This window comes from Sutcliffiella horikoshii (assembly GCF_008180725.1).
Classification (GTDB): Bacteria; Bacillota; Bacilli; order Bacillales; family Bacillaceae_I; genus Sutcliffiella_A; species Sutcliffiella_A horikoshii_B.
Genome location: NZ_VTEV01000004.1, coordinates 115,344 through 173,014, shown reverse-complemented (window position 1 = coordinate 173,014; position 57,671 = coordinate 115,344). Strand labels below are relative to the sequence as shown.

Annotated in this window: 56 protein-coding genes and 1 pseudogene (1 of these 57 only partly in view); 8 read left to right on the top strand and 49 right to left on the bottom strand. The window is 41.0% G+C overall.

What is annotated here, in order from left to right:
• The first annotated feature begins 81 nt into the window (after positions 1-81).
• Complete coding sequence (gene namA, locus FZC76_RS10785) at positions 82-1,098, top strand: NADPH dehydrogenase NamA (RefSeq protein WP_148988198.1); 1,017 nt, start codon at positions 82-84, stop codon at positions 1,096-1,098.
• A gap of 37 nt (positions 1,099-1,135) precedes the next feature.
• Here the strand turns inward: namA and FZC76_RS10780 are convergent, their stop codons facing one another.
• The 3 genes from FZC76_RS10780 to rnz all read right to left on the bottom strand — a co-directional run bounded on the left by FZC76_RS10780 (position 1,136) and on the right by rnz (position 4,120).
• The gene (locus FZC76_RS10780) at positions 1,136-2,077 is read right to left on the bottom strand and encodes a hypothetical protein (RefSeq protein ID WP_148988197.1); all 942 of its coding nucleotides are present in this window, start codon (positions 2,075-2,077) and stop codon (positions 1,136-1,138) included.
• Positions 2,078-2,171: 94 nt separating this feature from the next.
• Complete coding sequence (locus tag FZC76_RS10775; protein ID WP_148988196.1) at positions 2,172-2,870, bottom strand: class I SAM-dependent methyltransferase; 699 nt, start codon at positions 2,868-2,870, stop codon at positions 2,172-2,174.
• A gap of 329 nt (positions 2,871-3,199) precedes the next feature.
• Entirely contained in the window at positions 3,200-4,120 is a 921-nt protein-coding gene (gene rnz, locus FZC76_RS10770) for a ribonuclease Z (RefSeq protein WP_148988195.1), read from the bottom strand.
• A 107-nt stretch (positions 4,121-4,227) separates the two neighbouring features.
• Here rnz and FZC76_RS10765 point away from each other — a divergent pair, with 107 nt between their 5' ends.
• The 3 genes from FZC76_RS10765 to FZC76_RS10755 all read left to right on the top strand — a co-directional run bounded on the left by FZC76_RS10765 (position 4,228) and on the right by FZC76_RS10755 (position 5,564).
• Positions 4,228-5,064 carry an HAD family hydrolase gene (locus FZC76_RS10765; protein ID WP_187442037.1) on the top strand — a complete coding sequence of 279 codons (837 nt, stop codon included), beginning with the start codon at positions 4,228-4,230 and terminating at the stop codon, positions 5,062-5,064.
• Positions 5,065-5,170: 106 nt separating this feature from the next.
• Positions 5,171-5,377 carry a hypothetical protein gene (locus FZC76_RS10760; RefSeq protein WP_148988193.1) on the top strand — a complete coding sequence of 69 codons (207 nt, stop codon included), beginning with the start codon at positions 5,171-5,173 and terminating at the stop codon, positions 5,375-5,377.
• A complete protein-coding gene (locus FZC76_RS10755; RefSeq protein ID WP_148988192.1) occupies positions 5,367-5,564 on the top strand; it encodes a hypothetical protein in 198 nt (65 codons plus the stop codon). The genes FZC76_RS10760 and FZC76_RS10755 overlap by 11 nt, the downstream gene beginning before the upstream one ends.
• Here the strand turns inward: FZC76_RS10755 and yunB are convergent, their stop codons facing one another.
• The 3 genes from yunB to FZC76_RS10740 all read right to left on the bottom strand — a co-directional run bounded on the left by yunB (position 5,565) and on the right by FZC76_RS10740 (position 8,367).
• A complete protein-coding gene (yunB, locus tag FZC76_RS10750; RefSeq protein ID WP_060666444.1) occupies positions 5,565-6,362 on the bottom strand; it encodes a sporulation protein YunB in 798 nt (265 codons plus the stop codon).
• 302 nt (positions 6,363-6,664) lie between these two features.
• The gene (locus FZC76_RS10745; protein ID WP_148988190.1) at positions 6,665-7,918 is read right to left on the bottom strand and encodes a DNA polymerase IV; all 1,254 of its coding nucleotides are present in this window, start codon (positions 7,916-7,918) and stop codon (positions 6,665-6,667) included.
• A gap of 29 nt (positions 7,919-7,947) precedes the next feature.
• On the bottom strand, positions 7,948-8,367 hold the full coding sequence (locus FZC76_RS10740) for a MarR family winged helix-turn-helix transcriptional regulator (RefSeq protein ID WP_148988189.1): 420 nt from the start codon (positions 8,365-8,367) through the stop codon (positions 7,948-7,950).
• Between the two features lie 172 nt (positions 8,368-8,539).
• Here FZC76_RS10740 and FZC76_RS10735 point away from each other — a divergent pair, with 172 nt between their 5' ends.
• Complete coding sequence (locus FZC76_RS10735) at positions 8,540-8,962, top strand: organic hydroperoxide resistance protein (RefSeq protein ID WP_148988188.1); 423 nt, start codon at positions 8,540-8,542, stop codon at positions 8,960-8,962.
• A gap of 83 nt (positions 8,963-9,045) precedes the next feature.
• Here FZC76_RS10735 and FZC76_RS10730 read toward each other — a convergent pair whose 3' ends face one another.
• The 4 genes from FZC76_RS10730 to mce form a co-directional block, all read right to left on the bottom strand.
• Positions 9,046-9,513: a chemotaxis protein CheW gene (locus FZC76_RS10730; RefSeq protein WP_148988187.1), complete on the bottom strand. Its 468-nt coding sequence runs from the start codon at positions 9,511-9,513 to the stop codon at positions 9,046-9,048.
• Positions 9,514-9,596: 83 nt separating this feature from the next.
• The gene (locus FZC76_RS10725; protein WP_148988186.1) at positions 9,597-10,715 is read right to left on the bottom strand and encodes a tripeptidase T; all 1,119 of its coding nucleotides are present in this window, start codon (positions 10,713-10,715) and stop codon (positions 9,597-9,599) included.
• Positions 10,716-10,846: 131 nt separating this feature from the next.
• Complete coding sequence (locus tag FZC76_RS10720) at positions 10,847-12,394, bottom strand: acyl-CoA carboxylase subunit beta (RefSeq protein WP_148988468.1); 1,548 nt, start codon at positions 12,392-12,394, stop codon at positions 10,847-10,849.
• The gene (gene mce / locus FZC76_RS10715; protein WP_148988185.1) at positions 12,390-12,809 is read right to left on the bottom strand and encodes a methylmalonyl-CoA epimerase; all 420 of its coding nucleotides are present in this window, start codon (positions 12,807-12,809) and stop codon (positions 12,390-12,392) included. The genes FZC76_RS10720 and mce overlap by 5 nt, the downstream gene beginning before the upstream one ends.
• Positions 12,810-12,969: 160 nt before the next feature.
• Between mce and prli42 the strand changes: the two genes are divergently transcribed.
• Positions 12,970-13,065: a stressosome-associated protein Prli42 gene (gene prli42, locus FZC76_RS10710; RefSeq protein WP_010194162.1), complete on the top strand. Its 96-nt coding sequence runs from the start codon at positions 12,970-12,972 to the stop codon at positions 13,063-13,065.
• A gap of 50 nt (positions 13,066-13,115) precedes the next feature.
• On the opposite strand, the gene FZC76_RS10705 is transcribed toward prli42, so the two are convergent.
• From FZC76_RS10705 to FZC76_RS10600, 22 genes and pseudogenes are all read right to left on the bottom strand, one after another.
• Positions 13,116-13,481: a DUF4181 domain-containing protein gene (locus FZC76_RS10705; protein ID WP_148988184.1), complete on the bottom strand. Its 366-nt coding sequence runs from the start codon at positions 13,479-13,481 to the stop codon at positions 13,116-13,118.
• 674 nt (positions 13,482-14,155) lie between these two features.
• Positions 14,156-15,436, bottom strand: coding sequence for a TRAP transporter large permease (locus FZC76_RS10700; RefSeq protein ID WP_148988183.1), 1,281 nt, complete (start codon positions 15,434-15,436; stop codon positions 14,156-14,158).
• Positions 15,433-15,912 (bottom strand): TRAP transporter small permease, encoded by a 480-nt coding sequence (locus FZC76_RS10695; protein WP_148988182.1) that lies wholly within the window; start codon positions 15,910-15,912, stop codon positions 15,433-15,435. The genes FZC76_RS10700 and FZC76_RS10695 overlap by 4 nt, the downstream gene beginning before the upstream one ends.
• 24 nt (positions 15,913-15,936) lie before the next feature.
• A complete protein-coding gene (locus FZC76_RS10690; protein ID WP_148988181.1) occupies positions 15,937-16,944 on the bottom strand; it encodes a TRAP transporter substrate-binding protein in 1,008 nt (335 codons plus the stop codon).
• Between the two features lie 21 nt (positions 16,945-16,965).
• Positions 16,966-17,157, bottom strand: coding sequence for a 2-hydroxymuconate tautomerase (locus tag FZC76_RS10685; RefSeq protein WP_148988180.1), 192 nt, complete (start codon positions 17,155-17,157; stop codon positions 16,966-16,968).
• Between the two features lie 12 nt (positions 17,158-17,169).
• Positions 17,170-17,943, bottom strand: a complete 774-nt coding sequence (locus tag FZC76_RS10680; RefSeq protein ID WP_148988179.1) for a 2-keto-4-pentenoate hydratase — start codon at positions 17,941-17,943, stop codon at positions 17,170-17,172.
• Between the two features lie 14 nt (positions 17,944-17,957).
• The gene (dmpG, locus tag FZC76_RS10675) at positions 17,958-18,971 is read right to left on the bottom strand and encodes a 4-hydroxy-2-oxovalerate aldolase (RefSeq protein WP_148988178.1); all 1,014 of its coding nucleotides are present in this window, start codon (positions 18,969-18,971) and stop codon (positions 17,958-17,960) included.
• Positions 18,972-18,989: 18 nt separating this feature from the next.
• Positions 18,990-19,889 carry an acetaldehyde dehydrogenase (acetylating) gene (locus tag FZC76_RS10670; protein WP_148988177.1) on the bottom strand — a complete coding sequence of 300 codons (900 nt, stop codon included), beginning with the start codon at positions 19,887-19,889 and terminating at the stop codon, positions 18,990-18,992.
• A gap of 18 nt (positions 19,890-19,907) precedes the next feature.
• Positions 19,908-20,687, bottom strand: a complete 780-nt coding sequence (locus tag FZC76_RS10665; RefSeq protein ID WP_148988176.1) for a 2-keto-4-pentenoate hydratase — start codon at positions 20,685-20,687, stop codon at positions 19,908-19,910.
• Positions 20,688-20,709: 22 nt separating this feature from the next.
• Complete coding sequence (locus tag FZC76_RS10660) at positions 20,710-22,185, bottom strand: aldehyde dehydrogenase (protein ID WP_148988175.1); 1,476 nt, start codon at positions 22,183-22,185, stop codon at positions 20,710-20,712.
• Positions 22,186-22,245: 60 nt separating this feature from the next.
• On the bottom strand, positions 22,246-22,707 hold the full coding sequence (locus FZC76_RS10655; protein WP_148988174.1) for a RidA family protein: 462 nt from the start codon (positions 22,705-22,707) through the stop codon (positions 22,246-22,248).
• Positions 22,655-23,704 (bottom strand): amidohydrolase family protein, encoded by a 1,050-nt coding sequence (locus FZC76_RS10650; RefSeq protein ID WP_262372570.1) that lies wholly within the window; start codon positions 23,702-23,704, stop codon positions 22,655-22,657. Before FZC76_RS10650 ends, FZC76_RS10655 begins: the two co-directional genes overlap by 53 nt.
• Positions 23,695-24,234 (bottom strand): 3-hydroxyanthranilate 3,4-dioxygenase, encoded by a 540-nt coding sequence (locus FZC76_RS10645; RefSeq protein WP_148988172.1) that lies wholly within the window; start codon positions 24,232-24,234, stop codon positions 23,695-23,697. Before FZC76_RS10645 ends, FZC76_RS10650 begins: the two co-directional genes overlap by 10 nt.
• 33 nt (positions 24,235-24,267) lie before the next feature.
• A complete protein-coding gene (locus FZC76_RS10640; RefSeq protein WP_148988171.1) occupies positions 24,268-25,017 on the bottom strand; it encodes an IclR family transcriptional regulator in 750 nt (249 codons plus the stop codon).
• Positions 25,018-25,109: 92 nt separating this feature from the next.
• On the bottom strand, positions 25,110-26,585 hold the full coding sequence (locus FZC76_RS10635) for a 4-hydroxyphenylacetate 3-hydroxylase family protein (RefSeq protein WP_148988170.1): 1,476 nt from the start codon (positions 26,583-26,585) through the stop codon (positions 25,110-25,112).
• Positions 26,586-26,810: 225 nt separating this feature from the next.
• Positions 26,811-27,317 carry a L,D-transpeptidase gene (locus FZC76_RS10630; protein ID WP_148988169.1) on the bottom strand — a complete coding sequence of 169 codons (507 nt, stop codon included), beginning with the start codon at positions 27,315-27,317 and terminating at the stop codon, positions 26,811-26,813.
• Positions 27,318-27,374: 57 nt separating this feature from the next.
• On the bottom strand, positions 27,375-28,340 hold the full coding sequence (locus tag FZC76_RS10625) for an aromatic acid exporter family protein (protein ID WP_148988168.1): 966 nt from the start codon (positions 28,338-28,340) through the stop codon (positions 27,375-27,377).
• Positions 28,341-28,433: 93 nt separating this feature from the next.
• On the bottom strand, positions 28,434-30,305 hold the full coding sequence (pepF, locus tag FZC76_RS10620; RefSeq protein WP_262372545.1) for an oligoendopeptidase F: 1,872 nt from the start codon (positions 30,303-30,305) through the stop codon (positions 28,434-28,436).
• Between the two features lie 473 nt (positions 30,306-30,778).
• A pseudogene (locus FZC76_RS10615) lies at positions 30,779-31,348 on the bottom strand (peptide-methionine (S)-S-oxide reductase); the annotation flags it as partial.
• Between the two features lie 595 nt (positions 31,349-31,943).
• Entirely contained in the window at positions 31,944-32,666 is a 723-nt protein-coding gene (locus tag FZC76_RS10610) for an amino acid ABC transporter ATP-binding protein (RefSeq protein ID WP_148988165.1), read from the bottom strand.
• Positions 32,659-33,285, bottom strand: coding sequence for an amino acid ABC transporter permease (locus FZC76_RS10605; protein WP_148988467.1), 627 nt, complete (start codon positions 33,283-33,285; stop codon positions 32,659-32,661). The genes FZC76_RS10610 and FZC76_RS10605 overlap by 8 nt, the downstream gene beginning before the upstream one ends.
• A 310-nt stretch (positions 33,286-33,595) precedes the next feature.
• Positions 33,596-34,384, bottom strand: coding sequence for a transporter substrate-binding domain-containing protein (locus FZC76_RS10600; RefSeq protein ID WP_148988164.1), 789 nt, complete (start codon positions 34,382-34,384; stop codon positions 33,596-33,598).
• Between the two features lie 267 nt (positions 34,385-34,651).
• Here FZC76_RS10600 and FZC76_RS10595 point away from each other — a divergent pair, with 267 nt between their 5' ends.
• Positions 34,652-35,365, top strand: coding sequence for a hypothetical protein (locus tag FZC76_RS10595; protein WP_148988163.1), 714 nt, complete (start codon positions 34,652-34,654; stop codon positions 35,363-35,365).
• 137 nt (positions 35,366-35,502) lie between these two features.
• Here the strand turns inward: FZC76_RS10595 and FZC76_RS10590 are convergent, their stop codons facing one another.
• The 8 genes from FZC76_RS10590 to FZC76_RS10555 form a co-directional block, all read right to left on the bottom strand.
• Positions 35,503-36,009 (bottom strand): RNA polymerase sigma factor, encoded by a 507-nt coding sequence (locus FZC76_RS10590; protein ID WP_148988162.1) that lies wholly within the window; start codon positions 36,007-36,009, stop codon positions 35,503-35,505.
• A complete protein-coding gene (locus FZC76_RS10585; protein ID WP_148988161.1) occupies positions 36,010-38,250 on the bottom strand; it encodes a histidine kinase dimerization/phospho-acceptor domain-containing protein in 2,241 nt (746 codons plus the stop codon).
• Positions 38,228-38,920: a response regulator transcription factor gene (locus FZC76_RS10580; RefSeq protein ID WP_148988160.1), complete on the bottom strand. Its 693-nt coding sequence runs from the start codon at positions 38,918-38,920 to the stop codon at positions 38,228-38,230. The genes FZC76_RS10585 and FZC76_RS10580 overlap by 23 nt, the downstream gene beginning before the upstream one ends.
• Before the next feature lie 207 nt (positions 38,921-39,127).
• A complete protein-coding gene (locus tag FZC76_RS10575) occupies positions 39,128-40,642 on the bottom strand; it encodes a glycosyl hydrolase family 18 protein (RefSeq protein ID WP_148988159.1) in 1,515 nt (504 codons plus the stop codon).
• Positions 40,643-41,244: 602 nt separating this feature from the next.
• On the bottom strand, positions 41,245-41,682 hold the full coding sequence (locus FZC76_RS10570; RefSeq protein WP_148988158.1) for a BrxA/BrxB family bacilliredoxin: 438 nt from the start codon (positions 41,680-41,682) through the stop codon (positions 41,245-41,247).
• Between the two features lie 182 nt (positions 41,683-41,864).
• Positions 41,865-42,884 (bottom strand): methylmalonyl Co-A mutase-associated GTPase MeaB, encoded by a 1,020-nt coding sequence (meaB, locus tag FZC76_RS10565; protein ID WP_148988157.1) that lies wholly within the window; start codon positions 42,882-42,884, stop codon positions 41,865-41,867.
• Positions 42,877-45,054, bottom strand: a complete 2,178-nt coding sequence (scpA, locus tag FZC76_RS10560) for a methylmalonyl-CoA mutase (protein WP_148988156.1) — start codon at positions 45,052-45,054, stop codon at positions 42,877-42,879. Before scpA ends, meaB begins: the two co-directional genes overlap by 8 nt.
• Positions 45,044-46,906 (bottom strand): methylmalonyl-CoA mutase subunit beta, encoded by a 1,863-nt coding sequence (locus tag FZC76_RS10555; RefSeq protein ID WP_148988155.1) that lies wholly within the window; start codon positions 46,904-46,906, stop codon positions 45,044-45,046. Before FZC76_RS10555 ends, scpA begins: the two co-directional genes overlap by 11 nt.
• A 199-nt stretch (positions 46,907-47,105) precedes the next feature.
• On the opposite strand from FZC76_RS10555, the gene FZC76_RS10550 reads away from it, so the two are divergent.
• On the top strand, positions 47,106-47,534 hold the full coding sequence (locus FZC76_RS10550) for a hypothetical protein (RefSeq protein WP_148988154.1): 429 nt from the start codon (positions 47,106-47,108) through the stop codon (positions 47,532-47,534).
• Positions 47,535-47,595: 61 nt separating this feature from the next.
• On the opposite strand, the gene FZC76_RS10545 is transcribed toward FZC76_RS10550, so the two are convergent.
• The 9 genes from FZC76_RS10545 to FZC76_RS10505 form a co-directional block, all read right to left on the bottom strand.
• Positions 47,596-48,561 carry an NAD(P)-dependent alcohol dehydrogenase gene (locus tag FZC76_RS10545; protein ID WP_148988153.1) on the bottom strand — a complete coding sequence of 322 codons (966 nt, stop codon included), beginning with the start codon at positions 48,559-48,561 and terminating at the stop codon, positions 47,596-47,598.
• Positions 48,562-48,865: 304 nt separating this feature from the next.
• Complete coding sequence (locus FZC76_RS10540; protein WP_148988152.1) at positions 48,866-50,209, bottom strand: dihydrolipoamide acetyltransferase family protein; 1,344 nt, start codon at positions 50,207-50,209, stop codon at positions 48,866-48,868.
• Between the two features lie 218 nt (positions 50,210-50,427).
• Positions 50,428-51,411, bottom strand: coding sequence for an alpha-ketoacid dehydrogenase subunit beta (locus tag FZC76_RS10535; RefSeq protein ID WP_148988151.1), 984 nt, complete (start codon positions 51,409-51,411; stop codon positions 50,428-50,430).
• 12 nt (positions 51,412-51,423) lie between these two features.
• A complete protein-coding gene (locus FZC76_RS10530; RefSeq protein WP_010194908.1) occupies positions 51,424-52,416 on the bottom strand; it encodes a thiamine pyrophosphate-dependent dehydrogenase E1 component subunit alpha in 993 nt (330 codons plus the stop codon).
• A gap of 217 nt (positions 52,417-52,633) precedes the next feature.
• Complete coding sequence (gene lpdA, locus FZC76_RS10525) at positions 52,634-54,058, bottom strand: dihydrolipoyl dehydrogenase (RefSeq protein WP_148988150.1); 1,425 nt, start codon at positions 54,056-54,058, stop codon at positions 52,634-52,636.
• A gap of 16 nt (positions 54,059-54,074) precedes the next feature.
• Positions 54,075-55,202 carry a butyrate kinase gene (gene buk, locus FZC76_RS10520; RefSeq protein WP_187442058.1) on the bottom strand — a complete coding sequence of 376 codons (1,128 nt, stop codon included), beginning with the start codon at positions 55,200-55,202 and terminating at the stop codon, positions 54,075-54,077.
• Between the two features lie 75 nt (positions 55,203-55,277).
• Positions 55,278-56,381, bottom strand: coding sequence for a branched-chain amino acid dehydrogenase (bcd, locus tag FZC76_RS10515; protein ID WP_088018743.1), 1,104 nt, complete (start codon positions 56,379-56,381; stop codon positions 55,278-55,280).
• 210 nt (positions 56,382-56,591) lie between these two features.
• Positions 56,592-57,491, bottom strand: coding sequence for a phosphate butyryltransferase (gene yqiS / locus FZC76_RS10510; RefSeq protein WP_148988149.1), 900 nt, complete (start codon positions 57,489-57,491; stop codon positions 56,592-56,594).
• A 136-nt stretch (positions 57,492-57,627) separates the two neighbouring features.
• Positions 57,628-57,671: the final stretch of a sigma 54-interacting transcriptional regulator gene (locus FZC76_RS10505; protein ID WP_148988148.1), read on the bottom strand. Its footprint extends 2,008 nt past the window's final position; only the last 44 of its 2,052 coding nucleotides appear in the window; its start codon lies off the right edge, out of view — the gene reads right to left on this strand; it ends in the stop codon at positions 57,628-57,630.

Here is a 57,671-nt window from a genome sequence, read left to right as displayed (position 1 = left end):
AATGAACACCTATCTTTTGGTGGGAATAAAAACGTTTGATATAATATTTTAGGAACTCGAAATATATAGGAGGAATCATTTATGAAATCAGCATTATTTTCCCCATATACAGTAAAAGGCGTCACACTGAAAAATAGGATTGTCATGTCTCCGATGTGCATGTATTCCAGTCATAATGAAGATGGACATGTTCAAGATTGGCATATGACTCACTATGTATCCCGTGCAGTAGGCCAAGTAGGGCTAATTATGGTAGAAGCAACAGCGGTACAACCACAAGGCCGCATTTCTCCACAAGACCTTGGAATTTGGAACGACGAACATATTCAAGGCTTTCAAGAATTAAATAGACAAATCAAGGTCCATGGATCCAAAACTGCCATCCAGCTTGCTCATGCAGGCAGAAAAGCTATGGTAGACGGCGACATTTATGCACCAACTGCTTTGGCATTTAACGAAAAAATGAAAACCCCTGTGGAAATGTCTAAAGATGATATTAAAGAAACAATCGCTGCATTTGTGGAAGGCGCCAAGCGTTCAAAGGAAGCAGGATTTGATATTATTGAACTTCACGGTGCTCATGGATATTTAATCAATGAATTCCTGTCCCCTCTTACGAACAAACGTAAGGATGAATACGGTGGAAGTACAGAAAATCGCTACCGCTTCCTTCGTGACATCATCAATGGTGTAAATGAAGTATGGGATGGACCATTATTTGTCCGTGTATCAGCTAATGACTATCACCCTGAAGGCTTAACAGCAGATGACTATGTAACCTATGCAAAATGGATGAAGGAGCAAGGAGTAGACCTAGTCGATGTTAGCTCTGGTGCGGTGGTGCCGGCAGCCATTGATGTGTACCCAGGCTACCAGGTTGGCTTTGCAGAAACGATCAAGTCCGGTGCTGCTATTGATACAGGTGCGGTTGGACTGATCACTTCTGGTTTGCAAGCGGAAGAAATTTTAAGAAATAACCGTGCAGATTTAATCTTTGTTGCAAGAGAACTTTTGCGTGACCCTTACTGGCCAAGAACAGCTGCGAAAGAACTTGGCCTTGAGATTGAGTCCCCTAAACAATACGACCGTTCTTGGTAATCAAAACGGCCACTCATCGGAGAGTGGCCACTTTCTTTTAATTTGAAGACTCAAGCAGGTTTTTCTTTTCTTCTTTTACAGAAAGCAACTCTTCTTCCATTTGATCTCGCTGACCTTTTAAGCTTCCAAGCAACCTAGAAACTCTTCCGATAATTTGAGATGTTTGATCATAGCTTTCCGTAATTTTTCCATGCACCATCCAGTCCACGATCAGCCCGTCAAAGAAGTAATCAGCAAAAGTCAGCATTCCACCTACTTCAATCGTGGAATCAAAGTGGTGTTTGATATCAAGTAATTCATCTTGGAAAACTCGTAGCTTATTTTGTGCTTGATGAATATGCGCTTTGGCTTCATCCAAGCGGCTATGCTTCATCGCAGTGGATACCATTCCGCCGCCGAACATATCAAATGTGGACCAGCCTTTTGCAGAATCTAATGAAGATAACGCTCGCTCCAAAGCATGCAATGCCAATTGCCCGGCATCAATCGCTTCCTTGTATTCATTTAAATTTGATTGCAGGTCCGCCTCTTTATCTGCCAAGTCAAATAATTTTACACTCCAAACGGAATTGGAGTCATGAATCAGCTTTTCTTTTTCGCGAATAATCTTCTCGTATCTGATAGGAGAGTTAGCAATGGGTGCTAAAAGCGCTTGAAACTCTGCCAGTTCACCTTCTACGTCCTCTATAGTCTCAACCGCTTCCGTATATTTTAGTTTTGCGGAAAGTACTTCTTTTTGTTCTTGATCGAGCTTCTCCAACTTTTTGCCAGTCAAGGAGTAGAAAACACTTGTAAGTGTAAAACGTTCAAGCCGAGCCACATCCTCTTCTTCTTTTTCCAACAGTGCCTTTAACTGACTTCTTTTCCGCTTTTCTTCTGTCAAGTATGTATTCAATCTTTCCATATGTTCTTCGTACTTTGCTTTCTTACGCAAGTTGTCTTTAACTTCTAATAACTCTTGGTTTATATCCGTGAACAAAATAATCCCCCCATACTTCTACCTATGTAATTTACGTTTAAGAATAGATTAAGTTTCATTCTCTTTCACATGCCAACCTTTTTAATGGATGAACCTATTTGACCTTCATCAAACTCGTCCATAAAAAGTCCTCACCAAACATTTCAGCCGGCTGCGAAACCTTTACCATTTCCCTAAATTCTAAAATATTAAAGTCTCCCATGAAAATACGCTTCAATCTTTCTTCTGAATAGCCGATTCCTCCGTTCATGCTTCTTTGTGCATAAACATCCCAGTCAGAAGTTACTGTTGCACCTTTTGTATTAAAACAGACCAAACCAAAATGACCGCCTTTTTTAAGAGCTTTTGTTATCGTTTCTATATAGCTCAATCGGCGATGAGGAGCAAGATGATGGAACAATCCGCAATCATAGATAAAATCATAAGTATGAGGTTCAACTTCATACTCAAAAAGAGAGGATTGTTGAAAATTAATAGACACATTTTCAGAAAGGGCACGTTCTTTGGCCCAGGACAATGCATTTTCCGAAATATCTATTGCGTCTACCGCACAGCCCTTTTTTGCTAGATATATTGCATTCCTTCCTGGTCCACATCCTATCTCTAATACTCGTTTAGGTAGCAAACCTTTTTCAAAATAGGATACTAGATTTTCATCTGGACCTTTCACTTGGAAAAATGGGATCTCCTTAGTTCTGTCCTCATAAAAGTCATTCCAAAAAGCTCTAGGCTCGCGTAAAAGTCCGTCTAACATTTGAAAGAGATCTTCATTATTGACAATTTCTTTAGCCATTTTCACTCCTCCTTACCTTATATGTAATATTGTACCAATACACTATCCATCCATTGTTACAACACCTTTAAAGTTAAGTGAAATAGCTATAATTGCAAACCTGGATTCCCTATAGAATACCTATCTACTGCAACTACATTCGCACTGTATTTCCTCTTGTCACACTAATTGACCTAAAGGGTAGGGACACACTAATTGAAGTTTTAACCCACCTAAAATCATCCAGGCAAATGATGGATTTTTCACCCTCTGTAACAATTGTAATTTAATTGTAATAAAACAACTAAAAAAACGATTACCTCGAAAGTAACCGTCCTTATAACAAAAATTTATTTTATAGTAATTTCATCAAAATCATTTACCACTACCGTGTTAGAAAATATCTCTTTTGCCTCTTCCATTAAAGAGAGAACATCCTCTTTCTGATATCTAGCACTTATATGAGTAAGCAATAATTGCGATGCACCGGCCTCCCTAGCTACAGTTGCAGCCTGTACCGTAGTGGAATGAAAATACTCTTTTGCAAGCAATTCGTCCTTTGCTGCAAAAGTTGCTTCATGAATTAGAACATCCGCAGCTTCCGCTAGCTCAACAGCAACAGGAGTATACCTTGTATCCCCCAATATGGTAATCACCTTCCCCTTTTTAGGAGGGCCGATATAATCATTTCCTTCAACTATTCTGCCGTCAGAAAGGGTGACGCTTTTTCCCTCTTTCAGTTCTTGGAGGTGTGGGCCAGAAGGAATATTGCTTTGCTTGACCTTATCCATCAATAAAGCCCCAGGCAAATCTTTTTGAACGATTCGAAAGCCAAAGGAAGCAATTCCGTGGACAAGTAATTTCCCAATTATGGTGAAGTCCTCTTCTTCCAAAAATAATCCATCTTCTTCAAACTCTTCAATTACTATGGGATACTTCACATGCGTCATACTTACACGCAAAGAAGTTTCTATATACTCTTTTATCCCCACCGGTCCATAAACCGTCAACGGTGTTTCCCCACCTTGAAAAGAACGGCTGCTCAACAGTCCCGGCAAGCCAAAGATATGATCTCCGTGTAAGTGGGTGATAAATATTTTTGAAATCTTTCTTGGTTTTAATGATGTATGTAAAATTTGGTGCTGTGTTGCTTCCCCACAATCAAAGAGCCACACAGAACCCTCTTTATCATCTATATGTAATGCCAGCGAAGATACATTTCGGTGCTTTGCAGGAACACCAGAACCTGTACCTAAAAAAGTTAGTTTCATATTCATCCGCTCCTCTTGTTCCATTATACTCAAAAATGAAAATTTCCATAATACTATCCATGAATATAGTACAATGATAGTATCACGCAAAAAGGAGAATGGATGCTATGGATAACATTTCTACAATCGTATTTGATCTGGACGGTACTCTTTATGAGGACACTCATCACTTTCAGTATTATGCCGATCTTCTCAAAAATAAATTGCCTGCGGAAGTACAGCCCAAGTTTGAAGAAGACTATAAAGCTATTGAAGCAGGTACACATACGCTTAAGATGGGTAGGGTGTATGATGCTAAAAAGGATCTAATTCTAGCACATTTTGATGGCAAGGTATCTAAAGGCTGGACTTGGGATGGAGTGGAAGTATCACAAACAGTACTTACTTCTTACTATCCTGACATTCTTCAATTTGACCTATTTGATATGCTAAGTATCGGAGATCTATGGTGGGTACCGGTTTCCATTGCCAAGCACTACGGATTAAGCAGCGAGGAAGCATATGCGGCATTTCTTCAAACAAGAGAACATATGATGACAGATGATTTCCTGTTAGAACCATTAGCAGAGTTTGCTACTGTATTAGAAAAACTCCATAAAAAATTTATATTAGTTCTTATGACCAATAGCCCGCAAACTGACAGCGATGTCATATTGAAGAAACTTGGATTCACTTCTTACTTCCATGATAAAATCTATGAAGCCAATAAACCGGTAAATACAGCAGATCGCCTTTTATACATATCTCAACAACACCATGTTCCTTACAGCCAAATGCTGAGCATAGGGGATAACTATATAAACGAGATTCTTCCGGCCGCAATATTAGGTTGTAAAACTATATGCATCGATCCTTTTGACCTATTTAAAGAAAGTGAAGCAACCTATACAGTCTCAGGATTAACAGAGCTCTCGATGTTTTTAGATAAGTCCTTTTTAAAATAACACTTCACGGTGTTATTTTTTTTGAATAAAACGCTTGCGTTTAGAACGTCTGTTCGATTATAATAAAAACAGAACAAACGTTCTAAAAACTAATGAGGTGATACTAATGAAATTAATCCAAAAATCTTTCTACGTTATTTTGAAGCTATTGGCTGTTTCCGGTTTTGCCATTCTTTTTTATGTCATGATGACAGATAAGACAAGCAATGCCCCAATGTTCATGCTTAGCTTGATGACTTCCCTTAGTTTGATTGCAATCCCTGGTATGAAAAATGTAATCAATAACTACGAAGAGACTCATCATGAATCCTGATTCTTCTACTATAACCAAGGAAACTGCCCTTAAAATTGCAAAAAGAATGATTCATTATAAAGTTACTAATGACTTGGATATAATCAGCTCCGTAGTAGATGTCTGTAAAGAAGATGTCGTTGACTACCTGAAAAAGCCAACAAAATTTAAAAAAGCCCTGCAATCGAACATCACAGGACCAGGTTAATCAGTTATTATTCTTTTGTTCTTCTACTGGAATCTCAGGGATAATAACTGGTGCAACTCCTCCACCACCGCTTCCACTTTCATGATAATACATCGGAACTTTTCCTGGAATCACCAGATCTCCTATTTTAACAGAGTTATTTATCTCCATTGGCTGTTCGACTAACGGAATGATGATGTTCATCTTCACACTCACATTTACATAGACCTCTATAACTGTATTATTTATTCCTGTTTCAATCACTTTCGTTTCCACATTCGAGATAACATCACCAAGTATCTCAAACCGCACCGGTATTTTGGGTCCAAGATTGGAAAAAAGGGTCGTTTTAGTCGCCATCCCCAACGGAACCTTATAAACGATCCCATTCTGCTTTTTTGATTCTTCGTAATCTATGTTCAAATCATTTTTATATGATTCCATTCCTTCCAGATTGCCTTCTTCAAGGAAATCCAAATACCTTTGAACTCGTAACGTAGTTTCAGAAATCACCGTGTTGACTACTTTATGATTTGTACTAAAAGCTACATGATCTGTACCTTCATTTAATACGATAATTAATTCCTCTGGATTTAGACTGTTTGCAATCTTCTTTGATACGGCATCATTAATAGCTTGGGTTGCAATTTGACGGGCTTTCGTTTCTGCTATACTCCTTAAACTCGGTTCCAGGTTTTTATTGATGATAATCAAACTAAAAACCGTCAAAATATTAAACAATATAAATGTAATTAAAAACACGTACTTTATTGGCAGTGGCCCACTTTTCAATAGGGAAGTCCGACGCATTCTCCTCATAGTTGCAATCCTCCTCCCCATATATATATAAGATTGTTGGACAGATTATTAATCATTTTTTTAATAGTCTCTGTTAAAGTGGACTGTGATATTATAAGTTTTCTAGCTGCTGATTGGAGCAAAAGGCGTAGACTCCTGCGGGGGAGGAGCGACATTGTTGAGACCCCCAAGCGTTGTGAGGTGGCTCAAGGTCGCCCCGCGGAAAGCGAAGCCATTTGCGGAAATCAGCAGCGGTGTTACAAAGCGATATTTATTTGACATAAAAAACCTGCAAACCAATATGGTTTACAGGTTTGAAACTACTATTCCAAAAAATCCTTCTGAAAACTAGTCGTTATTTTAGCTTTTGAGCCCGCATCTGCAGTATTCTTACTCTTAATCCCCCTTTTTATAATCCCCTTCCCAAATTTTTCTTCTAGATCTTGAAGGGTTTTATGCAACGGCTCTTTTTTGGCATCCTCTTGAAACGTAAAAAGATCTAGCTGTTTAACGGAATCATCCTTTTCCACAAGTTCTTGAGCAGTTACACCCAACAAGCGGACAGGTTCCCCATCCCAATGCTTTCTAAGCAAAAACATGGCAGCTTCTTTGATATCACTTTCACCTTCAATTGGATTCGAAAGCTTTCGGCTCCTTGTCACCGTATGATGAATACCATACCTTATCATGAGCTGAATGTTATGGCTGAGCACAGATTTCCTCTTCATTCTTGCACTCACGGAAGATGACAGCTTTTCGATGGTCTTTTCTAACAAACGTTCATCGTCTGAATCTTTTGGTAAGGTAGTCGAGTTACCAATACTTTTAAATTCAGATACACTATCGGGATCAACTGGGCGATTATCCTCACCATTTGCTCGTTTTTTCAACCTCTCACCATTCATGCCAAGGAGGTGTTTTAGTTGGTAATCATTCCCCTCAGCCAAATCACCTATTGTAGTAATATTAATTGTCTTTAGTTTTTCAGCTGTCTTGGCCCCGACACCATGCATCTCTCCTACATCCATAGGCCATAAGATATTTGCAATTTCCCTCTTCCTTAAAATAGTTATTCCCATCGGCTTTTTCATATCTGAAGCCATCTTCGCCAAAAACTTATTTGGTGCAATTCCAATGCTGCACGGCAATAATAGTTCTTTGTGTAACCTCACCTGGATTTCTTCAGCTAGTTGTAAGGGTGTTAAATGTCCAGAATAATCTGTGACATCTATGTAACCTTCATCAATCGAAACCGGTTCAACCAAGTCTGTATACTCTCTTAACAGATCAAACATAGCTTGGGAGCTTTTTCTGTACCTATCAAAGTTTGGTTTTCGCACAATAAGTTGAGGACATTTTTGTCTTGCCTCCCATAGAGGCATCGTTGTTTTTACACCAAAGGCTCTTGCTTCATAGCTACAAGTGACGATAATGCCTCTTCGTTCTTCTACATTTCCCGCAATTGCTACAGGTTTTCCCTTGAGCAATGGGTCGTAAGCCATTTCAACAGATGCGTAGAAACTATTCATATCTACATGGAAGATTATTCGATGTCCCTTTGTTTTTTCTCCATTCATACAAACCACCCTAAACTACTTTGCCTACTTTAATTAACAACCAGCTTTGTCAGAAGTTCGCTTAATGATTTTAGTTCATCAGTATTTAAAGATACTTTTTCAAGAAACTTGTTTGGGATACACTCTACCTGTTCGTTTAAGTCCTTTCCTTTCGGGGTAAGAGTTATCACAACAATTCTTTCATCTTTTTTGGAGCGACTTCTTGTAATTAATTGATTGGTTTCCATACGCTTTAGCATTGGAGTTAGAGTACCTGAATCAAGCATAAGCTTTTCACCTAACTCCTTTACAGAAATGGCATCCTTTTCCCACAACACCAATAGTACTAGATACTGAGAATAAGTTATTCCCAACTCATCTAAGTATGCTCTATATAATTTCATCATTTTTTTTTCTGCAGAGTAAATTTTAAAACAAAGTTGATTATCTAGTTTTAAGTTGCTTTCCATTCATATATCTCCTTTAAATCTCAATAATACTATTGTACAACTCACTTAACTTATACACAAATTCCTTTTACAAAACTTATTAGTTGACTAAATAATTAACGCACGATATGATAAAGGAGAATTAAATTTTGCACAATATAATTGTAAACAATTAAAAGGAGTGGATTTTTACATGGATGCGTTATATACAGCGAAAGTAACAGCCTCAGGTGGTAGAGCAGGAAGAATTAAAAGTGAAGATGGGACTTTAGATATTGCCCTATCAATGCCAAAATCATTAGGCGGTACAGAAAAAGAAGGCGCAACTAATCCAGAACAACTATTTGCAGCAGGATATTCCGCTTGCTTTGACAGTGCACTAAACCTTGTTGCACGACAAGCTCGCCAAAAAATTGAATCCGAAGTTATTGCAGAAGTTTCTATCGGTAAAGATACTGATGGTGGTTTTAAATTGGCGGTCGTGTTAAATGTGAGCATAAGTGGCGTTACTCAAGAAGAAGCAGAAAAGCTAGTTAAACAAGCTCATGAAGTTTGCCCTTACTCTAAAGCAACAAAGGGAAATATAGAAGTAGAATTAATAACAAAAACAGAATAAAAACCTAACAAGACCACCTGTTTTAGCAGGTGGTCTCATTTTGTATAAACTTATATTTTTGCTTATAAAAAAATATTAAGCTTTTATAAAGTAGAAGCTTCTACCGCATCCTTGATATGGTGAACTTTTTCAAGCCTCCCCACTAAGTTATTCGGATTAATAATTGCAATTAATCTCCTATCAAGATTTACCATCCCACTTATATATGGAGAAGACTGTAATGCCAACACATTTAAATCCTTAATGGCCTCTTTTTTTACATCCAGGATTTCTTTCGCATCTTCCACTAATAACCCTATAGAAAGTTCCGATGTTTGAACCACAATTAAACGTGTCTTATCGTTCACTTCAATCGGGCCAGAAAATAATATATGCTTCACGTCAAGAACCGGTATTAGTTGTCCCCTTACTTTCATAAGGCCTTTTAAATAAGCCTCCATTTCAGGCAATGCAGTTACGTTTCCAAGCTTTTCAATGGACACCACATGATCAACTGGTATGCCATACTCTTCTTCATTTACTTCAAAAATCACTAGTTTTTGGGATTCCATGACTTTTCTCCTATTCGCCCTTTTTCTCTATTATAAAACAAGGTATTAAAAAAAGCTTGGCAAATTCACCAAGCTTTCCCATTTTATTTTGCTACTTCTTTTATGATGCTAACAACCAGTTCCGTTGTTTTAATCAATTCTTCAATTGGCATTCTTTCATTTGTTGTGTGGATTTCTTCGTAACCAACAGCAAGGTTGACTGTTGGAACGCCAAATCCTGCGATAACATTGGCATCACTGCCTCCGCCGCTACGTTGTAGTTCAGGCGTTCTTCCTATCTCCGTAACCGCACGCTTTGCTACTTCCACCACATGATCACCATCAGCAAATTTGAAGCCTGGGTACATAACGTCTACTGTTACTTCCGCACGGCCACCCATATCTGCTGCAACTGTTTCAAATGCGTCCTTCATTTTGGCCACTTGAGCTTCCATTTTTTCAGGAACTAAAGAACGAGCCTCTGCTAAAATATCGACACGGTCACATACGATATTTGTTGGACCGCCACCTTCAAAACGTCCAATGTTTGCAGTCGTTTCTTCATCAATACGACCTAAAGGCATTTTGGCGATGGATTTAGCAGCAATCGTAATCGCAGAAATCCCTTTTTCCGGTGCAACTCCAGCATGAGCCGTCTTCCCGTATATCGTTGCCTTTACTTTAGCTTGTGTAGGCGCTGCAACGATGATGTTTCCAACTGTTCCATCGCTATCAAGAGCAAAACCGAATTTTGCAGTTACTAAAGCTGGATCTAGAGCTTTTGCTCCTACAAGACCGGATTCTTCACCGACTGTGATGACGAACTCGATTTTTCCGTGTTCGATGTTATTTTCTTTTAGTACTTTCACCGCTTCAAGCATGGCAGCAAGTCCTGCTTTATCATCAGCTCCAAGGATAGTCGTACCGTCAGTCACTATGTAACCGTCTTTAATGGATGGTTTAATTCCCTTACCTGGAACCACTGTGTCCATATGGGACGTGAAATAGATGGTATCCACATCATCTTTTGTGCCTTCAAGTGTACAGATCAGATTACCTGCACCATGTCCCGTTTCATTCATGGTATCATCTTCTACTACTTGGACACCAAGAGCAGAAAATTTTTCTTTCAATACTTTGCAAATTTCTGCTTCAAATTTCGTTTCTGAGTCTACCTGTACAAGCTCTAAAAATTCTTCGACAAGTCTGTCTCTATTAATCATATGTATGTTCCTCCTACTACTTTTTGAATCCCATCCTATTATAACCTATTCATGTGATTTTTTCCTTGCTTGAGCCTACACCAATAAAAAAGATAGCAGGCTTATACCCACCTACTATCTCTCCTCACGAATTATAGTGGGATATTCCCGTGTTTTTTATATGGTCTTGTTTCCTTTTTATTGCGAAGCATTTCTAGTGATTGGATCAATTTAATCCTTGTCTCTCTTGGATCAATCACGTCATCTACCATTCCTTGGCTTGCCGCCACATATGGATTAGCAAATTTTTCACGATACTCTTCAATCTTCTGGGCGCGTGTCTCTTCTGGATTATCGCTCTCATTGATTTCACGGGCAAAGATGATATTTGCTGCTCCTTGAGGACCCATTACTGCAATTTCCGCATTCGGCCATGCAAATACAAGGTCGGCTCCGATGGATTTACTGTTAAGGGCTACATATGCACCACCATATGCTTTACGCAATATTACAGTAAGCTTTGGCACAGTCGCTTCCGAATATGCATAAAGGATTTTCGCACCATGACGGATGATTCCACCGTGCTCCTGCTTCACACCGGGGAAGAACCCAGTAACATCCTCAAACGTAATCAACGGAATATTGAATGAGTCACAGAATCGAATAAATCTGGATGCTTTATCGGAAGAATCGATATCAAGTCCCCCTGCCATCACTTTTGGTTGATTACAAACTAGTCCAACTACTTCTCCCTTCAGTCTTGCTAATCCGACTACGATATTTTTAGCGAAATCCTTATGAACTTCCATGAACGACCCTTCATCTACTACCTGGTTAATGACAATTCGAACATCGTAAGGTCTGATTGCATCAAAAGGGATGGCATCCGCTAAATCCGGACGGTAGTCATCACCTTGTTCACAAGAAATTCTTTCCGGCTTTTCTTCATTGTTTTGCGGAAGGTAACTTAGCAGATTTCGCACCTGTGCCAATACCTCCTCTTCCGAAGAACTGGAGAAGTGAGCATTACCGCTTATCGCGTTATGTACTTTTGCCCCACCAAGGCCTTCTGAACTGATTTTCTCTCCTGTTACCGTTTCAATTACCTTTGGTCCTGTGATAAACATTTGACTCGTCTTTTCCACCATGAAAACAAAATCGGTAATGGCCGGAGAGTAAACGGCACCGCCTGCACATGGTCCCATAATGACTGATATCTGCGGAATCACTCCTGAATAAATGGAGTTTCTGTAAAAAATGTGCCCATATCCATCTAAGGAAAGAACACCTTCCTGGATACGCGCGCCACCAGAATCATTCAATCCAACAATCGGTGCACCATTTTTCGCAGCCATATCCATGACATTGGCAATTTTCTTGGCATGCATTTCTCCCAGGGCTCCACCAAATACAGTAAAGTCTTGTGAAAATAAATAGATTGGTTTGCCGTTCACTTTTCCATAACCTGTAACGACACCATCTCCAGGACCTTTTTTCCCCTGCAGTCCAAAGTCATTGCATCGGTGTTCGATAAATGGATTAAGTTCTACAAAAGTCCCTTCATCTACCAAAAGCTCAATTCGCTCTCTTGCAGTCAATTTCCCTTTTTCATGCTGCTTGTCTATGCGATCGTCTCCACCGCCAAGTTCTACTTCGCGACGTTTGTCATAAAGCTCGTTTATTTTTTCATAGATATCAATTGTCATGCTGTTTCGCCGCCTTTTCGCAGAATTCTACCAGTACGCCATTGCTTGCTTTTGGGTGCATGAAAGCGATATTCGCCCCGCCAGCCCCGACGCGGGATTGCTTGTCAATCATAGGGATTCCCTTATCCATCATTTCTTGAATTCTATCTTCTATCGATTCTACACTTAAGGCTACATGGTGAATGCCTTCCCCACGCTTTTCGATAAATTTGGCAACCGGACTATCTGGAGAGGTAGGTTCCAATAATTCCAGCTTACAATTCCCGGCATCGATGAATGCCACTCTAACCCTTTGCTCCGCTACATGTTCCACAGCTTCAAAAGTCAACCCCAAAGTCTCTGTATAAAATGGAAGCGCTGTCTCAATTGAGTTTACAGCAATCCCAATATGATTTACATTTTTAATCATGCCAATCCCCCTTGTTGTATGTCCCCTAACTATGACTCTATAACAATTCGACTTTTTGTGCAAAATTCCTTCCTTTTTCGTCTAGAATCGTAACTTGAGAAAGAATTGAAATCCATGTAAAATAGGGATAGTAGAATAAATGGGGAGTGAATGAACTCAAATGATGAATCGCAAATTCCAAAAGGTTGTCGTATATTTAATGATCGGCGTTATGCTTATTACGACACTATTAGCTGGAGCTTCCATGTTTTTTTAATAGATTACCAGACAAAAACGAGCCAGGGATTTCCGGCTCGTTTTTTTTGATTAGCTGTAAAGCTTTAAAAGGGCGTCAATATTGAACAGAAAAACTACAAACACAATATTCATAAGCAGCGTAATGATGAATTCTTTAGATTCCTTAATATAAATATATTGGATGATTGCCTGAAAGCAAAATAGAACTGTAAAGAAAATAATAAAGAGATAATTCATTTCTAGTACTTCTGTTTCAATAAAAGTGGGATACAATACAAATGCTAAAATGACACAAATAACCCTTCCGAGCAAATCTATTTTCTTCCCTTTTGGATCTGTTAGCTTCGCACGTTTTATTCCCAGTAACTTTCTCCCTACCACATCAATAAAAATCAGTGCAACTGCGATTGTTAACATCAACCACACAAAAGTCATAACAACACCCCTTTTCTATAAGAATATGCGGAATGTACCAACATAATAGGACTTCTGTTCCTCAATTTTCCTTTTACAGAGGTCTTCATTTACTCTATGAGGACTTCTCTTCCCCGATTTCCGCTTCACGCAGGTCTTCATACGCTCTATGAGGACTTCTCTTCCCCGATTTCCGCTTCACGCAGGTCTTCATACGCTCTATGAGGACTTCTCTTCCCCGATTTCCGCTTCACACAGGTCTTCATACGTTCTATGAGGACTTCTCTTCCCCGATTTCCGCTTCACACAGGTTTTCATACGTTCTATGAGGACTTCTCTTCCTCGATTTCCGCTTCACACAGGTCTTCATACGCTCTATGAGGACTTCTCTTCCCCGATTTCCGCTTCACAGAGGTCTTCATTTACTCTATGAGGACTTCTCTTCCCCGATTTCCGCTTCACAGAGGTCTTCATTTACTCTATGAGGACTTCTCTTCCTCGATTTCCGCTTCACACAGGTCTTCATACGCTCTATGAGGACTTCTCTTCCCCGATTTCGAATTCACCGAGGTCTTCAAACGCTGTTGTCCCCGACATTGGGAAAATCCACCTCTTAGTAATACGTAAGAAAACACCTAATGTTTCATTTATTTTCCAAAAATTAAAAACCGAACCAAATCGGTCCGGCAAAATTTCTAAAAACCCAGCATCCTTGGAATAAATAACACAGCATCCGCCCAATATGTAATAATCATTAAGATGAAAATTCCCATTAATAGAAATGGGGTGGTTGCTTTAATCAGCTTCTCGATTTTCACATCCGCGATGGATGAGACAACAAACAATCCAGTTCCAACAGGTGGTGTTAAAAGTCCAATGGTTAAATTGATACAGATGATGACACCGAAGTGGATTGGGTCTATCCCAAATGCTACAACAAGAGGCATTAATACAGGAATTAAAATAATCAATGCGGCAATTCCGTCTAAGACCGCACCGAGCAATAGAAGCATCAAATTAACCATCAGCAAGAATACTAGCGGGTTTTCTGAAATGCTTAACATGCCGTCCGCTACAAGTTGTGGAATTTGTTCAAACGCAATCATCCAGCCAAAGATGTTTGCCATCGCAATAAGAAACGTTACGGTGGCGGTACTTATTACCGTGTTCATCAAAAGCTTTGGAATGTTCTTGAGTTTCAATTCCTTATAGAGGAACAGACCAACTATCAAAGCCACGAAACATGCAACTGCAGCTGATTCTGTTGGAGTAAATGCACCGCTTAAAATACCAAAGATGATGATAAATGGAACACTTAATGCAGGGATGACATACAAACCGTGATGTAGAATTTCTTTAAAGGACGCACGGTCACTTTTGGGGAAATTGTACTTATACCCCATAAAGGCAATGAGGCCAATAAAACCTAAACCATAAATGATTCCGGGAATTATTCCTGCCATGAATAATCCACCTATGGAGGTGCCAGAGAGAGTCCCATAAATGATGAATATCATGCTTGGAGGAATGATAGGGGCGACAATGGAGGAGGCAAGGGTGAGCGCGGAGGAAAACTCTCTTTTGTACCCTTCTCTTTCCATTTCAGGGACCATGACCTTACTCATCATCGCAGCCTGAGCATTCGCTGAACCTAATATGGAAGCGATAAACATATTGGATATGATCGTTACGTATGCAAGGCCACCTCTCACATGACCAATTAATGTTTTTGAGAACTTCACTAGCCTTGTTGTAATTCCACCACTATTCATTAATTCGCCCGCAAGCATGAAGAGTGGGATTGCCAATAGCCCGAAATTTTCTAACCCAGAATACAAACGCATAGGGGTGGATTCCAGTAGCACGGGGCTTCCTACAAGTAAGAAGTACAATACAGTTGTCATACCTAATACGAGAGAGATAGGGATACCAATCAGTAAAAATACAAAAAACAAGACAATTACTAGTACTGTCATTCTACTTCCCCCTCTCGAAAAACGACTAGAAAGTTAGTCAAAATATGAAACGATGCACAAGTAAGGCCAATTGGCACTGCGCTATAAGGAATCCACATGGGCAACAGAATGCCACTGGATTTTTGCAAAGCCACATTGGGAGATAATATCCACGTGTAGGTATAATAAAGAATGACGAAAAGAAACAACAGCATACATATATGACCGATCAAGGTTAATGCCTTCCTTATATTTGTTGGTACATACTCCAGGAATATCGAAACAGAAGCCTGGGACTTGTATTTCAGTCCCAAGCTACCTCCAATAAAGCTGATCCAGATTAATAGAAAGATAGATACTTCCCCAGCCCAAGACAAGGGGGAGTTCAGGAAATATCGGAAGGCTACTGATAATGTTATGATAACCGCCATGCACAACATTAAGAATGCACCGAGAAATTTCTCGACTTTGGCTATTCCGTCACTGATTTTCATCATTATGGTGACTTCCCCCTTCAAACTTTATTTTCTATACGTATCAATAAATTCTTTAATTAGAGGATCTGAATCTTTGTATTTTGCATCAAACTCTGCAATCTGGTCTGCAAATGCATCTGCAGGGATATCATAAATTTTCATTCCATTGTCGCTTAGTGTTTGCCTGAATTCTTCCTCCTGTCCAGAGCGAGTATTTACTGCAAAATCGGTGGCTACTGTCAGTGCATCACGAACTAACTCTTGATCTGCTTCAGACATTCCTTCAAATGTCGATTTATTTACGATGGCAACAGATGGCCAAACCATATGGTTGGTAACAGCTCCATATTTTACGACTTCATAATATTTATTAGTGATGGCAGCATCCAAATCCATGTCCATCCCATCAATCACGCCAGTTTGAACGGCTGCATACACTTCAGGAAGTGGCAGTCCTTCAGGTGAGGCACCTGCGGAACGATAAAAATCTTGCATCGGCGGACTTGGCGTTACACGTAACTTTAAGCCGGCCATATCTTCTGGGGAAGTAACTTCCTTGTCTTTAAATAGCATGACACGCTGTCCGGCAAACAGATAATCCAATCCAACAAGACCTTGCTCATCCAATGTAGCCAAAATTTTCTTAGAAACATCAGAGGTTCTAGCTTCATGTGCAGCATTGATATCTTCAAATGCATATGGCATAAACCATGCGGCAAAAGAAGGAGAGCGCGAACTCATATAAGCTGCTGTGATCAATCCAAAGTCTACAGATCCTGCCTCAATTTGTTGAACCATATCTGCCTCTGTACCAAGCTGGCTTGCTGGATAGATTTCCACTTTCATTCTTCCATCGGATTTGCTTTCCAATTCTTCTGCAAATTTTTCTGCAGCCTGATGCCACATATGGTTGGTTGGGGTAATGTGTGCTAATTTAAAGGAATATGTCTTACCTGATTCATCTCCGCTTGTTTCGTCTCCTCCACATGCTGCGAGCAACAATACCATTGAAAAGACCATCATCATAGCAATACTTTTCTTTACCTTTTTCATCGTTCTCCCCCTTTATTTTCCTTATTCATCAAGTTGTGCCTTTGTAACACCGCCTGTACCCCAATTTCCCTTAGGTATTTCCATGAGCAACACCCTCACTTGTTCAGGAGCAGTTCCAAGCGTATGGGTGATGGCTTGGGTAACATTTTGAATCAGTTCTTGTTTTTGCTCGATACTTCTTCCTTCCAGCAAATGAATGTAAGTAATCGGCATATTGGTACTCCTTTACAACTCGACGTTCAATTTCAATGTTCCTAAATGATCGTAGTGAACCTCTACTACATCTCCGTTGTAGACATTAATCGCTTCTGTAATTCCACCGGCAAGAACCACCATTCCAGGTTTGACGGAAAGTCCTTCGCGGGCCAGCATTTTCACCAATTCCACAATAGACTTCACAGGATGATCTAATACTGCCGCTCCCACTCCTGTTTGAACCGTCTCTCCGTTTCTAGCCATTGATACTCCAACCTTATCCCAAGAGGTGAAATATGGAGAGAATGCTTGATTCCCTAGAATGAACTTAGATGAAGATGCATTGTCTGCTACAACATCCTCTAGAGTAAAAGAGAAGTTGCGATACCTGCTGTCAATGACCTCTATGGCAGGGAAGATACATTCTGTTGCCATCCAGACATCACGAACGGTAATTCGGTCTCCTTTCAGTTCTTTGTTAAGAATAAATGCAAATTCAGGCTCCACTCGCGGATGAATGAGATTACCAATATGTAAGGTAGGTTCCGTTAATTCCATAGAAGATGTCAATCTACCATAAATGGCCTCCTCGACTCCAACAGACAGTTGTTTAGCCTTACTAGTCAACCCCATCTTCCAACCTATTAATCTGTCTCCATTCTTTATGGCATGATCCATGCACAGTTTTTGAATTTCATAAGCATGCTCCACATTCATGTTTGGATGACTCAGTGTGATTTTATCCATTTCTTGTCCATTTTTTTGGTGATCTGCCACATGTTTTGCAATTTGAAGTAAGTCCAATTTAGATCCTCCTCTTAAGCCTTTACGGTCTTTTTGGCCATCTCGGCAGCAATATCGACAATCATATCCTCTTGTCCGCCAACTACTTTTCGTTTACCTAGTTCTATCAATATATCCTTTGCATCTACCTTAAACTGTTTTGCTGCTTTGTTGGCATGAACCAAGAAACTTGAGTAAACGCCTGCATATCCAAGCAGCAGACCTTCCCTCGTGATTTCTTGCGGTTTCTGCAAAATAGGGGCGACAATCTCCTCTGCCACATCCATCATTCTATATACATCTATACCAGTCTGAATATTCAGCCTGTCAAGGACAGATACCAACACTTCTGTCTGTGTATTACCGGCACCTGCCCCAAGGCAACGAATGCTCCCATCTATTCTGGTTGCCCCTTGTTCAATAGCTACTAATGAATTGGCCACCGCTAATGAGAGATTGTTGTGGGCATGGAACCCAATTGGTATATCCAAGCTGTTTCGCAAACAATGAACTCTTTCTTTTACTTGATGTGGTAAAAGAGCTCCCGCAGAATCAACCACATAAACCACGTCCGCTCCATAGCTTTCCATCAAGCTTGCCTGTTCGAGCAACTTTTCCGGTGGTGCCATATGAGACATCATCAGAAAACCAACCGCTTCTAAGCCTAGCTCCTTTGCATAAGAAATATGCTGCTTTGACACATCCGCCTCTGTTACATGGGTAGCAATTCGGGCTATCTTGGCTCCACGCCTTGCCGCTTCTTTTAAATGCTGAACGGTACCTATGCCGGGAAGCAACAAGACGGCTATTTTTGCTTTGGTAACAATATCTGCCGCAGCGCTAATGAGGTCCATTTCATTTGTATGCGACAATCCATATTGAAGGGAAGATCCTCCAAGTCCATCACCATGGGACACTTCAATAACAGGTACATTCGCTTCATCTAGTGCTTTGGCTACATTTTTCACTTGATCAATGGTAAATTGATGACTGATGGCATGACTGCCGTCCCTTAGAGCAACTTCTGTAATCCATACATCACGCTTCAACCTGTCCCCTCCCCTCTCTTATGTAGCTTTAATTGCTTTCGCTCTTTTTCCTACCAATCTATCGGCTTTTTCTTCTCCTACTTTTACTGCTGCTGCAGTCATGATATCCAGGTTACCTGAGTACTCTGGCAGGTAATCCCCCGCTCCCTTCACTTCTATGAAAATACTGACCTTATCTCCATTAAATATTGGGTCAGTGCGTAGTCTATAACCTGGTACATATTCTTGAATTTCTTCTACACGTCTAGCTATAGCCGAACTTATTTGTTCTTCTTTTCCTTTAAGGTTTTGCACTTGGCAGTAAACCGTATCTCTCATTAAAATTGGCGGTTCTGCAGGATTAAGAATGATGATGGCCTTGCCATTTTTAGCACCACCTATTCTTTCAATGGCACTAGCTGTAGTAGTAGTAAATTCATCAATATTCATACGAGTCCCTGGACCAGCACTTTTGCTTGCAATGGTTGCAACAATTTCCGCGTACTCCACCTGACACACTTGACTGATGGCATGAATGATTGGAATGGTTGCCTGTCCCCCACAGGTAACCATGTTTACTACAGGTTCATTCATATGTTCCATCAGGTTTACGGACGGGATAACGAAAGGACCTATTGCTGCAGGAGTTAGATCAATGAGATGCTTCTCCGTTTTTTTCAGAGCTTCTACATGCCTGTAATGTGCTTTGGCAGAGGTTGCATCAAAAAGGATGTCTGCAAGGTCCGGCTTTTCTAGAAAACCATCCACTCCATTCATGATAATGGTATGTCCAAAAGCCTTTGCTCGTCTGAGGCCGTCTGAATGAGGATCTATGCCAATCATGGCCGTCAGTTCCAGGGACTTGGAACGATGTAGTTTAAGCATGAGGTCTGTACCGATGTTTCCTGACCCTATAATCGCTACTTTCACTTTCCCCAATGCGTACTCCCCCTTTCTTTATTCAAAGTTCACTTTTACTTCTCCGAGTGTTTGAAATTTGGCTACAAATTCATCGCCGTCTCCTGCGTTTGCTGCGGCGGATAAAGCACCCGACAGAATCACCTCATTGGCTCTCAATCTAATTCCAAATTCGGATAGTTTGTTAGCAAGCCAAGCAACACAATAAGCGGGATCTCCTAAAGCCGCTTTACCGATACCTTCATTGATTAATTGTTCATTCTTATAAAACGCCATTTTTTCTTCCTTAAGATCCAGTTGATGCGGGGGGATTTTTTTATCACCTAGTACGTACAGGGCTGATGAAGCATTATCTGCTATCGTGTCACACAGTTTGATTTTCCATCCTGCTATGCGACTGTCGACAATCTCCAATGCAGCCATTACATATTCAGTTGCTTCCAATACATCCCCTACACTGACATTTGGTCCAGCCAGATCCTTTTTTAAAAAGAATGCTATTTCTCCTTCCACTTTCGGTTCGAGAAGCTGCTGGCAAGAAATAACCCCGTTATTAGGCACTTCCATAGATTGAAGGAGATGACCATAGTCGGGTTCGTTCACGCCAAGAAGCTGCTGCATGGCCAGTGAAGTAAGTCCGATTTTTTTCCCACTGATTGTCTCTCCATTTTCTAGCTTCACCTGAATGTTATCCATTTGAATGTTGTATGCTTCTACCACAGTTAGATCAGGCTTCAATTCAGTTAAAGGTGTCACACCTTTTTTAGATTTTTCTGCATTTAATAACAGGTCTGATAGTTTTTTCGTTTGAATGGTCAATTATAGGAACTCCTTTCTGGCACTAAAGTTTTACCGTTACATTTGACAATTCACTGTAAAAATCAAAGCTGTGCATGCCGCCTTCCCTGCCAATTCCGCTTTGTTTCATCCCACCGAATGGAGTCCTTAAGTCTCTTAAATACCATGTGTTGATCCAGATGATTCCCGCCTCAATTTCCCTTGCAACTCGATGTGCGCGGCGAAGGTCATTCGTCCAGATTGTTGCACCCAGCCCATAATGTGTATCGTTTGCCTGGTCCAATACTTCTTCTTCTGTTTCAAACGGAATAACGGTGACGACTGGCCCGAAGATTTCCTCTTTGACACATCTTGCATGTCGATCAAGTCCAACGACAATAGTTGGCTCAATAAAAAACCCTTTATCAACAGAATCCGGTCGACCACCACCTGTTAAAATGGTCCCGCCTTCTTCCTTAGCTATTTCAATATAGGAGAGAACCCGTTCGTAATGCTCTTTACTGATTACTGCGCCTACTTTGGTTGCAGGATTAAAAGGATCTCCGGTTTGTAGTTCTTTAGTTCTGGCAGTGAACTTTTCAAGAAAAGATTCGTAGATCGAACTCTCCACATAGATTCTTGAACCACAAAGACATACTTCCCCTTGATTCATGAAACTCGATTTAAGCGTGGTATCAATCACTTCATCCAAGTTTGAGTCCGCAAAAATAATATTTGGATTTTTCCCACCGAGCTCATAGGATAATTTTTTCAGTGTAGGAGCTGCCGCTTTCATAATGGCGGATCCTGTTTTGGTTTCCCCTGTAAAAGTAATTGCATCTACACCAGGATGCTCGGTTAATGCAGATCCTGCTGAATCCGCTCCAAAACCATGCACGAGATTAATAACCCCATCCGGTACACCTGCTTTCTTGCAAATTTCCACCAGAACAGTAGCTGTCATTGGTGACCATTCCGCAGGCTTCATAACCGCAGTATTCCCTGCAGCAAGACATGGAGCCAATTTCCAAGTCAATAAGAGTAAAGGTAGATTCCAAGGATTGATCATCCCAACAACTCCAACAGGTCTTCTAATAGAATAATGAAGCGCAACATTATCTTGTTGGTAGGATTCCCCGCCCATTGATGTTAAGAAATCTGCAAAAAAATAAAAATTGTAGGCAGATCTGGTGATGTCCATTTCAAGAGCCAATTCGTAAGGTTTGCCTGTATCCATAGCCTCCAAGACAGCCAGTTCTTCTTTTCTCTCTAAGATTCCATCACCGATTCTTCGCAATAATTCCGACCGCTCCTTGGTTGTATACTTTTTCCAAGGACCTTTTAATGCTTTTCTTGCTGCAGTAACTGCACGATCAATTTCCTCTTTCCCGCCTTCCGCCACTTTCCCAATCACTTCTTCTGTTGCAGGATTGATATTATCGAAGGTTTTCAAGTTAATAGAATCGATGTATTCGCCGTCGATAAAGTGCCTACAATCTATCGGTTTGATTTTCCCAGGAATAACCTCTCTAACTTGCATCAGACAACCCATCCTTTCCAAAATGAAGACTCCCTCTCATCCAAGAGAGAGAAGGAGTCGTTACTCTGCAATTTCAACAATCAATTCTATTTCAATGGCCGTATTGTTAGGCAGTTGTGCCATGCCTACTGCAGAACGAGCATGTCTTCCTCTTTCACCGAATACCTCAACCAATAGGTCTGATGCCCCGTTCATCACCTTAGGTTGATCAGTAAAATTCTCTGTACAATTAACAAAGCCTAACATCTTCACAATCGTTTTCACCCTGCTTAATTCACCTAGCTCATGCTTTAACACACTTAACAAATTAAGCATCGACTGGCGGGAAGCAAGATACCCTTCTTCAATGGTAAAGTCTCTGCCCAATTTACCATGGTATTGATCCACCCCTTGGCCAGCAGTGAAGATTAAATTACCCACTCTGACATGACTGACATAGTTACCGACTGCCGGACGTACATCTCTTAACTCAAGACCTAATTGTTTCAGCTTTTCCTCTGGAGTCATCAGCTTTTGTTCCATAGTCGGTCTCCTTTATATTCAAAAATTCCAAAGCATTCTTCCCTAACAACAAATTTTTGTCCGATTCAGACAGGTCCTCCATTTCATCTACCACTTTTCCTGGTGCAATTTCTCGTAACAGGAAAGGGTAATCAGAACCCATAATCACTTTATCGATACCAAATCGCTCAATCAGAAATTTCATGGTGAGCGAATCATAGTTCAATGAGTCGAAATAGAACTTCTTTGCATAATGACTAGGAGGATGTGTCGTAAGCCTGAGGTGTGGCCATACCTCCCACCCCTTGTCCAAGCGCGGTAATATATATGGGAAAGATCCACCACCATGGGCAAAACAAATTCTGAGGTTCGGGAACTTTTCCATTACCCCACTCCAAATCAAGCTTGCGGCAGCAAGAGCTGTCTCACTTGGCATTCCGATTGTGTACATGAAATTGTGTCTTGGGGTACGGTCTTTCGCCATCGTTTCCCAAGGGTGAATGAAAAGAGGTACACTCCACTCCTCTGCCATCTTAAAGAACTCTGTCAAATGAGGTGAATCAAGATTCTCACCGTTTACATTAGTTCCGATTTCTATTCCGGCAAGTTTCAGGTCATGCATACACCGATCCATTTCCTGAATGGCCACTACCGTATCTTGAAGAGGTACGGTTCCTAGACCAATGAATCGGTTAGGATATTCTTTTACCGTATCAGAGATAAAATTATTTTGAAGATGCGCCATTTCAAGTGCAGCCTCTTTGTCCGCCCAGTAAGAAAATGTCACGGGAATTGGGGATAGAACTTGTATGTCCACACCCTCTCTGTCCATGTCCTGAATACGCTTATGCGGACACCAAACTTGATCGGTCACTTCCCGAAAGACTTTTCCGGCAACCATAATGTTTGCCCCACATGTACAAGTCTGATCTAGCGTCGGCCAGCGGTCTCCACCATATTTTTCTGCAAAGTCCGGAAACTCCTTTGGAATGATATGAGTATGGAAATCTATTCGCATTTCCACACATCTACTTCCTCTGGCATTACATGACCGCAATGGTCACATGTGCGCAGTTTTTCGCTTCCGTTAAACTCCTCGATCGCTCCCTTTACCTGAGTCTCAATATTGGTTAATTGAACCGTCACCCGATGCATTTCTTCATTACAGTTATCACAGAACCAAACAAAGTCCTCTAGCTCTCCTTTGTCCCGTTTCCTTTCTAAAACAATGCCGTACGTGTCTGCCACACGGTGAGGGGAATGAGGTACGTTTGCAGGAAGCATAAACATTTCCCCTTCTTTTACCGTAACCACTTCGCGCTCTCCATTTTCATTGATGCATTCTACATAACAGTCACCTTTCACTTGATAAAAAAACTCGTCTGAGGGATCCACATGGAAGTCCCTTCTTCTATTCGGTCCTCCAAGAAGCATCGCAATAAATTCAGAATCCTCCCAAAGAACTTTATTATTAACCGGCGGCTTCAATAGATGCTTATTGTCCTCGATCACTTTCATAATGTTCATAGATCTCGTCTTTAATGCCATAGCCAATTCCTCCTCATAATTTTGTAAGCGCTATCAAATCGCGCTAATATAACCAAGTTCTTTTGAAATTTGCCTGGATGTCCGTAAAACACTTTGAATGATGGCCTGTTTTTGCTCGCCTTGCATATATGAAATGGGACCAACCATATTAAGAGCCGCTACAGTTTGCCCTGTATAAGAATAAATCGGAGCCGCAATTCCGTATAACCCCAATTCATTTTCATTATTGCTGATGGCGTACCCTTGTTCTCTTATTTCTTCCAATTCTCTTTTTAATTTTTTCACACAAGTGATGGTATTGGGTGCCCTTTGCAACAGGCCTTTAGAAATAGTAGGTTGGATGAATGACGGATTGAAAGACAATAAAATCTTCCCTGTACTTGTACAATAAGCAGGCTTGCGGGCACCGACAAAAGTCGGAACAGGTACGGAATTTTTGGCAGATACCTTCAGGACAAAACGTACCTCCCCAGCATCAAACATACCGATATGGACGGTACCGTTGTACTGGCGGACCAGGTCCTCCACGATCGGAATGGCTTCACTGTATATGTCCTGCTGATACATGACATGATTACTCCACTCGAGCAATTTCCAACCGAGCCGATATTTCTTTCTGCTGTCCTGTATTAATATTCCTTCATGGCATAGCGTACTGACAATATGATGGACCGTACTTACATTCATCCCTAACTTCTCCGCAATTTCCCGGTTACCCAAAACTGGCTCATTTCCTGTAAAACAGTCCAAAATCTTTGCTACTTTCAGCACAGAGGATATCATGTCTTCGCCCCTTTTTCATCAAAGTTCTACAATAAATATCAGAATATAACTAATATTCTAATATTTATACAAAGAACGCCATTTCCCTTTATTTATATGAGATTTTTTTCTGGTTTCGCTGTATCCTTCAGAGCTTGTTCAGCCATATCGAATTTACTCTTACGCTTGTATTGATTATAAAAAATTGCTCTTTTTCTGATTGGATCCCCGGTATAATATCGTTCATATTGCAATAAGCGTTGGCCGAAAGCTTCTCCGCAAAGGTCCCATGCAAGCTTAAATATGCGAACACGCTCTTCTGCCGACACTCCTTCTCGTCCTCCAAAATATTTGTCCAAATCAGGGCGTAATTCCGTATTTTCAAAGTCGGCACCTGTAGGAGACATCAGCAAACCACCTGCTCCAATAATTTGCATCACTTCGATTGCCCGTGGGTACATTTTCGGTAATAGGCCTCTAATTGTTTCAAGAGGTGCCGGTGCAGGACGGTATTCTCCATCCTTTGTCACTTCGTACTCATATTCTGATACACGCAATAGTGCTCGAATTGTTTCTACCGCTTGAACCAGCTCACCAAGATCATTTTGTACATTCAAAAATCCATCTACTCCAATGGAATCCGCTACTTTACATGCGACCTCTGTTGCAAAGGCTAGTTTCACATAACCTCTGACCCCTGACTGATGCGCAGGCTGCTGAGCAATTCCTGTCATTGGATATAAGGAATTGGCCGCTTCCACATTGTTATACATGAATACTCTGTCCCACGGCACCGAAACATCGTCAAACGCAAGGATAGCATCCATTTCTTCGTACCTAGAAGCCAACGGATGATCAAATACAGATCGTTTTCCATCCTGCATCGGCTCACGGCAAATAATACGTAATCCTGGTGTATCAATAGGAATGGCAAATGCAAGTGCATACCTCTCATCACCCGGTTGGAAGCCTGGGAAAGAGTAGATAATCACTTCATCTGTGATAGGAGCTAATGTTGCCAACATTTTGGCACCTCTAACAACTAACCCATTCTTCGTTTCTTTTACGGTCCCTAAATGGGTAAACAAATCCTTTTGTTCATAGGAAGCTTTACTTCGATCATTTTGCGGATTAATGATGGCATGTGTTAAAAATAAATCATTATCCCTGATATGACGGTAATAGTTTCGTATATTTACGGACCAATCCGGATTGTATTTATCCAAAAACCAGGAGTTGCTTGCCATTGAAGTAACCACTACATTCAAGAAATCCGGAGTTCTTCCCATCAGTCCGAATGTTGCACGTGCATAAGCTTCAAACAATCTGCTGCGGGCCATGATATCTTCATGGGACCTAGGTACAAGAAACGCGTTATTCACTCGTTCCCCTGTTTCTTCACACACATGCGTGATCTTATCCTGATACTTGGGATCAAACTGCATGTCATAAAGTTTGGCAATTTCATGAATTGGCTGCTTGAACACATCTTCGTTATATAAATCCTCTACTTTCCGACCACCAAGCCAGACTTCAGGCTTTCTTGTTCTTAAAGAGTTAATGTATTGCTCCCCTGTCCTGATTCCCATTCCATTTCCCCCTCTTTTGAAATCGCTTTCATTTTGTTGCACTCTGTCTCCAAGAATATGTAGGTTCACCTCCATACAAACTGTCTTCCTAAACTATAGGGTGAAATATTTATCAAAACAATTAGAAAATTTCAAATAGTGAAATCTCAATAAAAAAAGCCAGTTCTTTTTAAAAAAAGAACTGACTCTTATATAAAATTAAAAAGTAGAGGAACTACCAATTGTTCACCTCAATACACCCTTCTCTTTCCCAAGCTCTTCAAAAGTTTTCCCTGTTTTCAATATCCATATTTTCGTCCCCACAGGCACCCTGTCGAACAAAGCTTCCACATTTTTATTTTCCAACCGAATACACCCTTGTGTCACATAGCCTCCAATGGAGTATGGATTGTTCGTACCATGCACTCCATACGTCCTGCCGTCGGTATCTTCTGCATCAAATCCGATCCATCTTGTGCCAAGGGGATTCTTTGGATCGCCGCCAGCAATATCTTTTTTGCGATAGTATGGGTTAATTGCTTTTACCGTAATGGTGAACTCACCCTCAGGTGTCAGTTCTTTCGATTTACCTGTGGCTACTGTATGGACTTCTTTCAATTCTTCCCCTTGAAAGTATGCAAGCTGATTGGTCTGTTTATTAACAATAATATATGGATCGCCTGGAAGAGGATTTGGTCCAAGCGGCCAGAGTGGGGAAGTCACCAGTGCGAAAATTAATGAAAAAATGAACATCTTCCATCCTCCTACCTTTTAGGTATAGTGTGGTTGAAAGATGTCCATTCCATTCGCTTACTTCGTAGTTTCCAAACCGATAAAATCACTTTTAAGTATTAAGTATTGTTCAAATTCTTTTAAGAGATGACGAAGAGCTGCTCTCGTCTCAAACTCTTCACGGGATTTTGGAAGCGGCATTTCTTGAAAGGTTTCGTGCATATCGCGCAAGCGTTGCAAGAAAAGATAAGCAGTATTTCCTGCGTGAATAGCATGCTCAAGATCCTCTATAAAATCTGATACCATATGAGCCTGTTCCACATTATGTTCTATTGTAGCAACTATAGGAAGCATCCGTTCCATGACATCCAGCTGCTTTTCCCTCATTTTAAAATAAAAATAATGATGATTTTCCTCCCGTCTGAAGTGATTTTCCACATCACGGAAGGCCAGACTCTTCGCTTCTTTTAATATTTTATTTGTTTCAGGTATCTCTTGCCCACCCCATCCACGATCACCATGACGAAGAAAATGGGCTATCTCTGAAAACACCTTATGAAAGTTTTCCTCCACTTGCAACTGGTAGCTTTTCAATTCCTTTTCAACACTCGGCATGTAAGTATTCATAATGAGAGCGACCCCTATACCTATGAAAATGATGCTTAGTTCATTGATGACAAGTCCTAATGAATAAGCTTCAACTGAATACACATGAAGAAGTATGACGGAACTGGTTGCTATACCCTCTGTGATTCTGAGCATCACCGTAACAGGTATAAAAAATAACAAAAGAAGTGCTATCGATACCGGATTGTAACCTAACAACTCAAAGAACACAAAGCCGAATAAAAGACTTAAGGAGCATGCGATAAAACGAGCAGTTGCCACTTTCCATGACTTCCTTACTGTATTTTGGATACAGAGGATTGCAATGATCCCAGCTGATGCGTAAAAGTCCAGGTTCAATAACTGTGCAATACTGATTGCAATCCCTGTACCGAGGGCCGTCTTTGCTGTTCGGTATCCGATTTTAAATTTTCTCATACATAAAACTCTCCCGACTTTCGTTTGTTCAATATATCACATAGTACTACTATACATGAAAATTGGAGGGAGTTGTTTACTTATTTATCGGTACTAGTGCAATAGCTCCTCAAATTCATTGACCAGCTCTTCAAATCGTTTCAACGATTCCTCAATCGGCTCTTTTTTACTCATATCCACTCCTGCCCGTTTCAAAATATCAATTGGTGGTAAGCTGCCACCTGAAGAAAATAGCTCTTTCACAATCTTATTCTGCGCATCAGTTCCCCCTTCTTCCAATTGCTCTGCAAGCGCTGCGGATGCAGCAAAACTTGTTGCATATTGGTACGTGTAGAAACTGGAATGGAAGAAATGCGGTACTCTGGCCCATTCCATGGAAATTTCCTTATCCACGTTCATGTCCTTTCCATAATACTTTTTATTTAAATCATAATAGACTGATTTAATAGCTTCTGCATGTAACGGTTTTTCATTTTGCCCCATTTCGTGGATAATCTTTTCAAACTCCGCAAATTGCGTCTGACGGAATAGCGTTACCCGAAAGTCCTCTAAGTATTGATAGAGAGCATGAATCTTTTCTTCTTTCGTTTTTGCTTCATCCATCAATTGCTTATGAAGAAGATGCTCCTGCAAGGTTGAAGAAACCTCCGCCGTAAACGTCACATATCTTGCATCTTGATAAGGCTGATTTTCATTGGAAAAATAAGAATGCATCGCATGTCCCATCTCATGGGCGAGAGTCAATACGTCGCTTGGAAGCCCCTGATAATTTAATAACACAAATGGATGGGAATCATACGAACCAATCTGATAAGCCCCTGTTGCTTTACCAGGTGTGTTATAAACATCCACCCAATTTGAAGAGAGCCCCTTGGATAGCATTTTAATATATGCCTCTCCTATTGGCGATAATCCCTTTATGACTATTTCCTTTGCCTCCTCATATGGAATCTTTTCCTCTTTGGTATAAGGAGACGGGGCAGACAAATCGTACATATGCATGGAGTCGTCGATGCCAACATATTTTTCTTTTAATTTTAGATACCGATGAAATAGCGGAAGTCCTCCTTCTACAGTGTCAATGAGTTGGGTGTAAACCTTCGGGTCAATATCGTTCCCCTCTAAATGTGCTTCTAATGAGGAGGGATAATTCCTCGTTGTAGCAAAAAAGTTATTCGCCTTTACGACATTGGCAAGCATGGAAGCAAAGGTATCCTGGTAGTTTCTAAGGGTCTGGTAATACGTTTGGAAAGCAGCCTTCCTCACTTCCCTGTCCTTGCTCGACATATAGACAGAATATAAAGGTGCTGACATTTCATACACTTTATCCTTTACCTTAAAACTTGGGAGGACAAGGTCTTTAGACATCATCGTAAAAAGCTCGCTAGGTGCATTTACAATTGGCATCGTCTTTATTAGAATCTTTTCCATTTCCGGAGGCAAGGAATGGATTTTTTCATCATAGGTGTCTTGTAAGTGACTGTAATAAGGCGTTAGTTTCGGACTTTTCATGAGTTTTTCCCATTGGTCCTTTTCTATTTCCTGTAATTCATTCGAAAACCATGCCGTCCGCTCCACCACATATATCATCATGTTTTGGCCTTCATCAGATAAGGCTTGAGCTGAAGTATTGCTAATATCCACATCCAGATTGATACGGGAATAGACAAAGATTTTTTCCATCAAACGAAACAGCTCAAAGTAATCCTCGAGTAAGTGTAGGATTTGAATGTCGTTGTCCAGCTTTTCTTCTTTTTTGGCAAAACGGTCCGCCAACTTTTTAGCTTTATATACATCCTGTTTCCATTGCGTTTCATTCTTATATAGAGTCTGGAGATTCCATTTATATGCAGTTGGAATATCTGTCCGCGATTTGTAGGTTGGGCTTTCTGCGTAGGTTAGAATTGTGGTGAAGCTTAGCATGACGGTTATTAATAGTGATGTAATAATTCGTGTGATTTTCATTTTTATTGTGGTCCTCCCTTAGTTTTCTGCTAAGGGTTAGTGTTTGTTTTCCAGCTTTTTCTATACATCGGGTAATAACACTATTTCTATATTGAAAATGAATCTTGGGAGGTGGTTGTAGGGTTCTATATGACTGAAGGGGTGTTTTTATTTAAGCTTCGGGCGTATAGAAGGGCTCTATACGACTGAAGGGATGCTTTTACTTGAGCTTCGGGCGTATAGAAGGGCTCTATATTACTGAAGAGCTACTTTCACTTGAGCTTCGGGCGTATAGAAGAGCTCTATACGACTGAAGTGATACTTTCACATGAGCTTCTGGCGTATAGAAAGGCTCTATACGACCGAAGGAATGCACTCACTTAAGCTTCGGTCAAATAGAAGTCTTGGATCAAGGCACTCCGCAGCAGTTAAATACCGCTTATGAGTGTTTTCATCCATTTCCTATTAATAGATTAGCCAGCGTGCAAACCAATTTACCGTTTTAATCCATTGACCAACGATATTAACTTGGCTGCGTCTTCCCTATCCCAAACCAAAATCTCTTCTTTCAAGGTAGCAAGGGTCCCATATCCTTTCACAAAACTGTTTAACCTCGCTACCAAAGTTGAATCTGTAAATGACTCTTCGGTAGGGAAGTGCTCTCGTAACTTTTGTGTCGCACTTGAATATCTTTTCAGGTAATATTTCTGATGCCTTTCTTCAGCGAGCGTGAAATGAACTATTGGTGCAATTTCCGTTCCTATTAATTGTGCGTTTGTGTCTTGGGTTTCTTGCTTAAACTTTTCTAGTACTTCCTTTTGATAATTTTCATGAAATAAAAAGATAGACAGATATTGTCTCCCCTTATAGTTACCACGATTAGAATTGTGGGAGTTCCAAAAATGCCGGGTTATCTCATCAAAAGTTATTTGGGTAGGATCATAATCAATTTGTAGGCACTCGGTGTGATCTCCCATTTGTTTATAGGTTGGTGCAGGCGTGGTGCCACCTGCGTAGCCTACCCTTGTGCGGATGATTCCTTTTAAATACCCGAACCGGGCATCAGTTCCCCAGAATCAGCCCATGCCGAGAGTTGCGGTTTGAAGGTTGTGGTCGCGATTGGTCATATTTTGTACTCCTTTCTTTTGGAAGAGTTATTATTTGTTAGTTTTAAGTTAGCATGAATAAATATGTATGGGAAGCTGTTGTATGAGGACAATGTTTCTCTTTTTACGCTTACTTTGTCCTCATACATGCCCTATGAGGACAGTGTTTCTCCTTTTCTGCTAACTTTGTCCTCATACATGCCCTATGAGGACAGTGTTTCTCCTTTTACGCTTACTTTGTCCTCATACATGCCCTATGAGGACAGTGTTTCTCTTTTTTCGCTTACTTTGTCCTCATACATGCCCTATGAGGACAATGTTTCTCCTTTTCTGCTAACTTTGTCTTCATACATGCCCTATGAGGACAATGTTTCTCCTTTTACGCTTACTTTGTCCTCATACATGCCCTATGAGGACAGTGTTTCTCCTTTTCTGCTAACTTTGTCCTCATACACGCCCTATGAAGACCATGTTTCCCTTTTTCACGCTAACATTGTCCTCACACTAAAATAGAAAACCAGCTCTTCAAAATAGAGCTGGTCCCTCGTCAATCCTATAACATCTTCTCCAAAAACACCTTAGCACGTTCTGTTTTAGGTGTGGTAAAAAACTCAGCAGGTGGCGCATCCTCCACCAACATGCCATCATCAAGGAACAACACGCGATCTGCCACTTCACGTGCAAAGCCCATTTCGTGTGTCACAATAGCCATCGTCATTCCTGTATGAGCAAGAGCTTTCATTACTTCCAGTACCTCTTTTACCATCTCTGGATCCAAGGCGGAAGTTGGTTCATCAAACAACATAACTTCTGGATCCATCGCAAGAGCTCGTGCAATCGCAACACGCTGCTTCTGCCCACCGGACAGGCGATTAGGATATTCTTTCGCTTTTTCAGCTAGTCCCACTTTTGCAAGCAAGTCCAACCCTTTCGCTTCGGCTTCCTTTTTCGATACTCCTTTTACAGAAACCGGAGCATACGTTAAGTTTTCTAGAACTGTCTTGTGAGGGAACAAGTGAAAGTGTTGAAACACCATTCCTAAATCCTGACGCACTTTATTGATGTTCGTTTTCTTATTTGCAACGTCTTGGTCCTTAATCCAAATGTGACCAGAAGTTGGCTCTTCTAAAAGATTCATACAGCGAAGTAAAGTGGACTTTCCAGAACCAGAAGGCCCTATGATTGCCACTACTTCCCCTTCTTTAATTTGTGTAGATATCCCTTTTAGCACCTCTAACTTGCCAAAGGACTTATGCAAATCTTCTATTTTAATCATAGCGTCTCATTCTCCTTTCAATGAGCTTGCCAATTAACGTGAGTATCATTACTAACAAATAATAGATAAGTCCAGCGAAAATAAATGCTTCCAAATATGCATAAGTATTCGATGCTGTCATAAAAGAACGTCTCATAACGTCCATTACTCCAATGACCGTAACAATAGCCGACTCTTTCGTAAGCGTAATATATTCATTCATAAGTGCTGGTAAAATGTTTTTCAGTGCTTGTGGTAAAATGATGTCTTTCATCATTTGGCGATATGGTACGCCAAGAGCCATGGCTGCTTCTCGCTGCCCTTTGTCAACCGCCATAATTCCTGCTCGAATAACTTCCGAAATATAGGCCCCGGAGTTTAACCCGAATGCAAGGATGGCTGCAGTGACCGGTTCAAATGTGATGCCAGTTGCTTGAGGGAGTCCAAAAAATATTAACATTAATTGAAGAACAAGCGGAGTTCCTCGGAAAATGGATGTATAAACATCCGCAAAAATTTTAAGTAGTTTGATTCTACCAATCTTACATAATGCCAACAGCGTTCCGATGATAAAACCAATAATCCCTGCTAGTGATACGACTTGAAGGGTAACCTTCACACCGGCAAGAATATAATCCATCGAACCCGTGATGGCGCTAAAATCTAAGAAGTCAATCGTCAAGTGCTACCAGTCCTTTCTGTCAAATTACCTAATTAGCAAAGGCAAGTATGAAAATACAGTTTACTAGCGGATGATTGGAGTGAAAGGCGAAGACTCCTACGGGAGGTAGCGCTTAGGGGAGACCCCGCAGGCTTGCCGAGGAGGCTCCCCAAGCGCCCCGTGGAAAGCGAAGCCTTGCACGGAAATCATCAGCGGTGTAAAACCGTATTCTGATATTAACAAGAAAATCAAAAGGGCGAATACTGCACCCTTTTGATTACATGAAGGCTTATTCTTCTCCACCAAACCATTTGTTAATTAACTTTTCCATCTCACCGTTCTCTTCCATCTCTTTCAGAACTCGGTTAAATTCCTCCGTCAATTCACTGCCTTTAGGAAGGGCAATGGCAGATCCTTCTTCATCAGACTCTAATGTAAACCCAGTAAGGTCTGCATCTTTTTCCATGAAGCCTTTCATAACTGTATCTTCAATGATAGCTGCATCAAAACGACCTGTTTTTAGATCTTGTACAATTTGTGGGATGCGGTCACGGTTTTCAATAGTGATATTCACTTCTTCTGCAATTTCTTCCGCTTTGTCAAATTGAATGGATCCCATTTGTACACCAACCGTTTTACCTTCTAAATCTTCTAAACTAGTAATTTTGCTATCTTTCAATGAAACAATCATGTGATTAGCAGTATAATATACATTTGTAAAATCAACTTGCTCTGCACGCTCTTCTGTCGGCGTCATACCTGCCAAAATAAGGTCAATGTTACCTGATTTCATCGCAGTGATTAAACTTCCAAAATCCATATCTTGAACTTTCAATTCGTAACCAAGCTCTTCTGTAATAGCTTTTGCAAGATCAACGTCGAAACCGATAATCTCTTCTCCTACTTCTGTATCAATATACTCAAATGGTGGATAGTCAGCGGAAGTTCCCATTACTAACACTTTCTTTCCATCTTCACCTTCTCCACTTGTTTCATCCTCATTGCCGGATGTTCCACAAGCAGATAACAAACCTACTACTAAAATACTAATAAATGAATACAAAAACCATTTTTTCACAATAATTTCCCCCTATTCTTTTTTCAGAAAAGTAAAAATTTAATCTAATTATGAAACAAACCTACATTTAAATCAAGTATAATTATGATGTATGTTTATTCGGATAAGTGTATTTTAACACAGGTTAATATTTATGCAATATAGTTAATAAAGATAAATAATGTTTTTATATTTTTATTATTCTGAAATATGTACCTTTTGTTATTATTCCATTAGTTTAGGTTCATGTTATAATTACAATGGACTAGAAAAAGGAGGTGAACATAGATGAATACAGATGCTAAATTGGATTTGATTTTGAATAGGATGTTGGATTTTAAGGTTGAAATAAAAAAAGAATTAAGTGAATTGAATGACAGGACTTCCACTCTCTCTGATAATCAGATTCTGATGAAAGATGAAATTCGCAGTCTTAACGAAAAAACCTCCATCCTCTCTGACAACCAGATTGTGATGAAAGATGAAATTCGAGGTCTTAACGAAAAAATCTCCATCCTCTCTGACAACCAGATTCTGATGAAAGATGAAATTCGAGGTCTTAACGAAAAAACTTCCATGCTCTCTGACAACCAGATTCTGATGAAAGATGAAATTCGAGGTCTTAACGAAAAAACTTCCATCCTATCAGAGAACCAGATTCTGATGAAAGATGAGATTCGCAGTCTTAACGAAAAAACTTCCATCCTATCAGAGAACCAAATGCTTATGAGGGAAGAAATCAGCGGTCTGAGTGAAAAGACATTTATCCTTTCTGCTGGGCAACATCAGATAAAAGAAGAGCTTCATTCTTTGACAAATACCACTGGTACACTTCGGGAAGAATTCTATTTATTCAGGCATGATGTGAACGATCAGTTTAATGAAATAAACGCTACCTTGACAAGGATAGAAGAGGATCAAACGAAGGATATTGAAGCGATACTTGAAGAAATATCTGCAAAATTGGATGAAAGAGATCAACGTGATTTTGAATCTAGATAATTATTTTCTTAAATATACCCATTGGAGTTTGTCCTCGTAAGAACTTCTTTAGCAAAACATTTATACCAATTCCTATTCAAAAAAAGTGCAGGGAGCACTTTTTACGAAATGTGTCCCCTGCACCAACAATAATCCCCCTAAGCACTCAACTCTACAGCCATGCGCTCTTTTAATTTCTTTCTAGCTCTATGGATCTTCGATTTCACTGTAGCTGGATTCATCTCTAAAGCCTTAGCGATTTCCCGCTCCTTTAATCCCTTTTCCATTTTAAGAACGAGCAGCTTCTTGTCTTCAATTGTGAAGTCTTCCATCTTTTCATCCAAGAGCTCTTTCAACAATTTCGCTTCCACTTCTGCTGCAACATTATGGCCTGCTTCTTTTCCAAGACTATCTAACAGATCTAATTCCATTGGACATCCACCGATTTTTCTCTCTCGTCTGATAAAATCAATAGCTGTTCTCGTTGCAATCACGCAGAGCCAAGCACCTACTTTATCACTCTCTTGTAAACTATCCAACTTTTTATACACCTTTATAAAAGTTTCCTGCACATTGTCTTCAGCCAACTGGCGGTCGCGAATTACGGAGAGACTCACATGAAAGACCCTATCATAATGCACATTATATATTGTAGTGAAATCCACTTATTCCACCACTCTCAAACAGATATTCACTTTAAATAAATCGCCGTCCGTTTCAATGTCAAGACTGCCTCCATGAAGATCAATGATAGATTTTGCAATCGCAAGGCCAAGTCCAGAACCATCTGTATGTCTCGAGGTATCCCCTCTTTTAAAGCGTTCGTATAATTCCTCACTTTGATCGTTCAATTCGTATTTTGATACATTTTTGAACGTGATTTTTGCTTTGTTCTCTAACTGATGGACTTGTATATATACTCGTGAATTTTCCAGGGAGTATTTCATGATATTTCCGATTAAGTTATCAAATACACGCCACATTTTCTGTCCATCCACCAAGGCATATAAAGGTTTATCCGTGTTGGTAACACGAAATTGCAGATTAGATTCTTTTAATGAATCATCGTATTCCGCCAACGCCTGTTGCAGAAGTTGATTAAGGTCCACACGCTCTTTTACCAGCTCGATATTCCCGCTCGCCATTTTGGAAACTTCAAATAAATCCTCAATTAACCCCTTTAACCGTTGTGACTTTCTATCAATAATCTCAAGGTAGGCAGAGCGGTCCTCAGCCGTTAGGTCGTTTTTCTTCATAAGCTCCGTGTAAGTGATAATGGAGGTTAAAGGTGTTCGAAGATCATGACTGACATTTGTAATCAATTCCGTTTTCAAACGCTCACTTTTTGCCTGCTCATTTAAGGACACCTTTACCCCTTGATTTAATACATTTAGGTTAGCTGCCATTTTAGAAAGAACGGAATTCCCCTTTACTTCGATTGGCTCCCCCAGTTTACCTGATGCCATCTCCTCTGTTTTGATGGAGATCTTATTGAAATAACCGACACTTTTTACTAAGTGAATGAGTGTTGGTACACCTATGAAAACAGCGAAGAGAAAATATAGTAGGAAGAAAGCTATATCAAAGAAAATCATAAAGAAACCAAAACCTAGTCCAAAGACTATCGCAAGGAGAATAAACACTTGGATGCCAGTAGCTGTATTTAGAAATGCTTCCTTAACAACTTCAAAGATGCGTTGATATACTTTTTTACAGGTTTTAAAAATAATAAATAATAAACTATTTTTCCCTTGTTGTTTGAAGTCAGTCATACCCCTCATACTATTTGTCAAATAGCGTAACTGGACGTAAGTGAGTAAACTTAAAATAGTAGAGATCATTACACTTATAACAAGTTCAGTGAAATACATGGTTGAGCTATTGTAGGTTAGCAGATTGATAGAATCATGAACCCACATTAGACTGAATAAGATTAATAAAGCAGAGAATCCTACCACTACAACGCTTAGATCAACTGGAATTTTGTTATATAGATTTTGCCATTTCCCTCGTTCCTTTGGTATGGAAACAACTTTTATCATCAATACAAACCAAAACAATAAAGCAATCAATGATCCTATCCCAAGTCTCCAAAACCATATTCTATTTTCTTCATAACCAGTTTTTGCAATCATTAATTCGCTATCCGAAGCTAGTCCTTTTGGAACACCAATAATCCCTTCAAAGTCCCCTCTCACTTCTGCGACTATTTGGTACAGCCAATCCTCATATGGCCAATTGTAGGAATTAAAATAGTCATCTCCCCTTATAGTATAAATGGTTACGTATTGCATATTTTCGTCACTGAACATTCTATCTACGGAAGTTTTGTTTGCGCCTATGTTGGTGAAACTTTCCCCATCTTGTTCAAAAAAGTACTGAAAATCTTGGTGGAACCTTGATGGATACGATTGAAAGTTTGGATCTTTTGCGAAATACTCCTCCACTATTTGTTCTTTTTCCGCTCTTATTTTCTTCTCTACATGCTCATCACTTGAGAAGTTTTTTCTAATATCATCTAGCACTTCATCTCTTTCTGCAACTAGCTCTTCCGGTTCCTCACTTATTTCACCATTCTCCGCAAGTTGAATTCTTTCTTCATATTGATAGCGAATATTATCTAACTGCGCATCCAAGGAACCGTATTTATATCGGTGTTCTCCTATTTCTTCCATGGAAACGGAAATTTTCTCTTTTACACTATCTGCTGATACTGACCCAAACTCGTTGATAATCAAGTAGTTTGCATATTCCTGAAGTTCATATTGAAATTCTTCCGTTTCAAAATAACTCTTCTGGCCAAATCTATCTAAGTTATAAATAAAATAAAAACTTCCACTTATTCCACAAACAAAAACTAGTGCTATTAAAATAGCAACTATTCTATTTCTCCATCTTGTACCCAATCCCCCATACCACCTTTAAATATCTTGGATTTTTTGGATCTATCTCTATTTTTTCTCTAATTTTTCGAATATGAACCGCTACTGTATTTTCCGCATTGTAGCCAGGCTCTTTCCATACTCGCTCGTATATATCATTGATGGAAAATACCCGTCCGGCATTGGTCATCAACAGTTCCACTATTTTATATTCGATCGGTGTCAACTTAACCGGGTCTCCCTGAACCGTAACTTCTTTCGACTCCTTATCAATGGTCAGTCCGTTCAAGTCAATGCCTTTCTTAATTCCTTCAAACGTTCCAAGTGTGACATACCTCCTGAGCTGGGATTTCACTCTTGCAACAAGCTCCATAGGGTTAAACGGCTTTGTTACATAATCATCCGCTCCTACCTGAAGTCCAAGGATTTTATCAGTATCTTCACTTTTTGCGCTTAAAATAATGATCGGGATGTTCTTCTCCTCGCGAATTCTGTGCGTCGCAGATATCCCATCAAGCCTTGGCATCATCACATCTAGTAAAATGAGATGCACCTCATTTTCATGAAGCATTTCTAGCGCTTCCACCCCATCTTTAGCTTTTAAAACCTTAACACCTTCATTTTTTAAATAGATTTCGATCGCATCTCGTATTTCCTTCTCATCGTCCACTATTAACACTGTAAAGTTCGCCATCTCTCACCCTTCTCCCACTTACCATTGTTTCTCTATGTACACATCATATATGGTAAATCTTAAGTATTATTGAAGTATTTTCTTAAGAATTTCTTAAGTTACTAACCTATTATATAATTGTTGCGAAGTGGGAAACATAGGTAATTACAATTTATTCGGTGTAAAACAAAGAGACACGCAAAGTATTAATAGCGTGCCTCCCATTCATCATTTATTAAGTTCTTTATAGATTCGATTTAAAAGTACTCTTTCGGGATCTTGACTCAACTCCCACATCATTGCTCCACCAAGATGATACTTTTTTAAAAAGTCGGTCTTCTTCGCAATAGATTCCTCGTCATCATAACTAATGAACGTCTCTCCGTTATATAGAACTGGGACTTGAGTCTCTTCTATCCAATGACGTTCAAATCCGTTTTTGCCAATATAATCTGCTTTGAGTTTTCCATAGCTTAACGAAGTACCTCCATTAAAGGCCTGGTACAATCCATTGTTGTCAGTATTAGCTTCATGGAAAACACGTCCGTAAAACGGCATACCCATTACTAGTTTTTCTGAAGGTACTCCACTTGATATATAAGTATCAATACCGTCCTTTACACTCCACTGCCAACTGAACTCACTATTGGGATCTGGATACAATGGCGCATTCAAACCGGTCAACTCATCCCATTCCCCATTGATATCATAGGTCATTAACTGTATATAATCTACATATTGATGCAACTCTGATAATTCCATGTTTGCGGCATGTGATTCACTGGCTCCTGCTGCGATTGTAAGCAAATACTCTTTGCCATCCTTTTTTTCTTGGTCGTTCAAGGTTTCCCTGATCTTCTTAAGTAAAAGTGTGTAATTACGCTTATCCTCCGGGCGATTTACATTATCAGGATGTCCCCCACTCACCGGGTACTCCCAATCCAAATCCACTCCATCAAACCCATTTTCTAAAATAAAGCGAAGAACACTTTCTGCAAACCTTGCTCTTGAATCTTCTGAAGCTGCTGCGTCAGAAAAATTCTTCGACCAAGTCCACCCTCCTACAGAAATCATTGTTTTTAGATGAGGGTGCTGCTCCTTTAGCTGTCGTAACTGCTTAAAGTTTTGAAAATCTATTGCTGGGTCGCCCACAACTATACTTCCATCGTCTGAAACATTAGCAAATGCATAGTTGATGTGTGTCAGTTTACTAGCATCAATATTGGAGGCATTAAACCCCGAATATCTGGACCAACCAGCATAATACCCGACCATTTTGTAGTCTGCTTCCGCTGCCTCTTTATTGTCTACCGTTACCTTTTTCGTTGCTTCCGCCTTTTGTCCGGCGCTATCATACACAATGATTTTCAGTATCTGCTCTCCATTCTCTATCCAAGGATCGGTAGACCAATTGATAGTGTATGGCGCTTCTGCCTTTTCGCCAATTAAGTAAGCACCATTGCTAGAATAAAATTCAACTTTACTAATTTCGTTGTCATCTTTTGCTTCTACTTGAAGTTCTACATCCCCGCTTACTACATCATCTTCCTTCTTATCTAAAGAAGTATGTGTAAAATTGATAATTTCAGGTGGGTTGTCAGTTAGTTCCTCCTCGACTTTCTGTTTCTTTTCTGGGGTTGAATTAGATACTGGCTTTGTGGAATTAAATAAATATATAGTTATAGCACTCCCTAAAGCTAGGAGAGCCAAAAGAAAAAACGTAAGTTTCCGTCTAAGTTGCATATTCTGTAACTTCCTCCTATTAAACTGCCTAACTATTATTGTAATATGCTAATGGTGGAGGATGTAGCGGTAAATATTAGCTTTCAATGCTACAACAAAAAAGCACTTACCTTCTGGTAAACGCCAAAATGGAATCAAGGTCTTAGATGCTTTGAAATATTGGCCGGATCTTTCCCTAACGCCTTATTCTTGCCTGATCGAATATAATTCATTGTCACCAAGCTCTTTATCTCATCTATGAGGACCTCTCTTCTCCTTTTTGTTCGTCATCGAGGTCATCTCGCTCATGAAGACCTCTCTTCTCCTTTTTCCTCGTCAATGAAGTCTTCATCCCACCTATGAAGACCTCTCTTCTCCTTTTTCCTCGTCACTGAAGTCTTCATCACTCCTATGAAGACCTCTCTTCTCCTTTTTCCTCGTCACTGAAGTCTTCATCACCCCAATGAAGATCTCTCTTCTCTTTTTTCTTCTTCACTGAGGCCTTCATAACGACGATTTAGAATTACCCTAACGATTATTCTATAATCCAATTATTTTATCATCTTTTAAACAACAAAAAATACCGGTCCCTTAAAAGGAACCGGCACTCTTCTAATTATTTTTTAAAGCTCTTCACAATGCTCTTCGAAATACCCTTGAAGCTTTGTGATAACAGACATTGGCGCATGGCCTTCGATTTCGTGTCTTTCTACCATCGTTACAATCTTGCCGTCCTTCAATAAAGCAAAAGAAGGAGAGGATGGCGGATAGCCTTCAAAATATTCGCGTGCTTTCTCCGTTGCTTCTTTATCTTGGCCTGCAAACACAGTAACTAAGTTTGTTGGACGCTTGTCATAATGCACCGCATGAGTTGCAGCTGGACGAGCGATACCGCCGGCACAACCACAAACTGAGTTGACCATTACAAGTGTCGTCCCTTTACGTGCAAATGCTTCTTCAACATCTTCTACTGTTCTAAGTTGCTCATATCCAGCGTTATCCATTTCTTCTCTGGCAGTACGAACAACATCATTCATAAACATATTAAAATCGATATTCATGTTGTATCACCTCAAGTTTTAAACTACTCTTATCATACCAATTTTTTTCAAATAAAAAAACAAAAAAGGTTTATTTTCTAATTTGGCGGGTATTATATCTGTAACATCTAGATATCCATACCCCTATACTCCCTAGATGAAGGAAAGTGATATGCTCACTTTCCTTTTTTTGTGCTCTCTAATTAATGTCTGTAACTTCCAATTAACTTCTCTACAGCCAAAGATACAGAAACTTCATCTTCCCCAACTTGCTTCTCAAGCACCCGCAACTCTTTTTTTACCTTCTCATCTTCAAAAAACATTCGCTCTATCTGATCCTTTAACGAAGTATAAAACCAGGTCCTCTTTTGTCCATTCCTGCGATTCACAAAAACCCCAGATTCCTTGGTTCTTACCATAAACTCCTGAACAATCTTCCACGTCTTATCAACATTTACATTATTCAAAGCAGAACAAGTAAAGGTCTTCGTTTCCCATCCTTCTGTTGCAGGTTGCAAGAAATGAAGAATTTGTTTGTATTCATGAGCTGTTTTCTCAGCCCTTGATTTGTTTTCTCCATCCGCCTTATTCACGACAATCGCATCCACAAGTTCCATAATACCTTTTTTCATACCTTGCAGCTCATCGCCTGCACCTGTTAAAACAAGCAGTAAGAAGAAATCCACCATATCACGCACTATTGCTTCACTTTGTCCGACTCCAACAGTTTCTACTAAAATCACGTCATAACCAGCTGCTTCACATAAAAGAATGCTTTCACGCGTTTTCCTATGAACTCCACCCAATGTGCCACTAGAAGGAGACGGACGGATGAACGCCTTAGGGTGCCTGGCAAGTTGCTCCATCCTCGTTTTGTCCCCAAGAATACTACCACCTGTTTTGGAGCTGCTCGGATCGACTGCAAGGACAGCGACTTTATGGTCCTGCTCGCACAAATACAATCCAAATGCTTCAATAAAAGTGCTCTTACCGGCACCTGGAACGCCGCTAATACCGATGCGGACAGAGCGTCCAGTCGAAGGCATAATTTCTTGTATGATTTCTTGGCTTTTATGAAAATGGCGTGTTGCATTACTTTCTACAAGCGTGATGGCTTGAGCGAGGTCAGATCGGACTCCTGCACGGATACCAGAAATGATGTCCGCTGTACTTCGCTCCACTTTTTTGAGCACCTTTTTACGAGGTTTACGCTCTTTAGTCATGCGTCTCTTCCACTTCCTCATAGCCAAGGCGTTCGTATATTTCTTCTAGAACCTTTTCAGCTGCCCGCGGGATGACTGTTCCAGGCCCGAAGATAGCGGAAGCACCTTTGCTAAATAGGAATTCATAATCCTGTGCTGGGATTACCCCGCCAATAACCACGATAATGTCTTCACGGTTCAATTTTTTCAACTCTTCCACGAGTTGTGGAAGAAGTGTTTTATGCCCGGCAGCAAGGGAACTGATACCGATAACATGCACGTCATTTTCCACTGCTTGCAGCGCTGTTTCTGCAGGTGTTTGAAAAAGAGGTCCGATATCCACATCAAATCCAAGGTCAGCGAATGCGGTGGATATAACTTTTGCTCCCCTGTCATGTCCGTCCTGGCCCATTTTAGCAATCATGATCCTCGGCCTTCTTCCTTCAAGCTCTAGGAATTCCTCAATTTTATCTTTCACAGTCTTCATCTCTTCCTCATTGGAAAATTCACTGCTATATACGCCGCTGATAGAGCGGATAACAGCACGATGACGATTAGCTACCTTTTCAATAGCATCTGAAATTTCTCCTAGACTTGCTCGAGCACGGGCAGCGTCCACGGCTAGCTCCAACAGATTACCTTGACCTGTGCGAGCCGCATCTGTCAGTGCTTCTAGGGCAGAAATCACTTCCGTTTCATCTCTCTTTTCACGAAGTTCTTCCAAGCGAAGGATTTGTTTTTTACGAACCTCTGCATTATCAATATCCAAAACATCAATAGCCATATCTTCTTTATCCAAACGGAATTTGTTCACGCCAATGATGGATTCTTTCCCTGAATCGATTTTCGCTTGACGGCGTGCCGACGCTTCTTCAATTCTCATCTTCGGCAATCCTGTTTCAATCGCTTTTGCCATACCACCAAGCTCTTCAATTTCTTCAATATGTGTCCAAGCTTTATCAATCAATTCCTTCGTTAATGTTTCCACATAATACGAGCCAGCCCAAGGATCGATAACTTTGGTTATCTCCGTTTCCTCCTGCAAATACAACTGCGTATTGCGGGCGATACGTGCGGAAAAGTCCGTTGGTAACGCAATTGCTTCATCCAATGCGTTGGTGTGCAAAGATTGCGTATGCCCATTGGCAGCTGCTAGTGCTTCAATGCAAGTGCGCGTGACATTATTAAATGGATCTTGCTCCGTCAAGCTCCATCCTGATGTTTGAGAGTGTGTCCTTAAAGCCATGGATTTTGGATTTTGAGGCGTGAACTCCTTCATCATCTTCGCCCAGATAAATCGAGCAGCCCTCATTTTCGCCACTTCCATGAAAAAGTTCATGCCAATCGCCCAGAAGAATGATAATCTTGGCGCAAACTTATCAATATCAATGCCAGCTTCAAGTCCAGTTCTCACATATTCCAGACCATCTGCAAGCGTATAGGCAAGCTCAATATCCGCCGGAGCTCCTGCTTCTTGCATATGATAACCGGAAATACTGATGCTATTGAACTTCGGCATATGCTGGGACGTGTAAGCAAAAATATCGCCAATGATTCTCATGGACATCTCAGGAGGATAAATATACGTATTACGAACCATGTACTCTTTTAAAATATCATTCTGAATGGTTCCTGAAAGCTTCTCTGGACTGACCCCTTGTTCCTCAGCTGTAACGATGTAAAAGGCCATAATAGGCAGGACCGCACCATTCATTGTCATCGATACAGACATTTTATCCAGTGGAATTCCATCAAAGAGAACCTTCATATCAAGAATAGAATCAATGGCCACACCAGCTTTTCCAACATCCCCTTCAACACGGGGATGATCAGAATCATAGCCACGATGTGTCGCAAGGTCAAAGGCAACCGACAATCCTTTTTGCCCCATCTCAAGGTTTCTTCTGTAGAAAGCATTGCTCTCTTCTGCTGTCGAGAAACCGGCATACTGACGGATTGTCCATGGACGGTTAACGTACATCGTCGGATAAGGTCCCCGCAAATACGGAGCGATACCAGGAAGAGTTCCTAAGTGATTGGCTCCATCCAAGTCGGCCTTTGTGTAATTAGCCTTCAATTTGATTTGTTCATTTGTTTCATAAAATAGTTCTTCCACCGCTTCATTGGACAGTGGGACTTGGGTAGCTGTGGTTTCCTTATTTAGTGTTCTTGTTGAAAAATCAGGCTTCATTGTCGGTCAACCCCATTTCTTGGTGTATCTTTACTAATTGCTCATAACAATTGGAGCGCATATGAATGAAATCACTAACCTCTATTTCCTGCAGCTCTTTTTGACGTCCAGCTTCAGGTAAGCCAGCAACCAATACTTTTCGGTTAGGAGAGTTAACAGCCATCAACGCTGCATTTAACATCTCTTCGTAAGTGTCATCACTGCCGCAGATGCATACATAGCCAGTTATGTTTTGTTCAGAGACCCACTCCACTATTTCTTTAGCATCCTCAAAGCTTGGGCTGAGTACAGGCTGAAGACCTCCTACCTGGAAAAAGCCTGATGCAAAGTCAGTTCGGGCCTTGTGGGTTGCCAACGAACCAAGATTAATCAAGGTAACTTTTGGCGCTGTCCCCTGTTTCTCCTGATACACCTTCGCTTGGTAACGCAGGCTTTCAAAGGCTTCAGATAGCCTTAATGGTTGAATGCCCTGTACCTTGACTGGAGCATGTTCATTTTCTTCAATAGGTTTTGTGCATATTTTCCAATTTAGCTCCTCTTGAAGATTTGCAAACTTATTAGTCCCGACCAACACTTTTTTCCTGCATTGGACATCCTTGAGACGCTTTTCTTTTACCTCAGCAATCCGGTCCTGTAGGAAATTCGTTCGCAGCGCTTCCACAATTCCGCCAAGCTTGTCCAGCTCCTGAAATAGCTTCCATGCCTCATCAGCCAATTGATTTGTCAGATTTTCGACGTAAAAAGAGCCTGCTGCTGGATCCTCTACTTTATTTAAAAAGCTCTCTTCTTTTAAAATGTAGTGGGTATTTCTTGCAATTCTTCGTGAGAAAGCATCTTTACCTTGCTGATAGCTGTCCACATTGATACTGTCTGCTCCCCCTATTGCGGCAGAGAATGCCTCAGTTGTCGACCGGAGCATGTTGACGTACGGATCAAGATTAGATTTGGTAAACATAGAAGTTGTTGCATGGACTGTCATCTTCTGTGCTTTTTCATCGCCCCCAAAAGCTTCCACGATATTTGTCCATAACACTCGTGCCGCTCTCAGCTTGCTAAGTTCCATGAAAAAGTCACTTCCTACCGGAAACATGAATGCTATTTCCTGGGAAGCTTCACCAATAGTCAAACCTCTATTCATCAGTTGTTGCAAATATTCAACGGCCGTCGCCATGACAGCCGCAAGCTCCTGCACAGCATTGGCTCCCCCGTTGTGATAGGCGTTGGACTGGACCCAAACTGTTTTAAGGTGTGGAGCTTTGTTTTCCTTCCACTCTATATTGGATTTTATTTCGTCATAATACTGCTCCAAAGGTTGACTAAGTCTGCCTGTTGCTGCAAGCTCCCCAACAGGATCTGCCCCAATGATTCCTTGCAAGTTCTTCGTTTCCATCCCGCTATCGATCAATGCATTGATGAATGTTGTGGCGCTGGCTCCAGCATGTACTTGGAGTGCTATGTCATTCATGGGGATGTCATTGAATAGTTTTTTAAGGTCTGTTTGATCTTTTATTAATAGTGCATTAGGTTCTGTTGACGGATAAGTAGCAAAATGAATGGATTGCAAGCCACTCTCTAGTTCCATTTTCATTTGAGCATTTAATTCCTCGAATGATGTTGATGCATAAAGTTGCTGGCTGACTTTCCAATCAGACTTCTCTATTAATTGTTTGGATGCATTTGTTTTATCATTTTCTGTATATACCGGTTTACGTATTATACCTTCGTATGTAGCGGTGTTGAGCTTGGAAACAGGTTTCCCCTTTAACGCTTTTTCTGCCTGCTCCACCCACTCTTCCATTGTAACTTTCGGGAAACTATTGTTTTTCATGTCTTTTAATCTATTCATCTTCATCCCCTCGTCCCCTCAATTGAGTAATCGCTTACAAATTTAAATTTTTCAAAAGTTCATATATTTATTTTAATATAGTTATGTGGGCACGGCAAATAAAGAAAGCATTGGAATTACTTATTTTTCGGTAGTATTCACCCGGCAAAAAAACTATACTTACTATATAAATGATAGTTTCTTAAAAAGGTAGTGATTTGTAGCGATGTTATACATATGGAATATTGAAAACATAATCAATAAAACACTTGAGGAACTTGGTTTAGATATTAATTATGAATTTGACAATAACTTGAAAGCCCCAATGAGTTTTAATATTTCCACTAACACAATTAAATTCAATTATTTACAGATTAACGGATACAAAGCGAAGATTAACAATAAAATTAGAGAAACAGATGAAAACTTTGTGAAACTCATACTCTTCCATGAAATCGGCTATTTCCTGGATTTTAAGAAAAACAAGCATGACTTGAGGATCCTAATGTATGGAGGAGAAGATGAAAAAGAAATCTTGATGCGACAAATCGAAAAAAATGCGTGGGTGTTTGGTAGGACGGTTGTACCTGCTCACCTTTTGGATGCTTATGATAAGATGCGAGAGTTGGATGGGACGTTCTTAACGAACAGATAAACTGAATATCTGAAAAAAAGGTGTAGGAAACATATCGGTTTCCTACACCTTTTTATTTTACTTATTGATTGTAGGTTTCATCGATAATAACCCCAACATTACCTTTCTTGTGTCCCTTTTCTACATAGCTGTGAGCAACTGATAATTGTTCCATCGGATAGCTTTTATCGATAACTGCTCTATACTTGCCTTTTTCAATCAGCTCTTTCAAAAACCTAATGTCTTCTTCTTTCTCCAATGCCAGACCTGAAATTATTTTATAGCCATTCGTCATCCCACTCCAATACCCTTGAAACATTTGAGAGAATCCCGAAGCTCCAAGTATCCAGGTTCCTTTTTTCTTAAGCGTTTTCTTGACCGCTTCGTATGGAATTTTCCCTACAGTATCGAAAATGACATCATAATGTTCTCCATCGATTTCATCTTTGGTATAGTCCATTACTCTATCTGCCCCTAATGACTTCACCAAATCAACATTAGCTGTGCTGCATACCCCTGTAACCTCAGCACCATATAATTTGGCGAGTTGAATTGCAGCAGTTCCGACTGCACCTGATGCTCCGTAAATAAGAATTTTTTGACCAGGTTTTATATTTGCTTTTCTTAAAAAATGAATGGCAGTGTGTCCTCCGAATGGAACAGTAGCTGCCTCAACATAGCTTAGATTGTATGGTTTCATTGCTACAATTCCATTTTCAGGCAGACATATATATTCTGCGTAAGCTCCTAGGCTCATTCCTGTTGATCCAAAAACCTGGTCCCCTGCTTTAAATCGAGTAACTTTACTTCCAACAGACTCAACTATACCTGACAGGACTCCGCCTAAAATGGACTTCTTTGGACGGGTCAACCCAAAGAACAATTTTACTGCTACCGGGTCTGCTTTTCTCAATCGCCAATCGGCTGCATTGACAGCTGTCGCCACTATTTTCACTAGAATTTCTTTATCTTTCGGAACTGGTTTATCGACTTCTTTCAGTTGAAGTACTTCTGGTGGACCGTATTTGGTGTACACAACAGCTTTCATAGGCTGCCTCCTCTGGGGAAAAGTTTTTTATTTGCCTGCAACCATTGTATGTTGATCTACAAGTAAATACGTCCACCTGTATGTAGACATTTTAAAAATATTAACGTACGGCCGAAGTATCGGTGAAAACTTTTCGGGCGATTCTGAAGGCCTTTCGGGCGATTTTTGAGATTTACGGGTGAAAATTGACTGCATTCGGGCGAAAATTTGATTTTACAGGCAATTTACACGAGTAATCGGGCGAAAACAAAAAACCGATAAAGCCCTCCATTCGAGGAGGACTTTATCGGTTGGTTCCAAACTATTAATAGATTGAAGTATTCTCTTTAGACATTTTCTCAATGATTTCTTTAACGCGAGCTAGGAAGCGTCCGCATACAAGACCATCAAGTACACGGTGGTCAAGGGACATACATAGGTTCACCATGTCGCGAACAGCGATCATGCCGTGGTCCATGACTACTGGACGTTTCACGATGGACTCCACTTGCAGGATGGCTGCTTGTGGGTAGTTGATGATACCTTGTGATTGTACAGATCCGAACGAACCAGTGTTGTTGACAGTAAATGTTCCACCTTGCATCTCAGCAGATGTTAATTTACCAGCACGAACTTTGTTTGCAAGATCTGTGATTTCACGTGCAATGCCTTTGATTGTCTTCTCATCAGCGTTGCGGATAACCGGCACATATAGTGCATCATCAGTGGCAACTGCAATCGAGATGTTGATGTCTTTCTTTTGAACGATTTTATCTCCAGCCCACATGGAATTGATTTGTGGGAATTCTTTCAGTGCTTGCGCTACCGCTTTTACGAAGAATGCGAAGAAAGTTAGGTTGTAGCCTTCTTTTTTCTTGAACTCGCTCTTCAAGGAGTTGCGGTATTCTACAAGGTTTGTCGCATCCACTTCGATCATTGTCCAAGCGTGTGGAGCTTCGTGTTTGCTGCGCAGCATGTTTGCAGCGATTGCTTTACGTACACCTGTTACAGGGATTTCGATGTCGCCTGCTTCCACTGGTACATTTACAGGTTGAGCCGCTTTTGGCGCACTTGCTGCTGCCGGTGCAGATGGAGCCGCTGATGCTGCAGGCGTCGCTTTCGGAGCTTCAGATGCTGGAGCTTGGGTAGCTGCCGGCTTGGAATCTGCTGTTGGAATGTTACCAGAATCGATCACCGCTTGAATGTCTTTTCTCGTAATACGTCCGCCTGCTCCGCTTCCTTTTACTTGCTCAAGATCTACATTGTTTTCTTGTGCAAGACGAAGCACTGCTGGAGAATAACGACGTTTGTTCGGAGCCTCTGCATCCTCTTGTGCAGCTGGTGCTGATGGTGCTTCGGATTTCGCTGCAGGTGCAGGTGCACTTTCCTCTTTTGGTGCGTCAGGAGTAGCTTCTGCTTCTCCGCCGCCTTCTGTTTCGATATAGCAGATGATTTCTCCTACTGCTAATGTATCACCGTCTTCTGCTACAAGTTCTTTGATTGTTCCTGTAAAAGAAGATGGGATTTCTGCGTTCACTTTATCGGTCATGACCTCTGCTAAAGGGTCGTATTTGTTTACTTTGTCGCCTACGCTTACGATCCAGCGGCTGATTGTACCTTCCGTTACGCTTTCCCCAAGCTGTGGCATGGTAATTTTTTCTACTGCCATGATGAGAACCTCCTTTAATCGATGGGCTCTGTTGAACTCTGCAGTTAATCTCCGTTCCAGGAGCTTGCTTTCCGCGGGCGGTCCGGGAGCCTCCTCAGGCTTCGCCTTGCGGGGTCTCCCATGTCCCTTCTTCCCGCAGGAGTCAAGCTCCTTCCACTACAATCAACTGCAGGAAACTCAACTTTACCTTTCGTTCACTCTTCCTCTTATATCAGAAATTAGTATTGAGCTAGCTCACGCATCGCTTTTTCTACTTTGTCTGGGTTAACCATGAAGTATTTTTCCATGGTTGGTGCATATGGCATTGCAGGTACGTCTGGTCCAGCAAGGCGCATGATTGGTGCGTCAAGGTCGAATAAGCAGTTTTCTGCGATGATAGCAGATACTTCACTCATGATGCTTCCTTCTTTAGTATCTTCTGTAAGTAAAAGTACTTTACCTGTTTTAGAAGCAGCTTCCACGATCGCTTCTTTATCAAGCGGGTAAACCGTACGTAAATCTAAAATGTGGGCGGAGATTCCGTCTTGTGCAAGACGCTCTGCAGCTTGAAGTGCAAAGTGTACACATAGACCGTACGTGATTACCGTGATGTCTTCTCCTTCACGTTTTACGTCTGCTTTACCGATTGGTAAAACGTAATCATCTGTTGGCACTTCGCCTTTGATTAGGCGGTATGCACGTTTGTGCTCGAAGAATAGAACCGGATCTTCATCACGGATAGCTGCTTTCAATAATCCTTTTACATCATAAGGAGTAGAAGGCATAACAATCTTTAAACCAGGTTGGTTTGCGAATACTGCTTCAACTGATTGGGAGTGGTAAAGTGCACCGTGAACTCCCCCGCCGTATGGAGCACGCACAACAAGTGGACAAGTCCAGTCGTTGTTGGAACGGTAACGGACTTTCGCCGCTTCAGAGATAATTTGGTTAACTGCAGGCATGATGAAGTCTGCGAACTGCATTTCTGCAATTGGACGCATACCGTACATTGCTGCACCGATTGCAACACCAGCGATTGCTGACTCTGCAAGAGGAGTGTCGATAACTTTATCTTCACCGAATTGATCGTAAAGACCGGTTGTCGCTTTGAATACTCCACCTTTTCTTCCTACGTCTTCCCCAAGTACAAATACTTTAGAATCACGTTCCATCTCTTCACGGATGGCCATTGTTACTGCATCTATATAAGAAATAACTGCCATGATAGTTCCCCCTTACTCTGCGTAGACATGCTTCATTGCGGATTCAGCATCTGCATATGGAGCATTTTCTGCGTATTCTGTTGCTTCGTTTACTTCTTTTGCAATTTTATCGTTAATTTCTTTTTCTTTTTCATCTGTTAACACGCCAACCTCTTTTAAGTAAGCTGCAAAGCTGATGATTGGGTCATTCGCTTTAGCTGCTGCCACTTCGTCACGCTCACGGTATGCACGATCATCGTCATCACTGGAGTGAGGAGTCAAACGGTAGGAAATAGCCTCTACAAGTGTAGGGCCTTCGCCACGACGTCCACGGTCAGCTGCTTCTTTAACAGCTGCATACACTTCAAGCGGGTCGTTCCCATCAATAGTGATACCAGGCATTCCGTATCCTAGTGCTCGGTCTGAAATTTTCTCACATGCCACTTGTTTTTCATAAGGAACAGAGATTGCATATTTGTTGTTTTCGCACATGAAGATAACTGGCAGCTTATGTACTGCTGCATAGTTAGCGCCTTCATGGAAGTCTCCTTGGTTGGATGAACCTTCACCAAATGTTACAAACGTACAAAGGTCTTTTCCTTCTAAACGGCCACCAAGTGCCACTCCAACTGCGTGTGGTACTTGTGTTGTTACAGGGGAAGAACCGGTTACGATGCGGTTTTTCTTTTGACCAAAGTGACCAGGCATTTGACGTCCGCCTGAGTTTGGATCTTCTGCTTTTGCGAAACCGGAAAGCATTAATTCCGTTGCTGTCATACCAAAAGTAAGTACAACTCCCATGTCGCGGTAGTAAGGTAGTACGTAGTCTTTTTCACGGTCTAGAGCGAATGCCGCTCCTACTTGAGCTGCTTCTTGACCTTGACAAGAGATAACGAATGGGATTTTCCCTGCGCGGTTTAGTAACCACATACGCTCGTCAATGCGGCGAGCTAGTAACATTGTTTCGAACATTTCTAATACGTTTTCATCTGTAAGCCCTAGAGCTTGGTGACGATTTTCTGCCATTTAAGTTTACCTCCTATATGTAGAGAGTTGGGAGCGGTTAGCTCCTCTAACAATTAAATCAATTTCTATTTAGGCTGTTGATTTCCGCTGCCGGCACTCGCTTTCCGCGGGCGGTCCGGGAGCCTCCTCAGGCTTCGCCTACCGGGGTCTCCCATGTCCCTTCCTCCCGCTGGAGTCTCATGCCCTCCGCTTCAATCAACGTTCCTTCTTACAATTTTTACGAATGTATCGCTTTTCCATCTACTGCAAGGGCTGCTTCGCCGATTGCTTCGGATAGGGATGGATGCGGGTGGATCGTGTGTCCGATTTCCCATGGTGTTGCGTCAAGGACGCGTGCAAGGCCTGCTTCAGAGATCATGTCCGTAACGTGTGGCCCTATCATGTGAACGCCTAGGATGTCATCGTTTTCTTTGTTCACTACAAGTTTCACAAAGCCATCAGACTCTCCGTAAACAAGTGCTTTTCCGATTGCACGGAAAGAGAATTTACCGGTCTTCACGTCGAAGCCTTTCTCTTTTGCTTCTTCTTCCGTGTAACCAACAGAAGCCACTTCAGGGCTTGAGTACACACATTTGGAAATCAAAGAGTAATCGATTGGCGCAGGATTTTCGTTTGCCATATGCTCTACTGCTACGATTCCTTCGTGGGAAGCAACGTGTGCAAGCTGTAAGCCGCCGATTACATCACCGATTGCGTAGATGTGAGATTCTTTTGTTTGGAAGAAGTCATTTGTTTTAATGAAACCTTTTTCTACTTGAATGTCTGTATTTTCAAGGCCAATTCCTTCTACGTTTGCTTGACGGCCAACGGACACAAGCATTTTTTCCGCAGTAAAGGATTTCTCTTCCCCTTTATGCTCGGCTTTGATTGATACAGATCCCTCTGCTTTTTCAAGTGTATCTGGAAGAACCTTCGCACTTGTAACAACCTTTATGCCGCGCTTTTTCAACAGGCGTTGCATTTCTTTGGAAACTTCTTTGTCTTCTGTCGGCAATACGCGATCAGCATATTCAAGTACGGTTACTTCTACTCCGAAATCATCTAACATGGACGCCCACTCGATACCGATTACGCCTCCACCAACGATAATGATCGATTTAGGAAGTTCCTCCAATGATAATGCTTCATCAGAAGTCATCACTTGTGTGCCATCAATTTCAAGTCCAGGTAGAGAACGTGGACGAGATCCTGTTGCTACGATAACGTTCTTTGGAATTAGCATCTCATTCTCGTCACCATTTTCAAACTCAACAGAGATTGTTCCTGGCATTGGAGAGAAAATAGAAGGTCCTAAGATACGCCCTGTTCCATAAAATACATCGATTTTCCCTTGTTTCATTAGGTGTTGCACACCACCGTGAAGCTGGTCGATAATTTTCTGTTTGCGCTCTTGCACTTTGAAGAAGTCTAGTTTTACTTCTCCTGAAATTACCCCGAATTCTTCACTGTTCTTCGTTTGCGCAAATACTTCTGCACTGCGAAGTAATGCTTTACTTGGGATACACCCTGCATGAAGGCATGTTCCGCCGATTTTCTTTTTTTCTACTACTGCTGTTTTTAAGCCAAGTTGAGATGCACGAATAGCCGCGACATACCCGCCTGTTCCGCCACCTAGGATGACTAAATCATATTCTTGTGCCATTATTCCTTGCTCCCTTCTAGCTCTGTACTACTTTTGTGTCTACGACCGTTCCAGGGTATTCTTTTGCTGTTTCTTCACCACGTAATACGCGAAGTGCTCCTTCTGTAAGAGCTTGCAATTCATTTTCACCTGGTTGTACGATGACGTCTGCAATCCAGCTAATGCGCTCGGAGATCTGTTTTACAAATCCTTTTCCGTATGCAAGGCCACCTGTCAAAATGATGGCATCTACTTTCCCTGCCAGTACTGCACTTGCGGACCCGATTTCTTTGGCAACCTGATAAGCCATTGCATCATATACTAAAGCGGCCTTTTCATCGCCTGCTTCAATCATTTGTTCGACTTTCACTGCATCATTGGTTCCAAGGTATCCAACAAGGCCACCTTGTCCTACTAGCTTTTTCATTATTTCATCACGATAATAGTCACCGGAGAAACATAGTGATACAAGATCACCAGCAGGAACCGTTCCAGCACGTTCTGGACTGAACGGGCCGTCTCCATGAAGACCGTTATTTACATCGACTACTCGGCCTCCAACGTGTGTCCCCACTGTGATACCTCCACCCATGTGAGTAACAATCAGGTTCAGATCTTCATATTTTTTACCAAGATCTTTGGCTACTCTGCGTGCAACTGCTTTTTGATTCAAAGCGTGGAAAATACTTTTGCGCTCTATTAGAGAGAAGCCTGTAATCCGAGCGATGTCAGACAGCTCATCGACTACCACTGGGTCAACGATGAAAGACGGGATATTCAATCCAGTAGCTATTTCATAGGCGATGATTCCACCAAGATTAGATGCATGTTGCCCAGCAAAACCTATCTTCAAATCATGTAACATTTCTTTATTTACAGAGTATGTTCCGCCTTCGATTGGACGAAGAAGTCCACCGCGACCACACACTGCACTAAGTTTGGAAATGTTGATACCTTCTTGATCCAGAGTCTCAAGAATGGTCGTTTTTCTGAATTCATATTGATCATAGATACTTGCAAAGGAATTAATCGTTTCGCTATCGTGACGTAATGTTTTCTCAAATACAGAGCGTTCATTATCAAATACGCCGATTTTCGTTGATGTGGATCCTGGATTGATGACAAGTATGCGATATTCCTTTTCTAACACTGTTGAAACCTCCATTTCAGACGGACGGCAAACGAGAGAATTCATCATCACCCCGTTTGCCCCTTCTGAGAAACTTAATATTTATTTATATTAGCGTCCGTTACGACGGCTTAAAATATGATGTCCATTTTGTAAAAATTGACTACGAGAGTTTTTCATTCTTTCAATACGCTCTTCAGCAAGACGATCTGCTGCACGGTAAGTTGGGATACCGTCACGTTTTGCAATTTCAATAACTCTTTCAATGTTGTCGTAGATTCCTTCTACTTTTTTCATTGCACGCTCACGGTTGTAACCGTATAACTCATCCGCTACGTTAATTACACCACCAGCATTGATTACATAGTCAGGAGCATAAACGATACCCATTTCATGGATGATGTCTCCGTGTTTTGTATCAAGTAACTGGTTGTTTGCTGCTCCAGCGATAACTTTTGCTTTTAATTGAGGAATCGTTTCGTCATTGATTGTTGCTCCAAGTGCACATGGTGCATAAATGTCGCAATCTACACTGTAGATGTCATTGATGTCTACTGCTCTAGCACCGAACTCTTCTACTGCACGGTTAACCGCTTCTTTATTGATATCTGTTACGATAAGCTGAGCACCTTCTTCGTGTAGGTGACGGCAAAGGTTAAATGCCACGTTACCTACACCTTGAACAGCTACAACTTTTCCTTCTAGTGAATCTGTTCCAAATGCTTCTTTCGCTGCAGCTTTCATTCCGCGGTATACTCCAAATGCTGTTACTGGAGATGGGTTACCGGAAGAACCGAATGCAGGTGATACACCAGTTACATAGTCTGTTTCTTCATAGATCAAGTCCATATCTGCTACAGTTGTTCCCACATCTTCTGCTGTGATGTAGCGTCCGTTTAATCCTTGAATGTAACGGCCGAAAGCACGGAACATTTCTTCGTTTTTGTCAGTGCGTGGGTCACCAATGATAACTGTTTTACCGCCACCAAGGTTTAATCCAGCTGCAGCGTTTTTGTAAGTCATCCCTTTTGCAAGACGAAGTGCATCTTCAATGGCTGCACCCTCGTTTGCGTAAGTCCACATGCGTGTACCGCCAAGTGCTGGCCCAAGTGTTGTATCGTGAATAGCTATGATTGCTTTTAGTCCTGATTGTTTGTCTTGGCAGATCACCAGTTGCTCGTAGTCGTAAGTCTCCATATATTTGAAAATTTCCATGATAAAATTCCTCCCCAAGTTAGTAAATAATTTTAGTATAGTAATTTGTTCTACACCGCTGTTGATTTCCGCTAAAGGTTTCGCTTTCCTAGGGGGCACTGCTGGAGCCTCCTCCGCTACGCCTGCGGGGTCTCCATCTAGCGCTATCTCCCTCAGGAAATCTCCGCCTTTTTCTCCAATCAACAGCTACGTTTTTTTTTGAACTTTAATTTATTTCACAGAACAAACTGCAAGTGCGAGTGAGTTTAGTTTACTCTCTGCTGAGTCAGCTCTGGATGTTAACACAATCGGTGCTTTTGCGCCGGCAATGATTGCTCCGACTTTTGCTTTTGCAAAGTAGATTAATGATTTATATAAGACATTTCCAACTTCAATGGTAGGAACAAACAGGATGTCCGCTTGTCCTGCCACGTCACTTTGAATTCCCTTGTGCTCAGCAGCAAGTGCTGATACGGCGTTATCCAATGCTAGTGGGCCATCAATGAGGCAGTCTTTTATTTGACCTCTATTATTCATTTGTGTAAGAAGTGCCGCATCCACCGTAGCTTGCATCGCTGGGTTCACTACCTCTACGGCAGCGAGTGGTGCAACTTTCGGTAGTTCAATCCCAAGTGCTCTTGCCACCTGAACAGAGTTTTGAACAATCTGCACTTTTTGTTGAAGATCTGGTGCCACATTCATTGCTGCATCTGTTACAAATATTAATTGCTCATAACCTGGCACTTCAAATGCTGCAACATGGGATAACACATTGCCCGTCCGCAAACCATATTCTTTGTTTAGCACTTCTTTTAGAATGATTGCCGTTGGGACATTCCCTTTCATCAGTACATCTGCTTCGCCGCTTGAAACAGCTTTTACAGCAAGTTCTGATGCCTTCTTAGCACCATCAGCAGAAACAATTTTCAGTGCATGGTGTGATGCATCCACCTTGTGTTCTTTCAGTAATGCTAGTATTTTCTCCTCATGTCCAAACAGTATAAAGGAAGCCAACTGCTTGTTTAAGGCATGAGAAACCGCTTCGATCACTTCTTCATCTTCGGCTGCTGCAATTGCTACCACTTTAGAAGTGAGCTGGGTTGCTTTGGTGATAAGTTCCTCTAGTTTCATTTTCTCAACCCTTCCTTTCTACTCCAATATTATCTATGCAAGAAGCGTGCCAACTTGTTTTTTTGTGAAAACGCTTTATTTTACTGCTCATCATTAAGCAAAATTTTTCATACTATGCAGTTTTTTGCATGCATTATTAATCAATCATGAATTTCTCCATTTTATAATAAAGATTTCTAA

Coding starts and splice junctions, on each gene's coding strand:
- FZC76_RS10630 (WP_148988169.1), bottom strand. CDS start 27,317: ATGTTCATTTTTTCATTAATTTTCGCACTGGTGACTTCCCCACTCTGG.
- FZC76_RS10550 (WP_148988154.1), top strand. CDS start 47,106: ATGTTATACATATGGAATATTGAAAACATAATCAATAAAACACTTGAG.
- FZC76_RS10610 (WP_148988165.1), bottom strand. CDS start 32,666: ATGATTAAAATAGAAGATTTGCATAAGTCCTTTGGCAAGTTAGAGGTG.
- FZC76_RS10695 (WP_148988182.1), bottom strand. CDS start 15,912: ATGATGAAAATCAGTGACGGAATAGCCAAAGTCGAGAAATTTCTCGGT.
- namA (WP_148988198.1), top strand. CDS start 82: ATGAAATCAGCATTATTTTCCCCATATACAGTAAAAGGCGTCACACTG.
- FZC76_RS10685 (WP_148988180.1), bottom strand. CDS start 17,157: ATGCCGATTACTTACATTCATTTGCTGGAAGGAAGAAGTATCGAGCAA.
- FZC76_RS10545 (WP_148988153.1), bottom strand. CDS start 48,561: ATGAAAGCTGTTGTGTACACCAAATACGGTCCACCAGAAGTACTTCAA.
- FZC76_RS10740 (WP_148988189.1), bottom strand. CDS start 8,367: ATGGAAAGCAACTTAAAACTAGATAATCAACTTTGTTTTAAAATTTAC.
- FZC76_RS10730 (WP_148988187.1), bottom strand. CDS start 9,513: ATGGAATCCCAAAAACTAGTGATTTTTGAAGTAAATGAAGAAGAGTAT.
- mce (WP_148988185.1), bottom strand. CDS start 12,809: ATGATTAAAAATGTAAATCATATTGGGATTGCTGTAAACTCAATTGAG.
- FZC76_RS10765 (WP_187442037.1), top strand. CDS start 4,228: ATGGATAACATTTCTACAATCGTATTTGATCTGGACGGTACTCTTTAT.
- yqiS (WP_148988149.1), bottom strand. CDS start 57,491: ATGAAACTAGAGGAACTTATCACCAAAGCAACCCAGCTCACTTCTAAA.
- FZC76_RS10640 (WP_148988171.1), bottom strand. CDS start 25,017: ATGATATCCTCTGTGCTGAAAGTAGCAAAGATTTTGGACTGTTTTACA.
- prli42 (WP_010194162.1), top strand. CDS start 12,970: ATGATGAATCGCAAATTCCAAAAGGTTGTCGTATATTTAATGATCGGC.
- FZC76_RS10755 (WP_148988192.1), top strand. CDS start 5,367: ATGAATCCTGATTCTTCTACTATAACCAAGGAAACTGCCCTTAAAATT.
- rnz (WP_148988195.1), bottom strand. CDS start 4,120: ATGAAACTAACTTTTTTAGGTACAGGTTCTGGTGTTCCTGCAAAGCAC.
- lpdA (WP_148988150.1), bottom strand. CDS start 54,058: ATGGCACAAGAATATGATTTAGTCATCCTAGGTGGCGGAACAGGCGGG.
- FZC76_RS10530 (WP_010194908.1), bottom strand. CDS start 52,416: ATGGCAGAAAATCGTCACCAAGCTCTAGGGCTTACAGATGAAAACGTA.
- FZC76_RS10745 (WP_148988190.1), bottom strand. CDS start 7,918: ATGAATGGAGAAAAAACAAAGGGACATCGAATAATCTTCCATGTAGAT.
- FZC76_RS10605 (WP_148988467.1), bottom strand. CDS start 33,285: ATGGATTATATTCTTGCCGGTGTGAAGGTTACCCTTCAAGTCGTATCA.
- FZC76_RS10555 (WP_148988155.1), bottom strand. CDS start 46,906: ATGAAGATGAATAGATTAAAAGACATGAAAAACAATAGTTTCCCGAAA.
- FZC76_RS10705 (WP_148988184.1), bottom strand. CDS start 13,481: ATGACTTTTGTGTGGTTGATGTTAACAATCGCAGTTGCACTGATTTTT.
- FZC76_RS10650 (WP_262372570.1), bottom strand. CDS start 23,704: ATGCGAATAGATTTCCATACTCATATCATTCCAAAGGAGTTTCCGGAC.
- FZC76_RS10760 (WP_148988193.1), top strand. CDS start 5,171: ATGAAATTAATCCAAAAATCTTTCTACGTTATTTTGAAGCTATTGGCT.
- FZC76_RS10655 (WP_148988174.1), bottom strand. CDS start 22,707: ATGGAACAAAAGCTGATGACTCCAGAGGAAAAGCTGAAACAATTAGGT.
- FZC76_RS10570 (WP_148988158.1), bottom strand. CDS start 41,682: ATGAATATCGATTTTAATATGTTTATGAATGATGTTGTTCGTACTGCC.
- FZC76_RS10645 (WP_148988172.1), bottom strand. CDS start 24,234: ATGGCATTAAAGACGAGATCTATGAACATTATGAAAGTGATCGAGGAC.
- FZC76_RS10580 (WP_148988160.1), bottom strand. CDS start 38,920: ATGGCGAACTTTACAGTGTTAATAGTGGACGATGAGAAGGAAATACGA.
- FZC76_RS10575 (WP_148988159.1), bottom strand. CDS start 40,642: ATGCAACTTAGACGGAAACTTACGTTTTTTCTTTTGGCTCTCCTAGCT.
- scpA (WP_148988156.1), bottom strand. CDS start 45,054: ATGAAGCCTGATTTTTCAACAAGAACACTAAATAAGGAAACCACAGCT.
- meaB (WP_148988157.1), bottom strand. CDS start 42,884: ATGACTAAAGAGCGTAAACCTCGTAAAAAGGTGCTCAAAAAAGTGGAG.
- FZC76_RS10535 (WP_148988151.1), bottom strand. CDS start 51,411: ATGGCAGTTATTTCTTATATAGATGCAGTAACAATGGCCATCCGTGAA.
- yunB (WP_060666444.1), bottom strand. CDS start 6,362: ATGAGGAGAATGCGTCGGACTTCCCTATTGAAAAGTGGGCCACTGCCA.
- FZC76_RS10725 (WP_148988186.1), bottom strand. CDS start 10,715: ATGATTAATAGAGACAGACTTGTCGAAGAATTTTTAGAGCTTGTACAG.
- FZC76_RS10700 (WP_148988183.1), bottom strand. CDS start 15,436: ATGACAGTACTAGTAATTGTCTTGTTTTTTGTATTTTTACTGATTGGT.
- FZC76_RS10735 (WP_148988188.1), top strand. CDS start 8,540: ATGGATGCGTTATATACAGCGAAAGTAACAGCCTCAGGTGGTAGAGCA.
- bcd (WP_088018743.1), bottom strand. CDS start 56,381: ATGGAAATTTTCAAATATATGGAGACTTACGACTACGAGCAACTGGTG.
- buk (WP_187442058.1), bottom strand. CDS start 55,202: ATGGAGGTTTCAACAGTGTTAGAAAAGGAATATCGCATACTTGTCATC.
- FZC76_RS10540 (WP_148988152.1), bottom strand. CDS start 50,209: ATGGCAGTAGAAAAAATTACCATGCCACAGCTTGGGGAAAGCGTAACG.
- FZC76_RS10775 (WP_148988196.1), bottom strand. CDS start 2,870: ATGGCTAAAGAAATTGTCAATAATGAAGATCTCTTTCAAATGTTAGAC.
- pepF (WP_262372545.1), bottom strand. CDS start 30,305: ATGAAAATCACACGAATTATTACATCACTATTAATAACCGTCATGCTA.
- FZC76_RS10595 (WP_148988163.1), top strand. CDS start 34,652: ATGAATACAGATGCTAAATTGGATTTGATTTTGAATAGGATGTTGGAT.
- FZC76_RS10690 (WP_148988181.1), bottom strand. CDS start 16,944: ATGAAAAAGGTAAAGAAAAGTATTGCTATGATGATGGTCTTTTCAATG.
- FZC76_RS10625 (WP_148988168.1), bottom strand. CDS start 28,340: ATGAGAAAATTTAAAATCGGATACCGAACAGCAAAGACGGCCCTCGGT.
- FZC76_RS10660 (WP_148988175.1), bottom strand. CDS start 22,185: ATGCAAGTTAGAGAGGTTATTCCTGGGAAAATCAAACCGATAGATTGT.
- FZC76_RS10635 (WP_148988170.1), bottom strand. CDS start 26,585: ATGGGAATCAGGACAGGGGAGCAATACATTAACTCTTTAAGAACAAGA.